We start from the raw sequence: 55,801 nt of genomic DNA on the forward strand, positions 1-55,801 counted from the left end.
CGGCTGGTTGTCGCCGTTGAAACCGGCCGTGCCGTTGCCCGCGACCGTGGTGATCTGCCCGGTCGCCGCGTCCACCCTGCGCACCCGGTGGTTGCTGTGGTCGACGATGTACAGATTGCCGCCGGCGTCCACCGCGACACCCCGGGGATGGTGGAGTTGGGCGTAGACGGCCGGCTGGTTGTCGCCGTTGAAACCGGCCGTGCCGTTGCCCGCGACCGTGGTGATCTGCCCGGTCGCCGCGTCCACCCTGCGCACCCGGTGGTTGCTGTAGTCGGCGATGTAGAGATTGCCGCCGGAGTCCACAGCGAGTTTGCGAGGGTTGTTGAGTGGGGCGCAGACCGCCGGCCCGTAGTCGCTGCTATAGCCCGAGGTGCCGTTGCCCGCGACCACGTAGATGGCCGGCTCACGCTCGGCGACACGCGGTTTTTCAGCATTTGTCACAGCTGTTGTCCTTTGCATCCAGACGGTGAGGGACGGTGAGGGAATGCGCCAGCACAGCCCAACGTCACACGCCGGAGAAACCGGGGTCGCGCGATGGGCAAGCTGGAGTAGATGGGGAATGAAACGCCTGGCACGGGCATCCGGTTTACGCGGCCGGATGACAAGCGGGTGGGGCTCTCGGGCTTCTCCCACGACAGGGGACGGCCGCCGCGGGCCCTGCGTAGGCGTGGTCGGGCTGCGGCGCTGCGTACCGTCGTACCGTCAGGGACACGCACGCCTTCCGGCTTGCGGGTCCGGGGTGCCGGTCTCGGGGCGGCGGCCCATCTCACTGGCATCGACGAGCGTGCCGAGTGCGTGCCTGCGCATGGCGTTGCGCGGGCTGGTCTTGCTCAGGGATTCGATGGCGTCGCACCAGATGTCGAGGTCGGGGGCTGCGCTCAGTTCGATGGAGCGGGCCTTGGCCCGGCGGGATGCGCGTGCCCAGGTGTCCGGGTCGCGCAGGGACGTCAGGGCGTGGATCCAGGCGTTGAGGTCGTCGCGGTAGGCGAAGATGCCTGCTTCGCCCAGGGACTCGACGAGGCCGGGGGTGGGGTGGGCGATGACCGGGATACCGGAGGCGAACGCTTCGACCGCTACCCGTCCCCAGGACTCGTACAGGCTCGGCATGAGCATCACGCGGGCGCGACTGTAGACGTGTTCACGCATCTGCTGTCCGGGCACTCCGTCGAGGACCTCGCAGTTGGGCAGCCGTGGTGGCGGCATGATCTGCTGTCCGTAGGCTCCGCGGACGCCGAGGAACTTCCATTCCGGTGTCCAGGCGGCGATCTGCCAGAACAGCTCGCCGCCCTTGTCGGGGTTGAGGTTGACCAGGGTCGCGCAGTCGCCGGGCTGGGTGCGGTACTCCTGCGCGATCACCGGCGGCCGGACGACGATGCTGCTGCGGGGCAGGAATTCGCGCGGGTAACCGGCGTAGAAGATTTCGGCGTCCCGTCTGATCCACTCGCTGTTGTAGACGACCAGATCCGCGCCGGCGGCGTTGTGGAAGCTCACGGCGAAGTTGTCGTGGCAGATCACGGCCAGCGGAATCCGGCGGTCTCGGGCGAGTCCCGCTACCAGGGGCACGTTCTCGAAGTGGGACAGCAGCACGTCCGCACTCTGGGCACGGGCGGCGAAGTCCAGGCCCTCCTGGAAGGGGACGACGTGCACCCCGTCGATCTCGTAGCTCTTCTCGATCTTGCCGGGATGAGACAGCCAGACCTCCACCCGGTGGCCACGCTCGGCCAGCGGGCGGAGCATCGAGTGCAGCATCCACTCGGAGCCGGCGTTGTGGTCCGGCGGATACCCGTACACCCGGGCCACGATGGCCAGGCACCGCCCTGTGGGGGGCCCAGCCAGCCTGTATAAGCGGGATGCCGCTGCGTCCACCTGCAAGATCCCCTCCGAATCTCAGGAAAGCCGACGGTGGCGAAGCAGGCGGAGCGGTCCGAGTGCGCTCTGCGACGCCTTCGGGCCGGGCACCCCTACACCTTCGGCAGAACACCAACGCCCATCCAACTACCCAACGTAGTCAGGCGAATTCATAGTGTGTCCGCCATGTGGGCGAGCGTACGGAAGCTCAACAGACGGCCGCGTGAGCCACTTGACCCGCGCAAGCGGCTCCCGAGCGCCTCGCCTCCTCCCCGCACACCCCCAGGGCCCGGTACCTGGAGCCGGGGAGGGGAGCCGACCGCCCCGGGAACTTGAGGGTGCGTCATCCGCCCGAGGCAGGCGAAACGATCAGCCCTTGCTGCGTTCGCGTACCGGAGATCGCCGCGTTGTCGATGAGGACGTCGAGGTGTCCCGCCTCTTGACGGATCAGGTGCGCGGCGGCTTGTACGGAGTCGTCGTCGGTGAGATCGAGTTGAACGGCGCGGGCGCCAATCTGTTCCGCGGTCTCCTGCCCGCGCTTGAGGTCACGTGCGCCGAGGTAGACAGCGTGGCCGACCCCGGAAAGGCATTGGGGGCGGCCTCCAGGACGAGTCCGCGGGTGGCTCCGGTGATGATTGTGGCCGTCATGAGACGGGGAAGGCCCGGCCCCCACCGTCCGGGCAGCTCCGCTCAGGATCGGTCGCGTGACGCCATGTCGCGCGATGGGCCGGGCTCCGGGCTGCTCTTCGGCGAGCCGTCCGCCGACCACTGCAGGAGGAAACGCAGCGCCTCCGCGGAAGGGGTGCCGGGACGCGCCGTGTAGGTGATCACTGACTGGCCGCGCTGCCCCTCGATGGCCAGCTGCTGGACGTCCAGGGTCATCGGGCCGACCACGGGGTGCTGATAGGTCTTGCTGCGCGGCTTGGCGCCGCGCACCCGGTGGCTGCCCCACCAGGCGCGGAAGTCATCGTCCTTGACGCTCAGTTCACCGACCAGGGCAGCCAGCGCCGGGTCCTCCGGGTAGTGGCCCGCCTCCATCCGCAGGACCGCGACGCACTCGCGGGCGATACCCGCCCACTCCCGCCCGTACAGCGCACGATAGGCGGGGTCTAGGAAGGTCAGGCGGATGAGGTTGCGGCGCTCCGGCGGCAGGGCGTCGAAGTCGGTCAGGAGTGCGGTGGCGGGTGCGTTCCAGGCGAGGATGTCCTGTCGGCGGTCCACGACCAGTGCCGGCACGTCGTGCATGCTGTCCAGCAGCTGCTGGACCTGCGGGAGCACCCGCGCGGACGCCGCGCGGGATGCTTTCGGCTGGGCTACGTCGGCGATGGAGAACAGGTACGCGCGTTCGTCCGGGGCCAGTTCCAGTGCGTCGGCCAGTGACTCCAGCACAGCCCGCGAGACCCGGCGGGTTCGGCCCTGCTCAAGGCGCACCACGTAGTCCACGCTGACGTGGGCACGCTCGGCCAGTTCTTCTCGGCGCAGTCCGGGCACGCGGCGGTGCCGCCCGTCGTCCGGCAGGGCCAGACGCCCGACATCGACCGCGCCTCGCTGAGCGCGCAGGAAGTCACCGAGCGCGTTGTCGTTGCGGTGCTGACGGGCGGCAGAGGTCATGCCTTCATTGTGGGCGCCTGTTCCCGGTATGTGCCTGGTACGGCCAGTCCTAGGGTGCGCTGTCCCTGGTCGCATCCGTCGCGGCGGTCGAGCATCGAGTTGTCCCTGACGGACGGCACGTACCGCGCCGAGTCCGTCACCCTCCGTCAATAGTCCGAGGACTGCTTCAATGATCACGTATGACCAGCTCTTCATCGGTGGCCAGTGGGTGGCTCCCGCTTCATCGGGCCTGATCGAGGTGCGCTCACCGCACGATGGCTCCCTCGTCGGCCACGCCGCCGAGGCCACGACGGTGGACGTCGACGGGGCCGTGGCCGCTGCCCGCACCGCCTTCGAGGAGGGGCCGTGGCCGCGCATGACTCCGGAGCAGCGGCAGGAAGTCGTGGCCCGGTTCGATGAACTGCACCTGGCCAGGGCCACCGAGATCGCCCATCTGATCACGGCCGAGAACGGGTCCCCGTACTGGTTCACCTCGATGCTGCAGATCGCTGTGTCCGGACAGACCCAGGGCTATCTCCAGGGCGCCCGCGAGCTGGCCTGGGAGGAGCACAGGCCGGCGACCGGCGACGGGGAGACCGTCGTACGCCATGAGCCGGTCGGTGTGGTGGCCGCGGTGATCCCGTGGAACGCTCCGCACCAGTCGGCGCTGGCCAAGTTGATCCCCGCGCTGCTCGCCGGCTGCACGGTGGTGCTCAAGCCGTCCCCGGAGACCGCGCTGGACGGACTGCTGCTCGGTGAGATCTTCGCCGAGGCAGGATTCCCCAAGGGAGTGGTCAGCATCGTGCCCGGCGGCCGTGAGACAGGCGCCCACCTGGTCTCCCACCCCGACGTCGACAAGATCGCCTTTACCGGCTCCACGGGAGCGGGCCGCGCCATCGCGGGCGCCGCCGCGGAGAGCTTCAAGCGCATCACGCTGGAGCTGGGTGGCAAGTCCGCCGCGATCGTTCTGGAGGACGCCGACCTTGACGCAGTGGTGGCGGGCCTGAAGTACAGCTCGTTCGGCAACAACGCCGAGGCGTGCATCGCGCATACCCGGATCCTCGCGCCGCGCAGCCGGTACGAAGAGGTCGTTGGGGCGGTCGCGGCGCTCGCTGACAGCCTCACGGTGGGCGATCCCTCGGATCCGGAGACCTTCATCGGCCCGATGGTCCGCGCCGACCAGGCAGAGCGGATCCGTTCGTACATCGAACTCGGTGTCAGGGAGGGCGCACGGCTCGTCACCGGTGGTCCGGACGTGCCCGAGGGCCTGGAGGGAGGGCACTACGTGCGACCCACCGTCTTCGCCGACGTCGACAACTCCATGCGGATCGCCCGCGAGGAGATCTTCGGTCCGGTCCTCGTAGTCATTCCCTTCGACGACGAGGACGAGGCACTCCGCATCGCCAACGACTCGCCATACGGGCTCGGCGGCGCCGTGTGGACCGCGGACCGCGAGCACGGTCTGGAGATCGCCCGCCGCGTCCGCACCGGCACGTTCCACGTCAACGGCGCAGCCCTCGACATGCAGGCCCCGTTCGGCGGCTTCAAGGCCAGCGGCATCGGCCGCGAGTTCGGCGGCGCCGGCCTGAGGCACTACACCGAACTGAAGGCCATCGCCATCTGACCCCCGGCCGAGCCCCGGCGCGCAGCCGCCGTACGCGGCCCTGGGCTGCGATGCCGCAGGTGGGGTGGGCCTCCTGACGGACCACCCCACCTCAACGCAGGCCCTTTGGCACGGCCGATGACGGCTACACGGCTGCACCACCCGCTGATTCCACCCAGTGCGCCGTGGGGCGCTCCAGGCACGGTCTCAGAGGACGCTCCGTCGCCTGAGACCGACACCAACTGCACCTGGGATCGCATGCGCACCCACTGGACGTTCACCACCTGGCACCGGCCCCTGAGACTCCGCGGCTCTTGATGGACGGCACCGTAACCGTCCTGAAGTTCTTCTTCGGCCTGTGGTTCTTCACCGCAGGCGCCCAGGCGGCAGCCGCCTTCGCAGACGAAATCCCTGGTGGGCATGGAGGAACCTCAGGTTCGCCTCCGCCCATGTGCCACGCCGATGTGTCCACCGGCTGCTCACCCTGGCGCTGGCCACGGGCGCACTCGTCACGGCGACCGGTGCTGCCGAGGTGGGACCGGTTCCCCCTTACGCTGCGGCGCTGACGGGCTGCTCGGCCCAGACGGTCTTGCGAAGATCCTCGTAACGGGCGCCCCATCGCTCGGCCCATTGGGTTCTGGCGGTCGGCGCCTCCCCGGCGGCGAGGCGCCGACCGCCGGGTACGGGCCGCTGGAGGCCGTCGCCTGCAGCAAGCCCAACCTCAAGCGGATCGCCACCCGCTGGCCGGGCATACTCCGCGTCGCCGGATCGCTGGGGGCCGTGCTCGCCGAGTACGAGCGGATCGACAAGTCCTTGCAGCTGCTCACCCTGGTCAACCCGGTCGACGACACCTACCGGCGGCTGATGAACCGGCAACTGACCCCGCAGGAGCCCCGGCACCGTCTCGCCCGCGCGAGCTGCCACGGCGGCCGGGGCCGGATTCGGCAGGCGTACCGCGAAAGCCAGGAGGACCAGCTCGCCGCCCTCGGCCTGGTCCCGACGCCGTGGTGCTGTGGAACACCCGGTACCTCGATGCGGCCGTCGCTCAGCTCCGGGGCGAGGGCCACATCATCAACGACGAGGAGCTTGCCCACCTTTCCCCGTCCGAGGACCGGCACACCGACTTCCCGGGCCGGCACCTGTTCAACATCGAGCCAGGGCCTGCGCCCCCTTCCGCGATCCCGACGCCGTCGAGGACCTCGACCGCGAGGAGGGATCCGGCATTCGAGCGGCGTGCATCCGGCGACGCGTCGGCGCACGGCCTGCTCCGCGAGCCGCATCTACTGCTGGGGAGGGAAGTCCGCGCCGCGCGAGGTGGTCTCGTAGGTGCGCAGCTCTTCGAGCATGTCTTCCAGGTGGCCGTGGACGGTGTCGTAGCCTGATGCGCCCAGAACCAGCCGGTGGGGAGGTGTCTGCTGCTCCATTGCGCTGACGACGGCCCGCACTCCTCGATGGGGGTCGCCGGGCTGCCGGCCGTCCTGGTCGACCATGGAGGCGCGGACGGACTCGACGAACGGGAGGTAGGCGCCGACCGTCTCGGACACGGGTTCGTCCGCGAAGGCGGAGTACGCGTGGGTGCGGAAGGCGCCGGGTTCGACGGCCAGGACATTGATGCCGAAGGGGGCTACTTCGTGCCGCAGCGCCTCGGTGAGGCCCTCGACGGCGAACTTCGCGGCGCTGTAGTAGCCGAAGCCGGGCACGCCTCTCAGGCCGGCGACCGAGGACATGTTGATGATCCATCCGGTGCCACGGGCTCGCATGCCCGGGAGGACTGCGCGCAGGACTTCGGTGACGGAGAAGAAGTTCAGTTCGAAGGACCGCCGGACGTCGGTGTCGGCCGTGCCTTCGACGGAGCCGTACCAGCCCCGGCCCGCGTTGTTGACCAGGACGTCGATGCCTCCGAAGCGTTCCTCGGCCGCACGGACGGCATCATGGACCTGCCCCGTGTCGGTGACGTCGAGCGGCAGGACGAGCGCTCTGTCACCGTGGCGGCCGGCCCATTCCTCGAGCAGGTGCGGGCGGCGGGCGGTCAAGGCGACGTTGTCGCCGCGCTCCAGCGCGACGTCGGCGTAGGCCGGGCCGAAACCGCCCGGAGTACCGCCGGTGATGAACCAGGTCCTCATACTTCCTCGTGATCCTTCGGTGGGCGGCCCGATGAACTCCGTGACGGGCCGGGGTCGTCAGGGGGCGATGACGAGCTGGCTGATCCGCCCCTGCTCGTCGAGGACGAAGCGGTAGCGCAGGTCAACCTGCCCGCCGGGGAAGTCGCCTTCGAGGCGCTGTACTGCGGTGTACCGGTCGGGACCGTGGCGCTCGGCTCCGACGAGCGTGGCGGTGTAGGTGTACTGGATGCTGGTCTGCTCCAGCCAGCCGCGGATCGCGGTCGCGCCGCGGTAGGTACGGCCGTCGTCGGTGACGGTGGCCTCGGGTGCGAGCGTGGCCACGGCGGTGGCGACGTCTTTCGCGTCGTGGGCCCGCAGGTAGCGTGTGACGGCCTCCGGCAGGTCGGCGACATCGACGGGGTCGGTGCGTTCGGTCATGTGTGCCTCACAGGTGGCGTTGGACGGCGGCGGGCCGGGCGCCCGACCGCGGCGGAGTGCCGGACGTGGTGTCCGGGCTGCTCCGTGCGGCCGCACGAAAGGGCACGCCCTTGGCAACTGCTAAAATGGAAGCCAGTTACTTTCACTTTAGCAGTAACCCGGGAGGGTGCCATGCCGAGCCGGATCCGGCTGGAGGATCGCGAGTGCCCACTGTCGGCCACGGTCCAGCACGTCGGCGAGTGGTGGACGCTGCTGATCCTCCATGACGCCTTCGACGGCTATACGCGCTTCGACCAGTTCCAGCAGAGCCTGGGCATCTCCACCAGCATGCTCACGGCTCGGTTGAAGGCCCTGGTCGCCGACGGCCTGCTGGAGCGGCGGCCCTACCAGACGAACCCGGTCCGCCACGAGTACGTCCTCACCGGGCGCGGGCACTCCCTGCGCCCCGTGATCGTCGCCTTGGCCGCATGGGGAAACCGGCACCTGGCCCCGCAGGACCGGTCCATGATTCTCGTCGACGCCGAGACCGGCCAGGAAGCGGAGCCGGTCGTGGTCGACGCCCGCACCGGGAAGAGCCTCGACGACCATGACGCGTACGTCTTCAGCGCTGGGCCGGCAGCCAGCGCGGCGATGCGGGCACGCTATGCCGAACTCGATCGGCAGCGGCGATCGCGAAGCGCCGACCCTGAAGACGGAAAAGGCCTCAGTGTCGGCTTTCCCATCGAAACCTGACATCACCTCCGTCGCCGTGCCGTACGAGGCCGCCACATGCGTCACACCTCGTAGGATCGGAACTACCTTTGGTGACGATCGCGGAGGCGGCTTCCTGCCGCGGAATGTCGGACTGACATACCGGCTGGTTGAAGCGCCCGGACTACGCTGTGCGGCAACCCACGCCATACGGATACCGCCACTCCCCCATGGTCGTCGACCGTCCGTTTGCCATGGCAGGCCGATACCGACTCCGGTTGCCGACAGCACCCCATGGACGCATGCTCGCAGGGCCGCGTGGTGGAGGGCATCGGTGATGGTCATGCCGCCCGAGCAGGACAGCCACCGGCTGCGGGTTGAGAGCCAGTCGGCGAACGTGCGGCTGCCCCGCCGGAGTCGGTGAGGATCAGCGTCTGCTGTCCGCGCCGGTACTCCCTGGGCAGCCGCGCCGCGCGAGCCTCGAACCCGCCCCCGTTGATGGTGAACCACAACCGACGGCCTCGTACCGGCACCAAGCCGGAAGCCGGGCCGCCGTTCTTCTCCAACTGCGGCGCCTCCACCGCGGGGCGCGACCGGCACTGCCGGAGCCGGCGGTTGCCGCGCCCGTGCCGGCTGCGTGGCAGCCGGCTTTCAGACGGAGGAGCGGACGACGAACTCGGCCTTGACGCGCACCGTCTTGTGGACCTTGCGGCCGTTCAGCCGCTCGGTGAGCAGCCCGGCGGCGGCTCGGCCGACCTCTGCCGCCGGGTAGCGGATGGTGGTCAGCTGGGGACGGACCAGGCAAGCGAAGGAGGCGTCGTCGTGCCCTACGAGGGCGACGTCGCCGGGGATGCCGATGCCGAGTTCGTGGGCCTTGTCCAGGGCGCCGACGGCGATCACGTCGTTGCCGCAGAACACCGCGTCGGGGCGGTAGCGGCGGTTCATCAGCTCGCCGAAGCCCGCCGCGCCGGCCTCCCGGGTGTGCTCGCCGCGGACCACCAGTTCGTGCGGCAGTGACATGCCGAACTGCAGGGCCAGCGCGCGCAGGTGCTTCAGACGAGGGTCCCCGCCGGTGGCGTCGCGGGGGCCTGCGATCATCGCGATGCGGCGGCGTCGCGCCGCGGCCACCTGCTCCAGCGCCCGCCGGGTCGCCACGCGCGCGTCGGGCGTGACGAGGTCGATCGGGCCGAAGGACACGTCGGCGCTGACGACGACGGGTATACCGGCGTCGACGAGCGGCTTGAAGTCGTCCGGCTTGAGCCGGAACGGGGTCATGATGACGCCGGCGAACCGCTGCTGGACCGCCTCGGCGAGCAGGGCGCGTTCCTCGTCCCGGCGCGCGCGGGTGTTGCACACGACGACGTGCAGCCCGAGGCCACGCAGTTCCTCCTGCAGTGTCGCCGCGAGCTGCGCGAAGAAGGGGTTGGCGATGTCCGGCACGATCAGGGCCACCAGGCTCGACCGGCCGGTGCGCAGGCTGCGCGCCGTGACGTTGACGGTGAACGACAGTTCCTCGATCGCCGCTTCCACCGCGACCCGGGTCCGCGGGGCCACCGGCCGCTTGCCGGAGAGTACATAGGAGACCGTGGCCGACGACACGCCTGCGGCCCGGGCGACATCGGCCATCGTGACCCGCTCTCGCACCACACACGCTCCCTTCGACGGCCACCCTACTTCACCTGCGGTGAGACCGTGAAAGCGCTCTCCGCGCAGGGCTCGGTCCACGGCACCGCCCCTGGCTGCGCGGCCCTCACCACCCGGCGCAGCCGCACCAGCGCGCTGGCGCAGTCCCCCGGCGGCAGGTCGGGCAGCGGGAGACCGTAGGCCATGAGGGTCGCCCCCGACCACTCCCGTCCGCTGTCCTCGTCCCGGTAGCGGGCCGCTGCCTCCAGGCCGCGCAGGCGCAGTGGCGGCTCCGCAGGGCCGTACGCGGTGGTGGGCCGCCAGATCAGGACGACCGTCCTGTCGTCGTCGGCGTACTGCACGGCGGTCAACGGGCCGTCCCCCGGCGGCAGGAGGCGGAACTGTTCTCCTCGCTGCACCACGGCACGGATGTCCTTGTACACCTGGACCAGTTCCGCGGCCTCGGCGAGTTCGGCGTCCGTCCACCGCGTCAGGTCCCCTCCGATGCCGAGCACTCCGGCCATGGCGCTGTGGAAGCGGAACCGCAGCGGCACCGTCCGTCCGGTCAGCGGATTGGGGCTGTCGGTCACCCATGCCGACATCACGCGTGCCGGGTACAGCTGGCTGAAGCCGTGCTGGATGCGCAGGCGGTCCACGGCGTCGGTGTTGTCGGAGGTCCATACCTGGTCGGTGCGGCTCAGGATGCCCGCGTCGACGCGTCCGCCCCCGCCCGCGCACGCCTCGATGCGCAGCCGGGGGAACTCCGCCCTCAGCTCATCCAGCACCCGGTACAGCCCTCTGGCGTGATCGACGTGAACGCGCCTGGCGTCGGGGCCGCCCGCGTGGGTGCCCGCTTCCGTGAACGAGCGGTTGAAGTCCCACTTGAGGAAGTCGACCGCGTTCTCGGTCACCAGCCGGCGCAGCCATCCCAGGGCCCAGCCGGTCACCTCGGGCCGGGAGAAGTCGAGCACCATCTGGTGGCGCAGCTCGGTGGCCGTGCGGTCGGGGAGGTGCAGGACCCAGTCGGGGTGCGCGCGGTACAGATCACTGTCGGCGTTGACCATTTCGGGCTCCACCCACAGACCGAAGGCCATGCCCAGGCGGTGCACCTCGTCGGAGAGCGGACGCAGCCCTCGCGGGAACCGCTGCGGATGGGGCGTCCAGTCGCCCAGTCCCGAGCGGTCGTCCTCACGGCCGCGGAACCAGCCGTCGTCGAGTACGAACAGCTCCGCGCCGGCGGTCGCGGCACGGCGGGCGAGGGCGATCTGGTTGTCCTCGCTCACCTCGAACCACGTGGCCTCCCAGGAGTTGTAGAGGACCGGCCGCAGTTCCTGCGGCTGCGGCAGGACGTGCGCGCGCAGGTGACGGTGGAAGGACCGGCTCGCGCCTCCGAAGCCGTGGCTGCTGTGCAGACCCGGACTGACCGCGGTGCGGTGCCGGCCACCGGGCCTCAGGCGCAGTTCGGCACCCTCGTGTCCCTCGCCCGCCAGTACGCCGGTACGACCGGCGGCGGTGCGCTGGGCGGTGATGCGCCAGCTGCCGCTCGACGCGAGCGCGACGACCCAGACGTCCCCGTGTTCCTCACCGGTGTCTTGGGGGTCGAGGGCGATCCAGGGGTTGGCGTGGTGTCCCGTGTGGCCGCGCCTGCTGCCCAGCGTGGTCTCGCCGACCGGCAGCGCCGACCGCTTGAGGCGGCCTTCGGCGGACCATTCCCCGTGCACGGCGCTCAGCCGCCAGTCCGGTCGCTGCGGGAGCGGCCAGTGGGCGCTGGCGTACCGGACCAGCAACACATCCCCGTCCTGCGGGGTGCCCGTGTGTACGAACTCCGTCCACCGTTCCACCACGTCGCCGTCCGGTGGGACGCGGTAGTGCAGGTGCCAGGCCAGCGGCCGGGTGCGGTCCCGCAGGAGGACGGCCACGTGGTCGCCCTCGAGCAGGACCACGTCCTGGACGGTCGGTTCGAGGGGACTGCTGCCGTCGGCGAAGCGCACCTCCAGGGCGGGCGCGGCGAAGCGGGCGCCGCCGTCGACCGGGTACTCCTCGGTGCCGTCCCAGCGGCCGGCGAAGCTGTTGTCGTTCTCGCTCCACAGCGGCAGCGAGACGGCGTCGGCCAGGGGCAGGGAGGCGCCCCAGTGGACGTGCCTGACGGTCCCCGCGGCACGGTCCACCCGCAGGACGTAGGCGCCGCGGTCCGTGCGCAGCATCACTGTGCCGCTGTCCTCGTCCAGCTCCACTCGGCGTGATGCACCGGCGGACGACGACGGGACCGGGTGGGCGGGTTCGGTGGTCACGTGACCGTTCCTCATCAGGTTCGTGCAGACGTGTCAGGACGAGGCGGGCACGTGGTCCTCGCGGACGACGACCACTCCTCCGGGCGGCACCACGGCCCGGCCGCCGGTGAGTTCGGCCCCGGCGAGGGCCTTGCCGGCGACGGGCACGGCGGCGGTCTCCTCCGTGTGATTGATCAGGAACAGGTAGGTGTGCCGCCGCCCCACCCGGCGTACCGCCTCCAGTCCGGGCGGTCCCTCGACGACGGGGGTGATCCGCGCCTGCCGGCACACCGTGGCCAGCAGCTCGCGCAGGGCCGGTACGGGCAGCCGGCCGGCCGCGTACCAGGCGGCGCCGCTGCCGAACTCGTGCCGGGTGACCGCCGGGCCGCCGCGGGCGGGGCCGCCTTCGGCCGTGTCCGCATAGCGCAACACCGTGGTGCAGCCCCGGGGTTCGACGCGTTCCGTCCACTGCTCGACGTCCGTTCCGTCGGCGAGCCGGGCGTGCTCGCCCGTCCGCAGCGGCAGGAACTCGTCCACGACGAGTCCGAGCACGTCCCGCAGGGCCCCCGGATGACCGCCGGGTCGCACCCGGTCGGAGTCGTCGACGAGCCCGCTGAAGCAGCCGACCGCGAGGTGGCCGCCCCGGTGCACGTACTGGGTGAGGTTGTCGGCGTCGTCGTCGGACAGCAGGTACAGATTGGGGGCGACGACCGCCCGGTACGGGGTCAGGTCGGCGCCGGGGGGCAGGAGGTCGCAGGTGATGTTCATGGTCCACAGTGCCTCGTACCAGTCGCGGACCACGTCAAGGTAGCGGAACTGTTCGGACGGCCGGGCCTGCAGCTCCAGGGCCCACCAGTTGTGCCAGTCGAACAGCACGGCCACAGTGCCGTGCACCCGGGTGCCGGTGACCTCCCGCAGCGAGGCCAGCTCCGCGCCCAGCGCGCTGACCTCCTTCCATGTACGGCCGTCCGTCCCGCCGTGCGGCAGCATCGCGGAGTGCCACTTCTCGGCGCCGGCGCGGGACTGCCGCCACTGGAAGAACATCAGCCCGTCCGCGCCGCGGGCGAGATGGGTCAGGCTGTTGCGGCGGGTCTCCCCGGGCCGCTTGGCCACGTTGACGGGCTGCCAGTTGACCGCGGAGGTCGAGTGCTCCATGAGCACCCAGGGGCGGCCTCCCGCCATGCCGCGGGCGAGGTCCGCGTTGAGCGCCAGGTCGATGTGGCCGTCGGGGTCGGCGGCCGGCAGGTAGTGGTCGGCGGAGACCAGGTCGCATGCGGCCGCGAAGGCGTAGCCGTCGACCTTCTTCTCCAGGGTGCCCATGACGTTGGTGGTGATCGGCACGTCGGGAGTGATCCGGCGCAGCAGGGCCGTTTCGGTGATGTGCCGGGTGAGCAGCGCGTCGGAGGAGAAGCGGCGGTAGTCGAGTTCCTGACCTGGGTTGCGGAAGGCGGTGGTGTCCCGGGGCGGGTCGATCTCGTCCCAGTCGCCGTAGCGCTGGCTCCAGAAGTCGGTGCCCCAGGCGTCGTTGAGGGCGTCCAGGGTCTTGTACCGCTCCTGCAGCCAGGTCCGGAAGGCGGCCGCGCTGGTGTCGCAGTAGCACAGGGCGTTGTGGTTGCCCCACTCGTTGTGGACGTGCCACAGGGCGAGGGCGGGATGGTCGCCGTAGCGGGTCGCCAGCTCGGTGACGAGGGCGTCCGCCGCCTCGGCGTAGGCGGTGCTGCTGGGGCAGAAGACCTGCCTGCTGCCGTGGGCGAGGCGGGTGCCGGCCGCGGTGACGGGCCGGGTGTCGGGGTGCCGCCGGGTGAACCACGGTGGTGGCGCGGCGGTCGGGGTGGCGAGGTCGACGGCGATGCCGTGGGCGTGCAGCAGGTCCAGGACCTCGTCGTGCAGGCTCCAGTCGTAGATGCCGGGGCGGGGCTGGATACGGGACCAGGAGAAGACACCGACGGTGACGAGGTTGACACCCGCCTCGCGCATCAGGCGCACGTCCTCGCGCCAGACCTCGCGCGGCCACTGCTCCGGGTTGTAGTCGCCGCCGTAGGCGATGCCACCGAGGCGGCGGTTCACTTCGGCGAGGGGGTGGTTCACGATTTCACGGCTCCAGCGGCGAGTCCGGCGCGCCAGTAGCGCTGCAGGAGGAGGAAGGTGAGCACGATCGGCACGACCGAGACCAGGGCGCCGACGATGGTGAGGGTCTGCAGTTCGGGCAGGCGGCTGGTCTGCGACTGCCAGGTGAACAGGCCGAGGGTGACGGGGTAGAGCCTCTCGTCCTGCAGCATGATCAGAGGCAGCAGGAAGTTGTTCCAGATGACGACGAACTGGAACAGGAAGATGGTCACCAGCGCCGGGGACATCAGGCGCAGCGCGATGGTGCGAAAGATGCGGAACTCGCTCGCGCCGTCCATGCGGGCGGCCTCCATCACCTCGTCGGGGACGGACGCGGCGGCGAAGATCCGCGAGAGGTACACGCCGAACGGGCTGACGACGCTGGGCAGGAACACCGACCAGAAGGTGTCGGTGGCGTCGAGTTCGGCGAACATCAGGAACAGCGGCAGGGCGAGCGCCGTGGCGGGTACGAGGACACCGCCGAGGACGACGGAGAAGACCGCCTCACGTCCGCGGAATGCGTACTTGGCGAGCGCGTACCCGGCCGCCGCGGCCAGCAGGGTGGCCACAGCCGCTCCCGCGCCCGCGTACAGCAGGCTGTTGAGCAGCCAGCGGGCGTAGACGCCGTCCTGCTGGGCGAAGAGCGCGGACAGGTTGTCGCCCAACTGCCAGTCGGCGGTGAGGAATCCTGGGGTGGTGACCAGATCGCTCTGGCTCTTGGTCGACGACACGAGCAGCCAGTAGACCGGCAGCAGCATGTAACAGGCGACAGCGATCATGAACGTGACGGTGACGACGGAGGACACGCGGGTGCGTGGCCGCCGCCGGCCCGGGGTGGCCAATGGGGCGTGGGCGCCCTCGGTGCGGGTGAGGAAGCTCATCCCTGCCTCCTGGAGGTGAAGCGCAGGAACGCGAACGACAGGACGAACGTGACGAGCGCGAGAACGACGGACAGGGCGGCGGCCTCGCTGTAGCTGTCGCCCGAGGCAAGCGAGTACGCGGCGATGTTCGGGGTGTATGTGCTCGTCACACTCGTGGAGATGGACCGGAAGACCTGCGGCTCGGTGAACAGCTGGAAGGTGCCGATGATGGAGAAGACGCCGGTGAGGATCAGGGCCGGACGGATGATCGGGATCTTGATACGCAGGGCGATGGTCCAGCCACTTGCCCCGTCGACGCGGGCCGCCTCGGCGATGTCCGAGGGCACGGCCTGCAGGGCGGCGTAGATGATCAGCATGTTGTAGCCGGTGTACGTCCAGGTGACGACGTTGGCGATGGACCACAGGATCGCGTCCGGGCCGAGCAGGTCGACGTGCACGCCGGCCGACCTCAGCAGGTCCACCACGGGCGACAGCCGCGGGTCGTACAGGAAGGCCCACATCAGGGCGGCGACGACGCCGGGTATGCCGTACGGCACGAAGTAGACCAGCCGGAAGAACCGCTTGGCGCGCGCGACCGCGGAGTCCAGCAGCAGCGCGAGGACCAGGGCCAGCAGCAGCATCACGGGAATCTGCACGAGGGCGAAGCCGAGGACGCGCAGCAGGCTTTCGGCGAAGTAGTCCTCCCGCAGCACCCTGCCGTACTGCTCGAACCCGGCGAAGACCGTCTGGGTGCGGCCGAAGGTGCCGCCGGTGCGTTCGGTTTTGTGCAGGCTCTGCCAGAAGGCGTAGCCGACCGGGGCGAGGGTGAACAGGCCGAAGGGGATGAGGAAGGGGGCGAGGAAGGCGTAGGGGGCGAGGGTCCGGCGCCGTCGGCGGCGCGCCGGGGCCGGGGCGTCGGTGGCCGGGGCGGGTGCGTTGGTGGTTGTCACGTGCAGCCTTCGATGTGCTGTTCCCCGCCGCCCGGAGGCGGCGGGGAGACCAGGGAGGGACCGGTCACTCGGCCACGTCGAGCGACTGCTTGCGCAGGGACTCGGCGCTCTGCGCGCCGGTGTCCGCGAGCACGTCGCCGAGGGTGCTCTTGCCGGCGATGGCGTTCGCCGTGCCGTCGCTGAGGAAGCGGTAGGTGTCCGTCATGGTCGGCCCCCAGGTGAAGTCGGTGTCCACGTTGGCGGAGGCCTGGGCGAAGACGTCGAAGATCTTCTGCTTGCCGTAGAAGTCGACCGGCTGCTCGAGGGCGGGCAGCTGCAGTCCCGCCCTGGCCGCGGGGTAGAGGCCGCCCTCGCGGTTGAGGATCTCCAGTGCCTCGGGGTCGGTGTTCAGCCACAGCGCGAACTTGGCGGCCTCGGCGGGGTGCTCGGTCCCGGCCATCACCGTGGTGGTGGAGCCGCCCCAGTTGCCCGCCTGCTGCTGCCCCTCTTCCCACTGCGGCATGGGGGCGACCGCCCACTTGCCGTCGGTGGACTTGGCGTTGTCCCGGATGGTGCTGTAGCCCCAGGCAGCGCTGATCCAGGTGACCACCTCGCCGGAGTTCCACGCCTTGTACAGCGCCGGCGAGAAGCCCTGCAGGTCGGTGGCGACGAGCTTGTCGTCGATCAGCTTCTGCCAGTAGTCGGCGACCTGCCGGCTTCCGGGCCGGTCGACGGTGACCTTCCAGGTGTCGCCGTCACGTTCGAACATGGTGGCCTTGTTCTGCCACAGCAGGCCGGTGAACCAGTTGGGGTCCGTCTGGGAGAAGTGGGTGATGAACTTGCCCTCCTTCTTGATCGTGCGGGCCTGCTCCGCGTACTCGTCCCAGGTGGTCGGGGCCTTGAGGCCGAGCTTGTCGTAGATGTCCTTGCGGTAGAACAGGGCCATGGGGCCGGTGTCCTGGGGAACGGCCCAGACACCGTCCTTGCCGTCGGCGCCGAACTCCACCTGGGACCAGGTCCAGTCGACGAACTCACCGCCCGCATCCTTGACGCCGGGGCAGGAGGAGATGTCGGTGAGACCCTCCTTCAGCCGGAAGCTCGCCAGGGAGTCGTACTCGACCTGGCCTAGGTCCGGGGCCGTGCCGGCCTTCAGGGCGTTGGACATGTTCTGGTAGGTGCCGGCGTTGCCCGAGGGGGTCGTCTTCAGCTTGACCTGGATGCCGGGATTCTCCCCGTTCCACACGTCGACGGCCTTCTGCATGCCTGGGACCCAGGACCAGTACTCCAGCGTGACGTTGCCCGAGGCCGGCTTGCAGGAAGCCTCGTCACCGCCGTCGGCCTTGGCGCCACCGTCGCCGCCGCCGCAGGCGGTCAGCGCCGTGAGGGCCAGTACGGTTCCGCCGATCACGCAGCGTCTTGCCAGGGATGTGCGATCACGCATGGTCATGGGTTGCTCCTTGCACCGAGGTCCGCTCCGCCGAGGCAGTGGGCACACGAGACCTCAAGACCTCACAGAAGTCAACATCTAATGACGAACTCATGAGCAATGAGGCTTCTTTGTTACCTGCCATGAATGCGACTCTGCGCGAGCAAAGCCTTGCTGGCCTGCAGCTTTCTGAAACCACGCGCGAAGTGTGTGCGACCCCCTCGTGTTGCGGAATCGATTACGCTACGGTGCTCGAACACGCCGGGAGGAGAATGATCACGCGCACCGAGGGCGGGGCGCCACGCAGGGCTGGACACCACACCGGGGGCCGGTAGGGAGCCCGGGCCCAGCAGTGACTCCTGCCCGTAGCCTGCCCCCCTCGGCCCCGTCACCACGACGAGTCAAGGGCGTGGCGACCTGTGACGAACCTGCTTGACGCCCCGTCACATGAGTGACATGGCGTCACCTCATGCGCTGTTCAGGGCGCCACTGCCCCGTGACTTTGGGCAGGCAGCGACGCCGCCTTCGGCCCATCAGCTCGCGCCGTTCGCCTGCTCAGCCCCCTCTCACCCGGACCAGAAGGAAAGTCACCGCCATGCCGGCCGCACGTCTCCAACTGGGCAGCTTCCGCTGGGCGGCCGGAAGGACGATCGCCTGGCTGCACGGCTTCCACCGTCCACGGAGACGCTGGGAGCGACGCGTTGACATCCGCGAGGCATTCCTCGGACTCGACACCTGCCTGATGACCCACCACCACGTCCAACGCCCTTGCAAGGACCTCTCACACAAATTTTAGGTCGATCGACCTAAAATTCTGTCCATGGCTGATCAACCGATCACCGACCGGCTCCGGCACGACCCGGCCGGCCCCGTACTGATCACCGGCGGCTATGGCACCGTGGGTGCCGAGATCGCCCGGCTGGTCGCCCCCACGGCCCCCGTTCTGCTCACCGGCCGCTCCCCGGACCGCGGCCGGGCGCTCGCCGACGAGCTCGACGGGGAGGTGCGCGCCTGGGACCTCGCCGACCCCGCGCCGTTCACCGCCGCCGTCCGTGCCGTCATCAGCTCGGTCAACGACCCCGACGACCGGGTGCTGCGCGCCGCCGCTTCGGCCGGCGTCCCGTACGTGGACATCACCCGGTGGACCGCCCGGCTGCAGCGCGCCGTCACCGTGGCCGCGCTGCTACGCCCCACCGCCCCCGTGCTGCTCTCCTCCGCCTGGATGGGCGGCGTCAGCAGCATCGCCGCGGCCGCCCTGGCCGAGGAACTCGGCGGCGCCGAGCGGGTCGAGACCGCCGTCCGCTGGGACATGGCCGACCGGTCCGGTGCGGACTCGGTGGAGTTCATGGACCGCCTCGGCGTGCGCTTCGAGGTGATCGAGGACGGCCGTCGCCGCCTGGCCGACCCGCTCACCGATGCCCGTACGGTCCGGATCGGCGCGGGCTCGGTGCGGGTCGCCCGGATCGACACCCCTGAGCAGTTCACCCTGCCGCTGACCCTGGGCACGGCCACCGCCGCCACCCGGATCGGCTTCAGCTCGGCCGGCGCCACCCGCGCCCTCCTGGCCCTCGGCGGCGCCGGATTCTTCCGCTGGGCCGGCGGAGAACGCTGGACGCCGGTACGCCGCGCCCTGCTGCACGCCCCGGGCGAGGGCGGCACCGCCGGGTTCCGGGTGGACGTCACCCACCGCGGCATCACCCGTACGGCCACCCTCATGGACCCGTACGGCCAGTGCCACCTCACCGCACTCGGGGCGGTCCTCGGCCTGCGCCGCGTACTCGGCCTCGACGGATCACCCGCTCCGGAGGGCCTGGTCTTCCCGGAGCAGCACCCGCGACCGGCCCACGCCCTCGCCGCCCTGACGGAGTACGGCGTCCGCGTGGACGTCGACCGCACCTCGGCCCCGGCCGCCGCATGAGCGCCGCCACCTCCAAGGGCCACCAGCGGCGCACGGCCCTGCTGGACGCGGCCCGGCGGATCCTGCTCACCTCGGGCGGCGCGGAGCTGACCATGCGGTCGGTCGCGGACGCGGCCGGGGTGCGCCTCGGCCATCTCCAGTACTACTTCCCGTCCCGCTCCGACCTGCTGGCCGCTCTGCTCGAACGGATCCTGGCCGACTCCCTCGAACGGATCGCGGCCCTCGCACCCACCACCGAGGGCGACGGCGACGGCACCGGCGGCGGATGCTGCCGGGCGGATCCCGGCCCCGCCCTGGAGAGCGTCCTCGCCGACCACGACGACCCCGACCTGGTGCGGCTGTTCACCGAGGTCTGGGCGATGGCGGCACACGACGCCCAGGCCGCCGAGGCCGTCACCTCCTTCTACGCCGCGTACGCCGAACAGCTCGCGGCCTTCATCCGGGAACACGCCCCGCAGACCGGGCCCGAGGACGCCCGGAGCCGTGCCGAGGTGTTCGTGATGCTGATGGAGGGCGCGGCCCTGTTCCGCTCCGGCATCACGGGCCGCCCCGCCGCCCCCACCGAGGCCCTGCTCCGCCAGGTCCTGCTCGGCCTGGTGGCAGGCCCCGACGGCGACTGACCCGCGCGGCCCCGGGGCTGCCGGGCCCCGGGCCGCCGGTGGGGTCAGCGGCGCGGCAGGGGACGGGAGACGGTCGCCGCAGTGCTCGCGGAGATGGACCCAGCACCGCTCGTGCGGGGCAGCCGGGAGCACCTCGGCCAGCGCCTTCCGCAGCCCCATCGCGCCGTCCCCGACGGCCAGTTCGGGGTCACGCACGCCGCGCGGGCTGCAGTCACGCGACAGGTTCGGCCCACGACTCGTCGGTCAGGTCACGGACCTGGAAGGCGGCGTGGTCGTCGCTCCACTGCTTCGTCAGTCGTGTCACGGTCGCCGCGGACGGGCCCGCCGTGCCGCCGGGGAACTGCGCCGGCGCCGGAACGAAGTCCCCGGACGACAGGCCGTGCTGACACAGCAGCGGCAACCCCTCCTAGATCTTCGGGGACTTGCGCCGTGTCGAGCGTATCGAGGGACAGCGGGGATGCTCCGGGGATGCTCCATGGTGCGTGGCGTGCGCGAAGGGGGAAAAGCTGACCGGTTGGCGTTCCGGGGGGTGTCACAGGCGGGGCTCCAGCACCTCCAGGGCACCGGTCTCGGTGTCGTAGCTGCGCAGGACGATGAGCCGGACGGACAGCGGCGGCGTCGGCAGCAGTTCGGGGACCCGTCGGCCGACGAAGGCACCTGCCCGCCGGGTACGGCCGAGGGTGACATGCGGGATCCACCGCCCAGGTTCGTGGAACGGGCTGAGAGTTCCCGGCGGGCTGTCCGAGGTCACCGCCTCCCACACCCGGCGGTGCAGGCCGTCCAGCGCGGAGTCGAGATCCAGCGCCCAGGCCAGCACGGAGGTGGGGCGCTCGAAGCGGACCACGCCGGTGAACCGCACCGGCAGCGGCAGGGCGGCAGCGACCTCGGCGAGCTCCCAGCGGATCGGGGCGGTCAGCTCCGGGCAGGCGGCCAGGGTGAGATGCGGGCTGTTGGCCGGTGAGCGGTGCCGCGCCTGACTGGGCAGCCCCGCGTCAGCGAGTCGCCGCCAGGCCTCGCGAACCGCTAGCTCTGCCGCCTCGTCCAACAGAAGCTCGACCGTGCGCACCGCCGCAGCCTACCTGTAGTCGGCGCGTGCTCCGGGGGATGCGGTGAGGGCGGCGAAGGCCCGGTCGCCGCCGGCCGAGGCGAGGCGCCGGTTCTTGATGTGCCTGGCCAGGGCGGTCTCGCGTCGGCCTTCGGGGGGCCGCGGCGAGCAGGGTGCGGGTGACGGGCGAGGCGAGGCCTTCGCGGAAATGCTTGAAGACGGGGGACGAGGCCGGGGAAGTACTCGCGCAGGTGGGAGCGCGGGCGCTCGCCGGTCTGGACGCGGTCCCCGACGGCTTCCTGGTGGGCTCGGGCCCGGACGGTGATGGCCTGGGCGAGGTGGCTGTCCGCGGGCAGGGGCCGGTGTTCGGCGGGGTCGGTGCGCGGGATGTGGGTCAGGGCCTTGGCGTCGAGACCGCATGTCGTGATGACGGGGGCCATGGCCTGGATGGTGGTGGCCATGGTTTTCCGCCCATGCGACGACCGGCGACGGGGAGTCGGGAGGCGCTCATGACATGCACGGGATGAGTTGTCGGGGGACTCCGGGGTCGCCGCAATGAGCCCCACCGGGACTGGACCGAGGTCCACTCGCGACGCGGACACGACCTGGATCCTGATTCGCCGCGCCGAACCCGCCGACGACAGCGCCGAGGTCATGGTGGCCGGCAGCTGACGAGCCCTACCGGGGGTCGAGTTGCATCGCTTTCGTGGCGGTCGTACCCGTGGCGATGGCGGCCAGGTAGGTGATGCGGAGAGTGCCGGTGGTGTGTTCGCGGTCGACGAGGACGTCCACGCTGTAGACCGACTTGATCAGGTCCGGGGTCAGCACTGCCTCCGGGGCGCCCGCCGCGGCGACCTGGCCGTGGTCGAGGACGACGATGTGGTCGCAGTACCGGGCGGCGAGGTTGAGGTCGTGCAGGGCGACGACGCTGGTGACGTCCAGGGATGAAAGCAGGTCGAGGAGTTCGAGCTGGTGACGGATGTCGAGGTGGTTGGTGGGTTCGTCCAGCAGGATTTCCTGAGGTTCCTGGGCGAGGGCGCGCGCGAGTTGGGCGCGCTGCTTCTCCCCTCCGGAGAGGGTGTGCCAGCTCTGGTGCTGCTTGCCGGTGATGTCGGCCCGTTCCAGCGCCGCGTCGACGATCCGCCGATCGTGCTCGGTCAGCGCGTCGAAGCGGCCGCGGAACGGTGTACGGCCGAGTTCCACGACCTGGCGTACGTTGACATGGTGGTGGGCGGACACGTCCTGTTCGACGACGGCGAGCCGGCGGGCCCGCACCCGGCGGCTGAGGTCGTGCAGGCTGGTGTCGTCGAAGTGGACGGTTCCGCTGTCGGGGCGGCGCAGTCCGGCGAGCAGGCGCAGCAGTGTCGACTTGCCCGAGCCGTTGGGGCCGAGGAGCCCGACGATTCTCCCGTCGTGGACCGCCATGTCGATGTTGTCCAGCAGCCGGTGGCCCTTGACCGACCAGGAGAGTTGGGTGGTGGTGATACGGCCCATCAGGACTCCAGACGCTTCAGGACCAGCGCGAACGCGGGCGCGCCGAGAAGCGCGGTGATGACGCCGGCGGGCAGTTCGTGGGGCGAGAACGCTGTCCGTGCGAACACGTCCACCCAGATGAGGAAGATGGCGCCGACGATCGCGGACAGGGGCAGCAGCAAGCGGTGCGTCGGGCCCGCGAGGATACGGACGGCGTGCGGAATGAGCAGCCCGATGAAGCCGATCGCGCCGGAGGCCGCCACGGCGGCCGCCGTCATGACCGAGGTCAGCACCATCAGCCAGATGCGGGCAGCGGTGACGTTGATCCCCAGCGCTTCGGCGGAGTCCCATCCGAAGGTGAAGGCGTCGAGGGCGGGCGCGAAGAACTGGACGGCGACCACACCGACCAGGATGATCACGACGGCGCCGGTCACCCCCTCCCAGCGGGCGCCTCCGAGGGTGCCGAGCAGCCAGTAGGTGAAGCCCCGGGTGGAGTTCGCGTCCCCGCTGACCATGAGGATCACCGAGGTGACCGCGGCGAAGAACTGGGACACGAGCACGCCGGTCAGCACCACTCGGGAAGGGCTGGCGACGCGTCCGCCGCCGAGCAGGACCAGCAGCAGGGCGAAGGAGAGCAGGCCGCCGACGAAGGCTCCGGTCGACAGGGAGATACTTCCGCCGATACCCAGCAGGAGCACGGCGACCGCGCCGGTGGAGGCGCCGGAGGAGACTCCCAGCAGGTAGGGGTCTGCCAGGGGATTCCTCGTGACCGCCTGCAGGACCGCGCCCGAGACCGCCAGGGCCATGCCGACCGCGCAGGCCAGCAGAACCCGCGGGAAGCGCGACTCCCAGATCAGGGCGTCCAGCAGCCCGGGCAGTGGCGGGGTGGGGGCGATCCCGCCCAGGCCGATGTGCCGGAGGATCGTGGAGACGACATCCAGGGGCTGGATGTTCGCACTGCCGAAGAGCGACGCGGCGACGACCGACACCAACAGCCCGGCCACGGCCAGGAAGAAGAGTGCCGCCGTCGAGGCGCGCCGCGCGCCCACCGGAACCTTTGCACGGCTGGTGACCGGAGTCCCGGCGGGCGCGGCAGTCGTTCGTGAACTCGTGGTCATGGCGGTCGACGGCTCAGCCAAGCTTGTTCAGGCCGTCGACCAGCGCGGGGACCGCGGACGCGCTGCCGTAGCCGGGATCCATGTGGGTGCCGGGGATGGTGACGAACCGGTCGCCCTTCACGGCGGCGAGCTTGCGGGTGAGGGGGTCCTTCTTGAGCAGCTCGATCTTCTCCCTGGCGGTGTCGTTGGGTTCGCCCCGGCTCAGGTCGGCCAGGATGATGACGTCGGGATTCCGGGCGGCGACCTCGTCCCAGCTCACCTCCGCCCACTTGGTCTTCGCGTCTTCGAAGATGTTCTCGACCCCGACGCGCTCGGAGATGTGCTGCGGCAGACCACCTGGGCCCGCGGCCCACGGGGTGCCGTCGTAGGTGGAGTAGAACCACATCACCTTCAGCGGCTTGTCCGGCTTCTCGTAGCCGCTCAGCGCCTTGTCCACCACGGCCTGCTGCTCGGTCGCCAGCTTCTCGCCGGCGTCGGGCACGCCCATGATCCTGCCCAGGCGGCGGTACTCCTCGTACAGCATCTCGAAGTCCGCGTCGGCCACGCTCTCGTGGTACGAGCAGTCGAACTCGGTCAGGTAGGTCGGCACGCCCAGGTCGTGCAGCTCCTTGCGGTCACCGGCCTCCTCCTTGGTGAGGAAGCTCGCGAAAGAGCTGTAGACGAAGTCCGGCTGAGCTTCCAGCAGCTTCTCGTGCTTGATCGTCTCGCCGTCCCCGGACAGGATCGGAATCTTCTCGTACTGCGCGGCGACCGCGTCCGGCGCCTTCTCGATCTCATAGCCCGATCCGACGATCCGGTCCCCCACGCCCAGGTGGATGAGGATCTCGGCGGCGGTCTGGTTCAGTGTGACGACCTTCTTCGGCGCGGCCTTGTAGGTCACGTCGGTACCGCAGTTCTTCAGGGTGAACGGGTAGTTCGTCGCGCCCTTCGCAGCCGTCGTCGCCTTCCCGGCCGCATCGGAGGCCGAGTCGCCGCCGCATCCCGCGACCGCGAGCACCGCCACGGCCGTAAGTATTATGGAAATCATTTTCGTTTTCATCGGCTGCAGAGTACCAGTCTGTTGGTGGTGGCAGAAGGGGCCTGCTCCGTCGGGCGGCCGGCCTGACGGAGCAGGCCAAGAAGCCCTCGTGGGAGGGCAGTTCGACGTTGTGTCGCAGTGATCGGCTCGTCGGCCCGCGGGTTACCGGAGCATCGCGGCCAGCCGGTGGACGACCCGCTCGTCGAACAGGCCGTTGGCGGCCATCCAGTCGTCGTTGAACACGGTGTCCAGGTACTTGTCGCCACCGTCGCAGACCAGCACGACGATGGTGGTCCCGGGCCCCGCGCTCTGCGCCTGTTCCAGTGCCTTGTAGACCACGCCGCCGGCCGAACCGCCGATCAGGATGCCGAAGTTCCTCGCCAGGTAGCGGCAGGTCTCGAAGGCTTCCGAGTCGCTGGCCCTGACCCCCTTGTCGATCACTTCGTAGTCGACGACGCCGCCGATCTCCGACCCTTCGGGCGTACCGGTGCCGGACTGGTGGTACGGCGCGCCCGGCCCGCCGAAGACGACCGACCCGACCGGCTCGACGCCGATGATCTTCAGCTCCGGGATGTGCTCCCGCAGGACGCGGCCGGTGCCGCAGAGAGAGCCGCCGGTGCCGACGGCCCCGTACAGGTAGTCGATGCCGTCGCCGAGGTCGTCATGCAGTTCGCGGGCGAGCGGCCGGTAGCCGTTGGGGTTCCCCTGATTGCGGTGCTGCGCGGTCCAGTACGCGCCCTGCTCGGCCGCGAGTCGCTCGGCCACGGTGTCGCGTTCGGCGGTGGCGAGGCCCTCCTCGTCCCCGGCGACATTGAGTATGTCGGCGCCGTAGGCGAGCATGCCGCGCAGCTTGTCCGTGCTGGAGTGGTTGTCCACCACGGCGGTGAACTTGTATCCGCGTTCGGCGGCGATGAGTGCCAGGCCGAGCCCGGTGTTGCCGGAGGTGGACTCGACCAGCCACCCGCCAGGGGCGAGCAGCCCCGCCGCCTCCGCCTCGTCGACCATGTTCCTGGCCATCCGGATCTTGGCGGTGCCGGTGGGGTTGAACTGCTCCATCTTCAGCAGGACGGTCGCCGAACCGTCCGCGACCGACAGTTCGAGCAGGGGTGTTCGGCCTATCAGGTCGGATACCTTGCTCTTGATCACAGCTTTCCCTTCGCGCAGATCTCCGTCAGACACCCCACGAAGACGTCGTTCTCCTCGGGCGTCGACAGGGAGGCTCGGATGTAGGTCTCGTATCCCGGCTCGCGCCACGCCTTGACGATGATTGCGGCGCGGTGCAGCTCCTGGGCCACTCGGTCGGAGCGGTATCCGGTGTCGATGAACAGGAAGTTGGTCGAGGACGGGACCACACGCAGTCCCGCGCCGCGCAGACGGTCGGTGACCCTGGCGATCTCCAGACCGGTCCGGCGTACCGTTTCCGCAAGGTGCTCGTGGTCGCCCAGCGCGGCGACGGCGGCGTCCTGGGCGGGTTGGTTGACGTTGTACGGAGTACGGACCCGGTCCAGTGCCTGGATCAGCGCGGCGTCGGAGGCCACGCCGTACCCCACCCGGAAGGCCGCCAGGCCGTAGGCCTTGGAGAAGGTGCGCAGCACGATCCACGGCCGGTCCTGGCCGCGCAGGGCCTCCAGCCCGTCGGGGTACTCGGGGTCGGGCCGGGCGAACTCGCCGTACGCCTCGTCGAGCACGAGCAGGGCCGACTGCGGCATGGCGGCCACGACCTGCTCCAGTTCGCCGGCGCTGAGCATCGCGCCGGTGGGGTTGCACGGGTTGGCGAGGAAGACGAGCTTCGGGCCCGCGGCCAGCGCGTCACGCCAGGCGGCCGCGTCGAACCCGAACTCGGCGGTCACCGGGACCTTGACGACCCGGGCGCCCATGACGCGGGGGAAGATCTCGTGCAGGGCGAACCCGGGCGCCTGGGTGACCACCAGGTCACCGGGATCGAGCACTGCCTGGCACAGCAACTCCAGGATGTTCTCCGAACCGTTGCCCAGCACGACGTGCTCGGCGGGCACGTCCAGGCTGGTCCCGATGGCCTCGGCCAGCCGCTTGCCTGTGGGATCGGGGTAGCGGGAGACGCCCCCGGCCAGGGTGCGGCGTACGGCTTCGGCGACCGTGGGAGAGATGCCGTACGGGGTCTCGTTGTTGGAGAGTTTGATCACGCGGCCGCCGCTGAGCGCGGCCACCTCGTCCGGGTCGGCGCCAGGATCGTAGAGCGGCAGGCCCGCCACTTCGCTGCGTATCAAGGACGCCGAAGTGGCTGGTGCGAGGACGGGGTTCATGACGGCTCCGGTTGCGGGACGGGTGCGCCTGACGTCTCCCGGTGGAGCCGGTCGACGCGGCGCAGGAACGCGGCCAGCAGGATGGCGGCGGTGGCCGCGAGGCCGATGGTCTGGCCGATCCAGACGCCCTCGACGCCGAAGTCGGCGCTCACTCCGAGCAGGTAGCCGGCGGGCAGCCCGATCAGCCAGTAGCCGACCAGGGAGATCCGGAAGGGCCCGGCGGTGTCGCCGATGCCGCGCAGGATGCCGTTGCCGATGTTCTGCGTGGCGTCGAAGACCTGCATGAGGGCGGCGATCAGCAGTCCGGTCACGGTGAGCGCGACGATGTCCGCGTTGCCGGCATGCTCGGCCGAGATGAACAGGGACACGATCGGGTTCGGGATCGCCAGGTAGACCACGGCGATCACCAGCGTCGCGATCACTCCCCAGGCCACGCCCAGGAGCCCCGTGCGGCGTGCTGTCCTGTAGTCGCTCACGCCGTCGGCCTCGCTGATGTGGATCGACGCCGCGTGGGACAGGCCGGCGGAGATCATGAAGACGATGTAGACGATCTGGTTCAGCACCGTCTGCGCGGCCAGGGCGTTGACGCCGAGGGAGCCGATGATCAGGGTGAGCACGCTGAAGAACCCGGCCTCCGAGGCATAGGTTCCCGAGATCGGCAGGCCGAGGCGCCAGACGGACCGGACCGCGTCCCCGTTCCAGCGCCGCGCGTCGGGCGAGGTGAGGTACGGGCGCAGAACGCCGTCGCGCAGGATCACCGCGATGAACGCCAGGAAGGACAGCAGGAACACCGTGACGGTGGCGATCGCGACGCCGACGAATCCGAACTCCGGCAGGCCGAACTTGCCGTAGATCAGTGCGTAGTTCAGGCCGATGGTCAGGCCGACCGAGGCCAGTGTGATGGCCAAGAGCGGGCCGGGGCGCTTGAGGCCGGTGGTGAAGTGCCGCAGGTTCTGGAACCACAGGCAGGGCAGCATGCCCGGGGCCAGGACCACCAGGAAGTCACCCGCCTTGTCGACCACCTTCGGGTCCTGGCCCAGCAGGATGAGCAGCGGGCCGATCAGCAGCAGCACCGCGCAGAACACCACACCGCAGACGGTCGCCCAGAAGAAGCCCGCGAACAGCAGTGCGCCGATCCGCTCCCGGTCACCTTGCACCCGCGCCTCGGCCACCAGGTTGCTGACCCCGGTGACCAAGCCGGTCCCGGTGGTACGCAACTGGTTGAACAGCGCGATGGCCAGACCGGCGGCGGCGATCTCGACCGCCCCGAGCCTGCCCAGCATCACGATGTCCACCGTGGTCAGCGCGACATAGGCGAAGTTGGTCAGGATCAGCGGAAACGCGAGCTTCAGCAGCGCCCGCGAGTTCTTGACCCACCAGCCGGCGCCGGCCACTGTCATGTCGGTCGTGTCGGTTGTCCGGGTACTGCTCACCAGAAGTTGACCTTTTCCCCGCGCCCGCTCGCCTGCGCGAGATCGGCTATGTACCGGCCCAGCGCGGCGTCCGTCACCGCCATGCCGCTGTTGTAGGCGAAGACCACGTCGTCCGCAGTGCGCCGGGCGGGTGCCCGGCCGAGCAGGACGTCCGGCAGCTGGGCGTCGACCGACGGCAGGCTGCCGTCCCCGCCCCGCAGGTCGTCGCAGGTGGCGTGCATCTGCGCGGTGTCGGTGGCGATCCGGTAGTCCGCGCCGTGGCACACGTCGGCGTGCACGCCGTACCCGAGGAGTACGGCGACCGAGCCCGGCTTCATCCAGTCGCGCCGGACCTCCTCCGTGGCCGACAGGCCGGCGGCGCCGATCACGATGTCCGCCTCACCGGCGGCCTCCCGGAGATCCTTGACGATCTCGACCTCGCGGCCCTCGACACTGTCCTGGACCGCGCGCAGACCCTCGGGGTAGGTGCCGAACACCTGCAGGCGCTCCAGCTGCGGCAGGGCCGCGACCAGCATCGGCAGGGCCGCCTGCCCCTGGACGCCGGTGCCGACGACCAGGGCGGTCCGTGCGTCGGGGCAGGCAGCGCGGGCGAACAGCGCGGTGGTGGCCGAGGACCGCAAGGGGCCGAGCTTCACCACGTCCATCAGCGCGATGGGCGCCCCGGTGGTGTCGTCGACTAGGAAGATGAACGAGTGGAACCGGTAACTGTCCCGGGTCCGGCGCGGGTCGAACTCGTAGACGGCCTTGAAGCAGACGGTGCCGCTGCCCGCGTCCCTGGCCACCATCGAATAGCTCAGCGAGCGGTGGCCGGGATCGTCGATGATCGTCTTGACCGGGTTGTTCGAGCCGCCTTCGCGCAATGCGCGGTAGGCCTGCTCGACGACCTCGATCACCTGGCGGTGGTCAAGGTCGAGACCTTCCTGCTGGGACTGCGGCAAGAGCCACAACTGGCCGGGCGGGGCGTAGCTCTGTGACATGCGGGGTTTCTCCTTCGTTCGAGGTCGCCTCGGATCGGTTCGAGGTCGCGTCAGATTCCGTCCAGATGCCAGCGCGGCCGGGCACCGCCGTCACCGAGCCGGAGGACGGCTTTCAGGGGCAGCGCGGCGTCATGGAACGGTGATTCGTTGGAGTCCATCTGGTAGCCGGCGGTGTTGAGGTAGGCCAGGTGGTCACCACGCCGTACGGGCCGCGGGAAGCCGATCTTCCGCCAGGTCACCAGGTCGCTCTCCAGGCAGGTCGAGCCCGCGACGCAGGCCGGGAAGGTCTCTTCGACGACGGGCCGGGCGGACAGCAGCAGCGGGTCGGGAAGGTAGTCGCTGTTGAACCACTGCTCGGAGAGACTGAAACTGCTGCCCGCCACGGTGACGATCGCGTACCCGTCCGTGTCCCGCCGGTCATCGACCTGCTGTACGCGCAAGAGGGTGAATCCTGCCTGGTCCAGCAGGGCCCGGCCGGGTTCGACGACGAACCGGATGCCGTGGCTTTCCGCTTTCCGCGACAGGCTCTCGGCACCGTCGACCGGGTGCGCCATGATCGCGCGCACCGCCTGGGCGGCGGGCTGTCCCCCGTACGGATAGAAGTCCTTGAAGCTCTTGGCCGCGTGGTAGTGGGAGGGCTCGTTCTGCTCGATGAACTCGTCCCAGAGTCGCGGCTCGACATAACGGACCGGCAATCCGCCGCCGATGTCGACCAGTTCGGCAGCGGGCGAGCCGCGCCGTCTGGCATCAAGGCAGTGTTCGATCATCTCGTTCGCCGCCCTCGCGCGTTCCTCGGTGGAGTAGCCGTTGAGGTGGAAGGAGAATCCCCTGAGGGCGATGTGGCCGGCGAGTTCCGCGCACAGACCGACGGCTGCCTCGCGCTCGGCGCCGGACATCCCGAAGCGGCTTCCGGGCTGACCGGCCGTGCGGGACCGCAGCAGCACCCGCACCTGCCGCCGTGCGAGCCGCGCGGTCGTGGCAAGCCGACGAAGCTCGCTGACCGAGTCGACGGCGACCAGGCAGTCGTGCTGAAGGGCGAGAGCGTGCAGCGTGTCGTCCTTCTCCGGGCCGGATATCCCGATCCGGTGTCCGGGCACTCCCCCGGCCAGGGCCTTGACCAGTTCGGGGGTGCTGGCGGCGTCGACTCCGACCCCGAGGGCGGCGGCCGACCTGACGTAACAGTCGGCCTTGTTCGCCTTCTTGGCGAACAGGATGTCGGCGGTGGCGCCCGCCTCGGCGAACGCCTGCCGCAGGCCGGTGACGTTCTCCTCGAAGATCTCCGGCAGCACGATGTGCAGCGGTGACCCCAGGCCGTCCAGAAGGTCGGCCAGCAGGGTTTGGTGATCGGCCAGGAGCGTGGAGACCGTGGGATGCCGAAGTGCGGTGAGTGCGAAGGGTCGCGCTCCGGCCGTCGGAGGCCTCAGCGCCTGCTGTGAGATGAGCACACCGTACTTCTATATGAAGATGACACTCATTTTCAACAGCGGGGGGCCGAGCCCGGCACGTCCGCGGGGTGCGGACGGGCGCAATGGCCACAACTCAGACGTCGGATCCGGTGAATCCTTCGAGCTGAGAGGCGAGCAGTTCGACGAAGGCGCCACCGGCGGCGAGAAGCTCCTCGTGGGTTCCGGTCTCGGCCACCCGTCCGCCGGCGAGTACGACGATCCGGTCCGCCGTGAGGATGGTCGAGAGCCGGTGGGCGACGACCGGAGTGGTGCGGCCGTGCCGGGCCTCGTGCATCGCCCGGGTGACCGCCTGCTCGCTGACGGCGTCGCCAGGGAAAGGCCGCGCCTGGGAACGGTGCGGGAGTCACTTCTCATCCCGCTGTACGCCCGTGCGGTGGAGAACCGCAAGGAACACGCGCTGCCGCGGGACACCCGGGCCGAAGAGACCGTCGCCGCGATCGACTACGACTTCGCACGCTTCGACGGTCTGCCCAGCCTCACCGGCGCGATGCTGCGCACCGTGCTCTTCGACCGATGGGTGGCGGACTTCCCGTCCGCACATCCCGAGGGAACCGTCGTCGAGATCGGCACCGGACTGCACACACGCCACGAACCGCTGGACAGCGGTCGCGCGCGGTGGTTCGAACTCGACCTGCCCGACGTGATCAGCCTGCGCCGGACCTTCTTCGCGGACACCCCGCGGCGGACGAGGATCGCGGCCGGTTCCCCTCTGGCCCTCGACACCGCCGGCCCCGGCTTCTTCGACACCCAGGAACAGCACGACGCCCTCAGCAAGGTCGAGGCCCGCATGCACCGGCCCTGCCCCTGACCCGGCCTCCCGGCCGACCGGCGGCCCGGAACCGAGGCGGTGGCACCGCACACCCCCACCAGCCCTCCCGGTCCCCGCCCCGCCGAACTGCCGCCTGCCGCTGCCGGGGAGCGCGCCGGTGAGCACCCGGACACCGGCGATCGGGTGACATGCTTTCGTGCGTGACAGCACGCGAACCGACCGCACTCACCCTCGCCCAGTTCGCCCGCCCGTGCCAACTCTCAGGGACCCTCAGACGGGAACTCGCGGAGTGCTGGGCCGCGGTGGTCAATGCCGGCGGGGCGGTCATTCCGGCGGACTGCCCGCTGCCGCCACTGGTCCCGGCTGACGTGGCATCAGCCGTGGACCGCCTCGCGGAGCGCCTGGCGCCCGAGCACGGCAGGCTGCTGGTGGCCACCCTCGACGGCTCCCTCGCGGGCTGGCTGCTCGTACGGCGCGAAGGACACCCGCTCGAAGCCCACTGCGGAGTGGTGAACCACGTGCAGACGCACGTACACCTCAGGCGCCGCGGGATCGGGGCCGCGCTGATGCGCGAGGTCCGCCACGTCGCACGGGAGGAGATGGGACTCGAACGTCTCAAGCTGTCGGTACGGGCGGGCCTGGGGCTCGAGGACTTCTACCGGCGGGCGGGCTGGGCCGAGGTCGGTCGCTGGCCGGGGGCGCTGCGCCTGGCGCCGGGCGACGACCGCGACGAGATCCTGATGAGCCTCGCCCTGTGACGACGGGGCCGGTGCGCCCAGGAGGGCCCGGAGCAGAGCCCGAGGGCGGAGCGCGGACGAAGAACCGTCAGTCCCTCAACGCCAGTGGCACACAGTTGTCCCCCACCCGCCACACCGGCGCGACACGACGGAAGTTTGTACGGCGAAACTGTTCGGCGTGCCGGGCACGTTCCCTCCCCAGTGATCAACGCGGCCGCGGCCGCCCGAGTTCGCGGCCCCACCCGGCAACCGGCATGATGCCCTCCGCCATGGAGGCGGGCCGGTCAGTCCTTGAGCGCCACGAGCACGCGACTGTCTCCCACCTGCCACACCGGGGCGACATGGCTGAAGCCGGCCTGGCGCAGCAGTTCGGTGTGCCGGTCGAGGGGCAGATGATGATTGGCGCCGTCGCCGCCGGACGCCGGGCGGCACCGCTCCCGGCGCTCGAACAGGTCCGTCAGTTCAGGGTCCGCCGCCGCGTCCCGCCACCAGGACTCCCAGTCGTCGTGGCGGTGGTCACCGGTACGCTCGGCGCGGCGGCGCCCGACGTGGGCGGTCAGGTGTGAACACGGCCCCTCAGCCGCGGGGAAGTGGTCCCCGTTCACCAGGGCTCCGCCGGGGCGCAGGAGTGCCGCGAGGCTGCGGTAGGTCTCCAGCAGGACGGGGGCGGGCAGGTAGTGCAGGGCGGTCGTCGACACAGCGGCGTCCGGACCGCGGTCCAGCCCGAGGGCATCGGTCCAGCCGTTCTCGCCGATCACCGCGTCCACGTAGCGGGCGGCGTCCCCGTGGTGGGTGCGCCCCAGTTCCAGCAGCACGGGATCCATGTCGACCGCGACGATCTCCGCGCCCGGCAGGCGGCGGGCGAGCCGGGCGGACAGGGAACCGGGCCCGCAGCCCAGGTCGAGCAGGAGCGGCCGGGTGCGGCCGGCGCAGATGTGCTCGACGACGTCGGAGATCACGGTGAAGCGTTCCTCGCGGTCCACCGCGTATCGCTGCTGCTGCTGTTCCCAGCGCTCCACCCACGTCCTGGCCGCTGCCATGCTCACGCCCATCTGGTCGTGCCACCTCTTCCGTCTCTCACCCGCCGCGGGTACCGCGCAATCTACAGGTGGAAACGGTTATCAATAGCCTTGTGTTCAAGGGGCCTTACTCCAAAGAGGCGAGCACGGTCAGCAGGCGGTCCACCTCGTGGCCGGTGTTGTACACGTGCAGGCTCACCCGCACGGAACCGTCCTCGTCGTCGGCCCCCGCCTGGCACAGGCCGTCGGCGCGGACCATGAAGCCGTGGCTGAAGAGGATGAAGCCGAGGTCGTCCGACGGGATGTCGCGGTGCCGGAAGGTGACGATGCCATGCCGGCGCTGCGCCGGGGGCAGCGCCGTGTCCGACGCCAGGCTGGCAGGGCAGCCGAGGATCTCGTAGGCGTTCAGCCGGCGCAGCCGGTCGGTCAGACGGGTGGCCAGAGCGGTGACGTGGGCGCTGACGCGTTCGATCCCGACCGTGTCCAGCCAGTCGAGTGCGGCCAGCAGCGAGACGACGCCCACGGTGTTGGGGGTGCCCTGCCATCCGGCGGGCCGCAACCGGGGGCCGCGGGTGTTGCGGGCCCAGACCGCTCCGGTGCCCGGCAGCGCGAACGTCTTGTGCCCGGAGAAGACGACGAAGTCGACGTCCAGCGCCGGATCGCCGGCCCGGAGGGGGAGGTGGCCGACGCTCTGGGCGGCGTCCAGGCAGATCGGCACGTGCGGGCCGACGGCGGCGCGCAGCCGATGGACGTTCATGTCGCCGCCGTAGACGTGGTGGACGTGGGTGGCGGCCACGAAGCGGGTACGGGGCCCGACGGCCGAGGCGAGTGCGCGGTGGTCGTAGTCGCCGGACACTTCCTGGTACGGCAGGGCGCGGACGTGCACCTCGACGCCGCGCCCGGCGAGCAGGCGCCGGGCTTCGAGCCAGGGTTCGAGGTTGGCCCGGTGGTCGGCGAAGGGGACAAGGATCTCGTCGCCGTCGGCGAGGTACTCCGTGAGCCAGTCGCGGGCGACGGTGCGCAGACCCTCGGTGGTCCCGCTGGTGAAGTGGACGGCGGAGTGGTCCGGATCGGGGTCGCCGAGGAACTCCTTGACCCGGTCACGGGCCCGCTCGACCACCTCGGTGGTCCGGTTGGCCCAGGGGTAGGTGCCTCGGCCCGCGTTGGCGTTGGAGGACGTGAGGTAGGTCTGCACGGCGTCCAGCACGGGGCGGGGCTTCTGCGAGGTCGCCGCGCTGTCCAGGTACGCCAGTTCCGGATGCGCCACGATGATCGGGAACTGCGCCCTCACCGCCTGCTGCCAAACCCCGTCCGCGTCGTGGGCCGCGTCGGTCATCGGTTCACTCCCTCACCAGTGGTGCGCCCGCGTCCCGCCAGGCGACGACGCCGCCCGCCAGGCTGCGTACGTCCGGGTGTCCCATGCGGGTCAGCAACGCGGCGTAGCGAAGCGACCTCTCCCCCACGGGACAGGCGAGCAGCACCGGTGTGCTCTTGCTGAACGGCAGCCCGGCGCGTACAAGTTCCTCGAACAGCTCGTCGACGATGTTGACCGAGCCCTCGATGTGCAGTGCGGCGTAGGCGTGCGGCCCGCGCAGGTCGACCACCAGCGGGCGGGGATCGCCGTCGGCCATCCAGCGCCGGGCGTCGTCGACGCCGACGACCCGGGCCCCGGCGCGGATCTCGCTGTCGGTGAGCGAGGTGGCCAGGTGCCCGCGGCGCGCGGCTCCCAGCAACTCCGGTCGTCGCGCGCGTACATAGCTGAGATAGCTCTCGGCCCGGTCGCAGACGATGAACACCGCCGTCCGGCGGCTGCCGGTGCCCGTCAGTCCGGCGTCGACGGACGCCAGGTGCCGGACGGCTCCCTGGTACGCGGCACCGCCGGTCGGTCCCGACAGCAGCCCGCAGCGCCGGATGAGGGTCACCATTCCGTCGATGGCCTCCTGGGAGGTGACCGAGGCGATGGAGTCGTATGTCGCGGGGTCGAACAGGCCGACCTGGTGGACCTCGTCGATGGTGCGGATGCCGGGTATGAAGTCGCCCTTGTCGGCGACCAGCCCGAGGACGCGCACCCCCGGATCGTGCTCGCGCAGCACTTTGGCGACACCGGTCGAGGAGCCGGCGGTGCCCACGCAGGCGACGAAGAAGTCGGGTACCCGGCCGTCCAGGTCCTTGACGATCTCGGGTCCGGTCCCGGACGCGTGTGCGTCGACGTTGCGCGGGTTGAAGTACTGGTCGGTGTGCAGGTACGTGCTGTGGGGCTCCGAGAGCGCCTGATGGAATCGGGTCAGCGGATCGTCGGTGTCGGTCGGGTCCAGGCACTCGCTCTGTCCCGGCAGTTCCTCGATCTCCGCCCCGAGGAGCAGCAGCAGCTCCTTGATCTCGGGAACGCGCATCCGGTTGGTCACGCTCTTGAACCTCAGCCCGTACATGCCGGCCAGCAGGGCGAGGGCCTTGGCGGTGTTGCCGCTGGAGAGTTCCACGACCGTGCCGTCACCGCCGCCCGACGCATGGAGGTGCGGGCGGGCCATGTGCCAGGCCGGCCTGTCCTTGACGGACCCGAACGGGTTGAGCATCTCCAGCTTGGCGTACAGGTCGATGTGGCGCAGTCCGTGCACGGACGGGTCGATGCGGACGAGGGGCGTGTTGCCTATGGCCTCGGTGATGCTGTCGTATCTCATGACGGCACTCCCTGCGGGTCGGTGAGCGGCCAGTAGTCCTCATCGGGGCACCAGCGCCACGTACCCCCTGCCGCCGTGACGGCCACCGTCCGTGCGGTGGGCTGGCGTTGGGCCTGGTGGGCATGGAAGTCCATGGCGTAGCCGGCCGTGTTCACGAAGGCCAGCAGGTCCCCGGCGCGGGGCAGCCGGGGCAGGTACACCAGCCGGCGGGTGATCAGGTCGGCCTCCAGGCAGAGGTTGCCGACGAGGTGGACCCCGACGGGTTCGTCACCCGCCGGATCGTCATCGCCGCCGCGGGGCAGCAGGACGGGGTCGACGAGGACACCGTGCTCCTCCAGACTCACATCCCCCGCGTTCATACCCAGGCGCACCAGGTGACGGGTCGGGTCGTCCCCAGCGGGCCGCACGTCCAGCACCCGGGCCAGCGACAGCCCGCACTGGTCGACGAGGGCGCGCCCCGGTTCGATATGGAGGTCGTTCAGGTGCTCCAGGAGCAGCGTGGCGGGCGAGCGGCCCAGGACCGGCGCGGGACGGGAGAGGAGAGCGTCGAGGTAGCCGGGCCCGGCGACGGGGCGATGGGCGGGGTACAACGCTGCCGTACCGCGCACCGTGCCGCCCTCGTTGCGCAGCCCGTAGCCGTGGCCGCGCCAGGTCAGGGACGGGCGCATGCCGAGCACCGCCTCGCTCAGCGCGGTCGTCCACCGCTCCCACTCCCCCGCGTCGGCGACGTAGCCGACTCCGAACCCGCCGCCGATGTCGATGCCGCGCGGCCGCAGACCCCTCGCCCGGCACTCGTCCATCAACAGCACGCACCGCTCCAGCGCCCGGGCCTTCTCCTCCATCCCGGTGGTGTCCAAGTGATACGCCAGTCCGGCCAATTCGACGGCGTCGCCATGCCGCTCCAGCGCCGCCCACAGCTCTTCGGCCGCGGCGACCGGAGTGCCGAAGCGGCTACGGCGCGACAGCACCCGCGTACCGGCTCCCCCGTGCCCGCCGTCCGACTCGAACTCCGACAGCCGCGCCAGCACGTCCACCCTGCCCAGTCCGTACGTCCGGACGAGATGCGCCAGTTGCTCCAGCTCTCTTGCGGAGTCCAGGCTGACCGTCGCCCCCACCCGTGCCGCCAACCACAGGAACTCACGGTCCTTGGGCCCCGTGGCCATCACCCGATCACCCGTGAACCCGCAGCTCAGCGCATGCCGCAGCTCTCCCAGCGAGGCGACATCGACTCCGACGGCGGCTCGGTCGCAGGCGGCCAGCCTCCGCACCAGGGCACTGGACCGATTCGCCTTGTGCGCGAAGTACACCCTCCCCGCGAGGTGGTGACGCCGGTAGACGGACCGGAAGCGTTCGGCGTTCTCCGCGACGGCCTCCGGGAGCAGCACGTTCAGCGGTGATCCGAGCGCGTCGCACAGCGAGTGCAGCAACGGCGCGTCCTGGAGAAGCGAAGCGAGCGCCGGATCCACCCGCGGCCGCAGATACAACGGCGCGTCTCCCACCAGCACTCCCCTGGTCAACCGGTCGCCGTCCCGGCCGTGCCGACAACCACCCGCCAGTAGTCGTTTCCCTCCACAGGTATCGCTAAGCCAAGAAGGGCCAGGAGTTCGAAGCCGTCAGATCTTGCAGGCTCGTGGATGTCACGAAGGCGGCTCGTCAGCAAAGTCGGAGGGCCGCCCCTCAGGCCGCTGCGGCAGTTCACCTCGCCAACTCCCAGCACTTGAGCCGCACCCGGCAGACTCCAGCCCGCACGCCTACTTGCGCCGGCCCAGCGCCAATGCCTGCCACCCCGACGTCCTGGCCGCTCAACGCCGCGAACGCGCCCGCGTCCACGGCGAGTGGGCCTCCGCCGGGCCGCTCCGGCCGCTCCGGCCGCTCCGGCCGCAAGCGGACGTACTCCCGCTTCGTCGTCTTGCGCATCCGGCCTGCCGGACGCGAGATCCGGCAGTCCACCGACGGCCCGGATCTGCCGGAGTGCCGGCTGCTGGCCGAATGGCCTGCCAGCGAGCCCGAACCGGTGCAGTTCCGGCTGTCAGACCTGCCCTCCGGCATGCCTCTGACCACACTGGTCCGGCTCTCCAAGCTCCGCTGGCGCATCGAGCACGACTACCGGGAGATGAAGCAGGCCCTGGGCCCGGCCCACTTCGAGGGCCGAACCTGGGGCGGCCGGCACCACCACGTCACCCTTGTCTCCGTCGCGCATGCCTTCTGCACACTGCAACGACTGGCCCGGGCCCCAAAAGGCGCGGCGCCGGCCTGAGTCCCTACCAAGTCGTCCGCGAGCTGCAGACACTCCTCGCGGTCTGGACCGGACCGGCGCCTGCCCAACCTGCCACCGCGACATACCAGCACCAATACGCACCTGACCAAGCCCTACTGGGGTGCAGGTTCCGTGTCGCTGAGTGTCTGTGTCTTCAGGGCCAGTGACTCGTCCTGGGCACTGCCCCAGGCGTAGACGACGTTACTGGTTCCCTCTTGCAGGTTCAGGTCGGCCGGGCCGACAGCCACGGTGTCTGTACCGGCGAGTACGACATCAGCGTCGACGGATCCGGCGTCGACCGTGGCGGACTCCTGGTCGGGATTCTCCAGGCCCTTGAAGATCGGTTGCCCGCCCGCTCGGACGTCCACGGCGGGGGCCGCGGCGACGTGTCGCACGGTCAGCCGAGCCTTGCCATCCTCGACGTCGGAGACGTCGTTGACGAAGGCTGTCAGTTGCGGCTGGCCCTCGGCCGAGAGGTGGGCGGCGACCGTGGCGTTCGCTCCCGCCGGTACCTTGATGTCCTTCTCGATGGCCGGCGTGCCCTCGGGCCCTGCGCCCGCCTCGAAGATCTGGACATTGTAGGTACCTGCGTCCAGGGCCTGCGGGTCCGTGACGGTCCCGGGCTTGAAGTTCCCGAGCAGTTCCTTGCCGTTGGCATACACATCGGCGGTCAAACCGGGCACGCCGTGGAAGACGGACACCATTGCCTGGTCGTCGGTCTCGGCGGCTGGGGCTGCCATGGCGGGCGTGGTGAGAGCCAGCGCTATGCCGAAGGAGCTCACCGTGGCAGCCGCAATGCGGAAGCTGTTGTAGATCATGATTGTCACCTGTTCAGGAGGTATGCCCCTCATGAGGGACTTTGCTCCTACTTCGTGAGCAGGTCCACTCTTGGATGCGGTAGAGGCCGAATCGAGCGGAACGGCAGATGACTGAAAGGGCCTACGAGGGGGTGTCGTATGTCAGGAACGGAGATGGCGGCACCACCGGACTTCGCGCCTCTCGACGCCACCGACCGAGCCCGGAGCTGCGAGGGCCCCGTCTACCTCGTCGCGCGCACCTGGTCCCCGTCGCGCGTCACAGGTCTTGGACCTGCCGCACGGGAGGCATGTGGGCGCGGACCTTGGGGCCCGCCGAAGACGGTTCAGGCCCGACACGGAGGGCCCAGCCACGGCCGCGGCGCGGAACGACCGCGGCCGTGGTCAACTCGCAGAGCGGGGTGCCTCAGGCGGTGAGCTGCTGGCTGATCTTCTCGGCCTGCAGGCGCGCCTGCTCGTGGGCGTTGGCCAGCGATGCCTCGTGGGCCGGGATGAGGTGCGCCAGTGCCGGGACCACAGGGGCCTTGGTCAGCTCGGCGGTGAGGGTGGTGACGTCGAGGCTGAGGTAGGCCGGGTCACCAAGGACGGACTCCAGGGTCGGGACGAGGAAGTCCTTGCCCTCGTTGGGGGTGCCGGGGCCGTAGCCGCCGCCCCGGGCGGAGATCAGTACGGCCGGGCGGTCGGCGGCGGGGGCGGCGCCGGTGCGGCTGACGGTCCGGCCGACGACGATGACCTGGTCGAGCCAGGCCTTGAACACCGAGGGCATCGTGCGGTTGTACATCGGCACGGTGAACAGGTAGGCACTCGCCCCGAGGAACTCCGCGATCAGTTCATCCTGAACGCCGGCAGCTGCGGCCTGTTCCGCGGTGCGCTCGGCGGGGTCCGTCAACTGGGCGGATATGGCCGCGGCGCTCAGGTGCGGCACCGGGGAGGCGGCCAGGTCCCGATGGACGACCTCGCCCGTCCAGGCGTTCCGGAAGGAGTCGGCGACCTGGCGGGAGACCGAAGCGGCGCCGAGGGAGGAGGAGTCGACGTGCAGCAGGTAGGACATGACAAACGATTCCTGTCGTATGGGGTGATGATGGAAGGTGGGGCCGCGCTTCGTGCGACCCCGGACTTCGGGGGCGGCGGAGCAAGCGAAGAAGGGGTCAGCCACCTGCGGCGTGATCGGCAGTGGGGCGCATCCCTCCGAGCCGCAGACTCCGTCGGCGCCGTGAACGAACCGCTCCACAGCCTGGTCGGGACGATGACTGCGCAGACCGCACCACGGGCGGGTGAGATCGGACCAGATCTCCACCGTCAACGTCGGCACCTTCACTTCTTACGTCTTGGGCGTAGCGCCATGATGGGCCAGTATGGGAGGCGGTACATAAGGCACATGGGTGTGTGCAACCGGAAGGGAATGTGCGCCATGGACGCCAGCGCGGAGGACGTCACGGTCAAGACGGACACCGGCGTGATCTCAGGGCCCTGCGCCCGCTGGCCACCGGAGAACAGGGCGATCATCCGGCAGATCCTGGACCGGGCCGGCGACAAGTGGAGCGCGCTCGTGATCGCCACCCTGAACGACGGCCCGCTGCGCTACACCGACCTGCTGCGCCGCATCCCCGGCATCTCCCAGCGCATGCTGACCCTGACCCTGCGGCAGCTGCATCGCGACGGCCTGATCACCCGTACCGCCTACGCCGAAGTGCCGCCGCGCGTGGAGTACGACCTCACGCCCCTGGGGGCGACACTGCACGACATCGTGGTGTCTCTGATCGACTGGGCCGGCCTCCACCACGACGAGATCAGCCGGAATCGGGCCCGCTTCGACTCGGGCACCAAGTGAACCGTCAGTGCCCGAACGCTCCGGGACGGGCTGGCCCATGTACATGTACATGCACATGCACATGCACATGGACCCGCCCCGGAGCGGATTCGGTTCCGGGTTCCCGGTGGTGTGTCAGAGCTCCCGGTAGTAGTAGGTCACCGGGAACGGGGTGCAGCCGAGACTCTCGTACAGGGCTCTGGCGGGTGCGTGGAAGGAATCGCCTCCCGTACCGATCTCGACGGACTGTGCTCCGAGCATCCGCATCTGGGCGAAGGCGTGCTCGCACAGCGTCGTGCCCACGCGGTGGTGGCGGTGTCGTGCGGCGACGGCGAGGTGCGTGACGCTGCCGGTCCTGCGGGCCGGGTCGACGGTCCACGCCACATAGCCGGCGATGCCGTCCTCGGCGTCGGCGACCGCGACGTAAGCGTGCCGCTCCGGTGCGTGGAGTTCGGCGATCTGCTTGCGGTAGTCGCCGCGCCAGTCGTCGTGCAGGCCTGCGAAGACGACCTCCCCCACCAGGGGCCGGAAGGAATCCTCGTAGAAGGGCCGAAACGTTTCGATGGTCAGTTCGGTGAGTGGCGCCAGGTCGTCCGGGACGAACGCGCGAATGGGCATGGAAGTGCGCCTTTCAGGCTGAGGGGAAAAGGGCGTCGGTCAGCCCGCTCAGTCCCTCGAGTCGGCAGTGAGCGGGACCCTCAGCGGCGGGTGCGCTCGGCGGCAAAACACTCCATGACCGGCATCGTAGCGTTCGGCAGGCATGGCCCGCCAACGAATTCCGAGCGGACGCCGGAACGCGGGCGGCACAAGGCGCCTGTGCCGCCCGCGACCCTGCCTTCGAGAGCGCCTCCCCCGTTGCGGCGGGTGTCTCCAGGTAGGTCCTGGGCGAGGGAGCCGCCTGGAGGCGAGGTCAGCAGCACACGGAAGTCAAAGCCGCCCGATGCACGGCGTCAGGTGCCGTCGCCCCGAGCAGTCTGACGACCCTTGTGCCCAGGGCGCGCCCCGATGGTCGTCGCTCCCGCGGCCTGGGCACAGGTGTGGCGGTGTGTCACTCGCGCCACAACCGGCCTGCTCCGCCGACGGGTTCAGCGATGCACGCCTGCCACCGTGGTGCTGCCCAGCCTGATCAGCGCCGCGCGGCCTTCTGCCCGGTCCCGCTCATGACGTGCCCTGCCGGGCAGTGCGACCACGCGTCGCTGATGCGCGGCAGTGGGCACCGTGGATGGGCGCGTCCTGCCGCCGTGACAGCGGCAGGACGTCATGGCGGAACACGCCCTCGGAAGCGGCAAGCGGCTGGCCGCACGGCGTCAGCCCAGCGGGTCGGTCGTGTCGCGGAGCAGCGTGAGCACAGGGGCGTACATGCGCGTCTTGATGGTTGCGAGGCTGTCGCCGGCCTTGCTCGCGTGAGCCAGGGCAAGTTCGAGGCCGGCGGCGCGCAGGTCGCCCTCGTCCACGGCCTGATCGACGATTCCTGCGGCGGCGGCTTCCCGGCCGCCGAAACGGCGGGCGGAGACCATGGCATGCTGCGCCGTGTGCGGGGTGAGCCGGGACTGGATGAGGGACGACATGGCCGGGGTGAAGGGGATGTTGATCTCTGCCTCGGGCAGGCACCAGAAGCCTCGGTCGGCGCGCATGACACGGAAGTCATGGGCCAGGGAGAACATCGCTCCGGCGGCGAACGTGTGCCCTTGCAGCACGGCTACGGTGATCAGCGGGAGGGACAGGATCCTTGCGAACAGGGCGTGGACTGAGTTGACGTAGTCCAGGTGCTCCTCGCCGTGCGCAGCGAGCCATTCCAGGTCCAGGCCGTTGGAGTAGAACTTCCCCGACGCGGCGGTCACCAGGGCGCGGGGGCCTTCCGCCTTCTCCACCTCGTCCAGGGCTGCGTTGACCGAGGCGATCCAGTCGGGGTGGAAGCGGTTCTCTCCGTCACCGAGGTGGAGAACGAAGACGGCGTCCTCGCGGTCGAGCGTGGGCATGGTGGCTCCTTGGGACGATTCAGTGGGGCAGGGCACGTTCGTCGGGTGGGGTCCTGGGGACAGCTGGGCCCCGACCGGGGCCGCGGGCTGAGAACTGGCAGTGGACAGGGGCAGAGGGCTTACGAGGAACGACGTGAAGCATCTGGCGTGCCTCTCTCCACCCCCGAGCGGAAGTCAGCGAGGCGTTCGCCGGACCCGGTGGTGCAGGGTGGCCGTGGCCAGCAGTGTCAGGGCCAGGGTCGCGCAGGCAAGGAGTATGCCGGTAAGGGCCGCTGCTGCGGGAGGTGCGCAGGCGTGTATCCACCGAATGGCGAAATTGGTGCACGCCGCTATGGGGAAGCTGAAGATCCACAGGCCCGGATGGAAGGAGGGCTGGCGCAGCTCGGGGAGGAGAAAGGCGACGAGGAGGACGGTGAAGAGCAGGATTCCGGCGAAGCCGTGGCCGACGGCGTCGAAGGCGCCCTTGTGAGCAGCGGTCCAGGCGATTCCGCCGGTCGCCGGTGGGATGGTCAGGATGGTGAGAGTCGGCCGGGCGGGTCCGGGCAAGGGGCCACCGGTGACGAGGCCGACCAGGATGACGGTGCCGAAGGCGAGCCAGTACAGCAGCCCCACCGCGAAGGCGGCGTCGGCGACACCGGGGAGGTGGAGTGTGGAGGCGACGGCACTCGCCACGAACGGTGCCGAGGAGACCGGCAGCAGGTACCCCGGGTGCAGGATCGTCGCGCTCAGGGAACCCGTGAACCAGTGGGCGAGCAGGCGTGCGGCGATGAGGGCGGCCGCGGTGACGAACACGGCGTAGGCCCATCGTGGGCCTGTGATCCCGTACTGGGCGAGGTGGCCTGCGATCAGCATGCCGATGATCGGGACGTACCCAAGGGTGAAACCCCGACCGGGATGGCGCAGGTCCTGGCGGATGCTGCGCCGGCGGTGCCCGCCATGACGCAGGTACTGGGCCAGCAGCACCAGCCAGATCACTGCGCTGACGGTGAACAGCACGTCGCTGACTCGCGTTGCCGCCGGGAAGGTGGTCGCCGCCGCCTGCCAGGCTCCGCCGAGGCCGGCGACGCCGAGGGAGACGGACAGCAGCCCGATCCGGGCGACGCGGCGCTCGTCGGCGTCGGGGATGATCTCGGCGGCTGGAGGCGTTCGCCCGCTGCCTCGCGGGGCCGCGCTGGTGTGCTCGGCCATGTCGGCTGTAGGGGCCGTGTGGGTCATCGTGGAACCTCGAGGGGATCGTGAAAGGCACGGGCCAGGACTCGCCTGCCCGGCGGCGCAGGTCGCGGCGTGGTCAGGCGGCCATGTCCAGGACAACGCGGAAGCGTGCCCTGCCCGAGAGCATCCGCTCGTAGGCGTCCATGGCGTGGGTGAAGGGCATGGTCTCGGTGACGGGGCGGATGCCGTGGGCGAGGCTGAAGGCGAGGTTGTCCTCGTTCTGGATCGACGACCCGGTCAGGCTGCCGATGATGCGGCGGGTGCCGAAGATCAGGTCGGCGGTGGCAACCGTCAGCGGGTCGGGGGCGGCGCCGACCACGACCAGGCTGCCGCCCGGGGCCAGTCCGCGCAGGAGCGGGTTCATGGACGTACCGCTGGATGCGGTGGCGACGACGAGAGACGCGCCACCCATGTCGGCAAGGGCGGTGCCGGGGTCGGTACCGGCGCTGTCGATGTACTCGTGGGCGCCCAGTTCCCTGGCGAGCTTCTCCTTCTCCCGCCCGCGGGCAATGCCGGCCACCCGGTATCCGAGGCTGCGCGCGTACTGCAGGGCCAGGTGACCCAGTCCGCCGATCCCCTGCACGGCGACCAGGGCACCCGCCCGGGTGGGAGCCTGCTGGAGCGCGGTGAGGGTGGTCAGCCCGGCGCACAGCAGCGGGGCCGCCTCGGTGGCCGGGATGCCGTCGGGAACACGCACCAGCCCGCTCGCGCGGGCGTACGTCACCTCCGCGTACCCGCCGTCGACGGTGGTTCCGGTCTGTTCCTGGTTCAGGCAGTTGACGAATTCGCCCCGACGGCACGGTTCGCACTGCCAGCAGTGCCCGTTCAGGAAGCCGACGCCGGCGCGGTCACCTGGCTTCCAGGCGGTGACGCCCGCCCCGACGGCATCGATCACGCCGACGATCTCGTGGCCGGGGATGACGGGTCGTGACGGGTCGGCGCGCAGCCCCTCGACGGCCAGTACGTCGGTGTGGCAGACGCCGCATGCCTCCACCCTGAGCCGGACGTACCCCGGTTCCGGGTCGACGAGTTCGCGCTCGACGAGCCGGAGGCGGTGGACGCCGGTGGCCTCGAATGCTCGGTATGCGGGCAAGACGCTTCTCCTCGGTGCTGCCCCGGCCGGCACGGCGAGGGCCGAGGGCTCGGGGCTGGGTCACATTCAATATGACCGGTCGCTTTAAACCGAGTCAAGGTGGTCGGTCGGCGCAACCCGGTTGAGCGCGGTCAGGTTGTCCTGGGTGCCTTTCCACGCGGGAGCCACCCCCTGGGTTTGACCGGAGGCAAGGCGACCGGACATATTGACCGGAGGTGGTGATGAGGATGGCACGCGCGTCCAAGCGTGAGGACATCGCGCAGGCAGCGCTGGAGCAGTTCCACACCAGGGGCTTCCATGCCACGGGTATCAGCGATATCACTTCGGCGGCCGGGGCCCCCAAAGGCTCGTTCTACAACCACTTCGCCAGCAAGGAGGAGTGCGCTCTCGAGGCCCTGAGCCGCTACGCCGCCGGATTGCGGTTCGACCTGCTGGACGCTCCCGGACGCCCTGCGCTGGCGCGGCTCCGGTCGCACTTCGAGTACCTGAGCGCGGACACGGTCGACAACGGCTTCGCCCGCGGATGCCTCGTCGGCAACCTCGGCGCCGAGGTGGCGGACCACTCCGAAACCATCCGCTCGGCCCTGCAGAGCGGATTCCAGCGGTGGGCCACGCGCATCCGTCAGGTGCTCGCCGAAGCCAAGGAGGCAGGAGAGCTCAATGCCGCTCTCGATGTCGAGGAAGCCGCGCTGTTCATCCTCAGCGCATGGGAGGGCGCGCTGATCGCGGCCCGGGCGGACAAGTCCTCCGCTCCCCTGGACGCCTTCTTCCGCATGGTCTTCGACGTCCTTCTGCGCTGATCGCCGGGCGTGCCTGCCGAGCACTGGCGGGCACCCTTGCCCACACCACGTGCTCTGCTCTCGCCGGCCACCGGACGCGAACATGCGCGTCCCGCGAGCGCCGGCCTGATGTCCTGCGGTTCGCCGACTTCCCGACGGACGGCGGGGCCTCGGGGTCGGGGCTCACCTCCCGCGACCGCGTCAGGACCGGCCGGCGGGGATGCCGGCCCTCAGGCCCTCCCCCGGAGACGGCCGCCTTGATGCAACGGCGCGTGGTTGCTTCCGTCGACGGGGCTCGGCCGGCGTCGAGGCTGGGGCCTCGGCACCGGCCCTGCACCACTGGGACAGGGCCGGGCCTACGGCCACGACCGCGCGGCTGCCGCAGTACGGCCATCTACGCGTCGTACCCTCCGCCGAAGCCGGGCCGGTGCCTTGACGGACACGGCCCGGCTCATCCGACGGAGCGTCAGCCCGCCCAGACCTCGGCCTCGTCGGCCGGGACGGTGGTGGCCAGGCCCAGTTCCTTGCGAGCGGCCACCGACTGGTTCGGGTCGATGCCGGTGAACGCCGGGTCGTAGGCGATGTAGAACGCGTCGGCGTCAGCGGCGTTCGCGGCCGTCTTCCAGTTCCCGGCCGCTTCCGCCAGCGTCGCGCGCAGCTTGCCGACCTCGGTGCCCTTGATGCCGTCCAGGCCCTTGACGTGTGCGTCGAGGGCGGCTGCGACGGCCTTGGCCTGCGCCTTGTAACCGGCCAGGTCGTCCTCGACGGTGTCCTTCTCCGACTGGTTCGCCCACAGCGCCTCGTAGACCGCGTTCGAACCCTTCAGATACGTGCTCTGCTCGGGCTTGAGGGACTTCGCGGTGTCCAGCGAACCGCTGAACGTACCCTTCTCCGCGGTGTAGGTGCAGCTCACCGCCCGGTCACCCGTCGCCCAGCTCTCCTTGGTGGGGGTGTAGTAGAAGAGGGCGACGCCCTGGGGGAGCGCCCAGGTGTCGAGTGCGTACTTCTGCGCCTCGACCGGGCAGCGGCTGTCCGCGATCGCCGAGACCCCGTCCTCGCCGGGGAACTCCTTGCCCTCGTCGATCGAGAACTCGCCGACGACCTGGCCCTCGTGTGCCTCGTCGCACGGCACGACCTCGACCGCGTAGGCCGTCCCCTCAGCCTTGCCGTTCGGGTTGTAGCAGTCGCCGATGTCCAGCGAGAACACCGACTGCTGGCGAGCCACCTTCTTCGCGCCGTCCTTGGCGCCATCGACGGCGTCGGAGACCTCCGAGCATCCCACCGCACCGATCGCGAGCAGGGCGGCAACGGCGGACATGCCGCGAAGGGAGCGATACGGAGCGCGGATTGGCATGACGCGTACATCCTCTTATCTGATCTTTAGAAGGTTTGCGCGCATCGTATGCCATTCCTGTGGCCCGGTTGCGCGGAGGCCCTCACCTCATCGCGGCGTCTCCGGCTCACGACCGGCCCGGGGGTTGTATGCGGATCGCCCGCAGGGTCCGGCCGGTCGCCGGTCCGCGCCGACGGCGTGGTACCCGGCCGCGTCGAGGACGTGTGGCGTGAACCGACAAGCAGTTGGCGCCGATTGCCAACGACAGGCGACCTCGCCTCGGCCAGGATCCCTGCTGTGCACCGATACAGCTCTCCAAGCCGACATCACGACGCACCGGCAAGTCGGTACCGTCGCCTCCGATCGAAGGAAACACAATGACCAACGCAGTGCAGCGTCTGCGACCGGCCGCCCTCGCTCTACGCCTTCTCGCAGCAGCCGGCCTGTGCCTGGCCGTACTCGCTGTGCCGACCCAGGCATCCGCGGCACCCAACACCTGCGGCCTGCCCACCTCCGCCAAGCCCGGCAGCACCTTCGTCCGGTCGTTCAGCACCTGCGGCACGTGTCTCGTGCAGGCGACCAACGACAACCAAGGGCCAGGTCCGTACTACTACTGCACCTACAACCCGCGAAACGGCCTCTCCGACGAGCACTACCGCTGGTTCTGATCCCGTCCCCCTCGCGTCACCGCAGCACGCCACATGCACCCGGTCCGCTTCAAGTCACCGCTCAGGACCCACTCGCTGAAAGGTGACCGGCGCCGGGAGGACACCATGTGTCGGCGGGGCGTCCTTCCCACCACACATGAGATTCGCGCAGTTGGGACCAGAACATGGCGGACAGTGGCCATTGCGGATCGTGTCCGCGCGCAGGGGCGCTGACCGGTGGCTCGTCCGGTGCAGCCGGTCGGCGCCCTCACCCTTCGGTCCTCCGTCGAAGCCTCCTGAGGAGACCTCTGCATGCAGTCGGCACATCATGTCGGCGCGGTCTGTGCCGACCCGGTCAACCAGGGACCGAGCAGTCCAGGATCCGACCGTCCACCGTCCCCACGACCAGCCGTCGTTGCTCCGCCCGGTACGCGGCGGACACCGGCGTGACCGGGTGGTCGTGCGCGTGCAGGGTGTGCCGGGCCCGCACCTCGCCCGTCGCCGTGTCCAGGATCTCCACCTCACCGGTGAGATAGACGACGTACACCCTCCGCTCGTCGCCGTCGAGATCGGCGAGCGGCTTGTCGGTGGCGTACACCCAGCGCGCCTCCCCGTCCGGCAGCCGCCGGCTTACGACATACGTGCCCTCGCGCGCTTCCACGTAGGTGGCGCCCGGTTCGTACGACCGCCCCGCGTGGACGAGCGTGTGTGTCAGCTCGACGGCGGGGCCGTACGAGGGCTGGAGTGCGGACGCCGGGTCCCAGCGCAAGGGGAAGAGGGCACGCCGCGTCGCGGGGCCGTGGGCGCCTGGAGGGTCGATCACGTGGATCCACGGCGCGTCGTCGCTCGGGCCGGGGCCGTCCACATCCAGCAGGCGGGCGCTGTGTCTGACGCGCAGCGTCGGGGGGTTGGAGCGGCTGGGGGCGAGGGCCAGACGTGCCGCCTCCTGGTGCGTGGGGGCGAACAGCAGCGCGGCGTGGGCGTCGCGCCCCTGCGGGCGCAGGCCGAGCCAGCCTTCGTCCGCGGCGTGCAGTGCGGGGCGCGACGGCACGTCCACGCAGTCCACCGCATCGCCGTCCGCCGTGGATATCCGCCGGACAGTGGTCGCGCGGTCCACCGGACGACCCGTCACCTCGTCGTGCCGGTAGCCCCGGTACGTCACCCACGCAGAATCGTCGTCAGGGGCCGTCACGACCTGGACGCTCCCCTCTCCGTCCGCAGGAAGAGCCCACTTCAGCGCGCCCGACGGATCCCAGCATTCGAGGTCCGTGTGGGAGCCGGTGGCGAGCACCCGGCCGTCGGCCAGCACCGCCAGGTCCCGCACCTGCGCCCGCCGCCGCCACCGGCCCCCCGTCAGCCGCGCCAGAGTGTCCTCCGCGTGCGGGTCGTGAAGGAGCCCGCTCTCGACCCTCGGATGGCGTGTGTGGTCGGGGTCGACCAGACCGGCCGGGGCGGACAGCCAGTCGTCCACCGCGACGGCCAGCTCGAAGCCCTCGCGGAAGCCGCCGTCCTTGTCCTCGGGCGAGAGCAGCATCGCGAGCCTGCCGTCCTCCAGCCAGCGCAGGTGGCGCACTTGGCGGCTCCTGCTCAGCGGGTTCGTCACGCGCCCGGTCTCGAGGTACAGCAGGAGCGGCTGTCCCTGAAAATCCCACGAGCCGTCGTAGCGGCCGGTGCCGACGGCGACGAGCGGCAGCTCGGGGTGGGGCTCGACAGCACATACGGGGTAACTGGAGGCGACGACGTGGCGCGGACGGAAAGTGTCGGCCTCGTACACGCCGATCCGGTGGCTCAGCCAGTGGCCCGTACCGCGCCACATGACATGGCCGAGGGCACCGGCCGCGATGACGCAGCCGTGACGCGCGTCGGCCACCACCCACACGGGCCGGCCGATCTCGGCGAACGGCTGGTCCCCGAGTATCCGGCGGACGGTCAGCTCATCGGACACGACCGTCTCCCCCAGGCGGCGCACAGTCTGCCAGGCCCAGTGCTGTGCTGGGGCCTTCCAAGAGAATGGACACATCTCGGTACGTGATCGGGCGCGGATCCATGAGACACGCGTACCGTGCGCCAGTACGCGGCGACCAGCAGGACCCGGTCCTCCCACGGCAGGCTCCAGGGTCGGCCTTGCGGACCGCGACGCGCCCTCGTGCCGCAGCACGGTGATCAGCTGGCCGAACCGCCGAGGGCTCAGCCCGGTGAACGGGGGCCGGCGAAGCATCAGGTCGCTCGGAAAGGACGACACCAGCCCGCGCAGGCGCTGGAATTCACGATGAGCAGTCGGGAAGTACCTGGGGCACACAATTTACGGGAATCCACTCCGCGTTTCCCTTGAGACCGTTCACTGTTCACTCAACGTTGGTGAATCGACGTTTCCCGTACTGGAGTGCTTGCCGCCGACCGATCAACGGGCGAAAGACGCCCTTTCCCTCTGGCTCATTCCCCCCGATGACTGCGGTGGGGATTGCTTCACGGCGTCGTGGACAGTGGGGTGAGGGCGCTCTCGGCAACACTGATCGTGGTGCTGCACACCACAGGGCCGGCCGTGCCGGACGGTGGAATGCTCCAGACCTTCAACGTCACCATGTGGCCGCTGCGCGTCCCGGCGTTCGTCATCCTTGCCGGAGCGTTCAGCAGCGGAGGCCGGCTGGAGTCAGGTTACGTGCGCGGCCTCGTCGGCAGGATCATCGTTCCCGCCACAATGTGCTGGGTCCTGCTCTCCACGGAGAAGGTCCTGCTCGGGATGGAGTTCACCTTCCACCTGAGCCGATGGCCCTGGACTCTGTGGTTCCTGATGGCCCTGCTGTGGTGGCGGCTGCTGCTGCCCCTCATAACCGAGTTGCGGTATCCACTGCTCTGCACGACGGGGCTCGCCCTCGTCGCCGGTTACTTCGGCGAGATCGGCGACAACTACGCGGGGGCCCGGACCCTGATGTACCTGCCCCTGTTCTACCTGGGCTGGCGCCTCGGCCAAGGCACCCTGTTCGCCTCGTGGTTCACCTCGCGCCGCACCCTGCCCCTTGCCTGGGCCGGGCTGATCTGTGGTCTCGGCGGTGCCTTCCTCGTCTGGCGGCCCTGGCCCCATTCCGCGGTGCTCTACGAGGACGTGCCCCTGCCCATCGAGCTCGCCTGGGTCCCCCGGTTCTTCATCCTGGCGGCGTCGGCGGCCCTGGTGCTGTGCCTGCTTCGTGTCACCCCCAACCGGCGCATCCCGTACCTCACCACGATGGGCGCCGCGGGCTTCACCATCTGCCTCCTCCACCCGTTCTTCGTCCGTCCCTTCCTGGTCCTGGGCTACGCCGACCGCGTCGACACCCGCCTCGAGCAAGCAGTGATGTTCCTGGGCGCGGTCGCCTTGGCAGTCGTCCTTGGCAGCCCGCTGGTGCGGCGCCTGGCGCGTCCCTTGACCCGCCCACCGATCGACCGATTCCTCCTCAAGCCGAAGCCGAAGCCGGAGCCGAAGGGCCCGGCATCGGTGGCGCAGTCGCCCAGGGAGCTCGTGGGTTGACGCGATCGGACAGCGAAGTGCCGCCCGGCCCTGTGCCCACTACAGCTCTTCGTGGTGAGCGGGTCGACCGAAGCCCGTCGGCACCGCCACCACCGGACCGGACCTGATCAGTCCTGGTCCGTATCGCCCGAGCCACGGCCGCGCAGACCGTGCGTGACGTGGACACTGCCGGAACCGATGTCGCCCCCTGTGCCGGATCCCGTCCCGCGGCCTGACTGGGCCCCGAGCCCCAGGAGCAGACGGGGGGCGACCTGTCCGTCGTCCGTCCGGCGGCGCCGCCTTGAACTACGTCACATGACGGAAGCCGGGGCATCCGCGGCATTCCTCTCGCTGCCGCCGTTGACCACCTCTTGGCCACCCTCTACCCCCGTCCTCGGTGTACCGGGCTTCGCAGCCGTCACGCACGACGGGCGCGCTTCCCGTCGGCCCTGCGCTGCGCCACCTGGCGCGGCGTGTCACGTCTGGTGCGGCTGGCGCGAGCAGTGAGCGGTGGGTGAGGGGGCGTGCGTGCGGTGTTCGGATGCGCCGTACGCCTCATAAGGTGTGTTTGCGCCTCAAGGGTGCAAGCCCGCCCCTCTCACGCCGTACCGCCCACCGGCGACGGCTGGTTGTCTTGCTCGGGTGCACGGCCGGTCACGCATCACCGGCCGTCGGCACCGACCGCTGCTCGTCCACCTGGGAGGGAATGTGTCCGCTCCGGACAGCGTCACTGGTCCCGCCACCGAAGAACCGGTCCCCGTCGCACCCGCCGAGAACCAGCTCACCAGCCTCGGAACCCGCGCCGCACGTCAGCTGGCGACCACCACCAAGTCCGAGCCGCAGATGCAGGCCATCAGCTCCCGGTGGCTGCTGCGCAAGCTGCCGTGGGTGGATGTCAGGGGCGGCACCTACCGGGTCAACCGCCGCCTGCAGTTGCGCGTCGGGCGGGGCCGGGTCCACTTCGAGCACAACGGCGCGGACGACGTCCGGGTGATCCCGCAGACTCTCGCCGAGCTGCCCGCTCTGCGCGGCTACACCGACCACGAGGTACTGAAGGAGATCGCCGGCCGCTTCACGTTGCGGGAGGTCCGCGCAGGACAGGTCCTGGTCGAGGCCGGACAGCCCATCACCGAGGCGTACCTGGTCGTCCACGGCCGCTTCACCCGCTTCGCCGTCGGCAAGTACGGCGAGGAGGAGGTGATCGGTGTGGTCACCGACGGCGACCAGATGGGGGACGAGGCGATCGGCCAGTCCGACCCCCTGTGGCTGGCGTCGGTGCGCGCCGAGACGGCCGGCGTCCTGCTGGCGCTGCCCTGGGAGGCGGTCAGGGAGTTCACCGACCGGGTACCGTCACTGGCCGCGCACCTGGCGGCGTACGTGGAGCGGCAGCGGCTGCCGACGAACCGCAGGGGCGAGGCGGACGTACCGGTACAGGCCGGCCACAGCGGCGAACCCACGTTGACCGGTGGCTTCGTCGACTACGACCTCTCACCCCGCGAGTACCAACTGTCCCTGACGCAGACGGTGCTGCGCGTGCACACCCGCGTCGCCGACCTCTACAACGACCCGATGGACCAGACGCGGCAGCAGCTGCGGCTCACCATCGAGGAGATCCGCGAGCGCCAGGAGTGGGAGCTGGTGAACAACCGGGAGTTCGGCCTGCTGCACAACGTCGACCACGGGCAGCGCATCAGCACCTTCACCGGCCCGCCCACTCCCGACGACATGGACGAGCTGCTGTCCATGCGCCGCAGAACCCGCCTGTTCATCGCCCATCCCAAGGCGATCGCCGCGTTCTTCCGGCAGTGCAACAAGCGTGGGCTGGTGCCCGGTTCGGCGACGGTCGACGGACACGAGGTGCCCGCCTGGCGGGGAGTCCCGATCTACCCGTGCGGCAAGATCCCGATCTCGGAGTCCCGCACCACCAGCATCCTCGCGCTGCGCACCGGCGAGGCCGACCAGGGCGTCGTCGGCCTCTACCAGACCGGCATCCCCGAGGAGTACCAGCCCGGGCTGAACGTCCGCTTCATGGGCGTCGACAAGGCCGCCATCATCAACTACCTCGTGACCGCCTACTACTCGCTGGCCATCCTCGTGCCCGACGCGGCCGGAGCGCTGGAGAACGTCCAGATCAGCCGGACCGCCGACTGACCAGGTGGAGCACACGTCTATGAACAGCCCTTCGAGCACCACGGCCGCATCGCCGCTGCCCGGACCGCCGAACCTCGCCCGGAGCCTGCGAGGCCGGAACAGCGGCGCGGTTCCCGGACTGACGTACCGTCCCGTCCCGCCCGCCGACCCGGAGAAGGTCGCGGAGATCGACCGCAGGCTCGAGGCCTGGGCCCGTGGCCTCGACCTGTTCCCCACGCAGTGGAGCGGCGACTTCGCGCAGTTCCGGTTCGGCCGCGCTGTCGTCCTGCAGCACCCGGGCGCCTGTGACCTGGAACGCCTCACCGTCGCCGGCAAGCTGCTGCTCGCCGAGAACATCGTCGACAGCTGCTACTGCGAGGAGGACGAGGGCAGGGGTGGCGCTCGGCGGGGCCTGGGCGGCCGGCTGATCATGGCCCAGTCCGCGCTCGATCCGTTCCACGCCACCCCCGAGGCGGAGGAGGAGTGGCGCCACGGAGTCCAGGCCGACGGCCCTCTGCGGTCCTATCACTGGGCGGTGAAGGACTACGCGGCCCTCGCCACACCGAGCCAGGTCGACCGGATCGTGCACGACCTCGCGCGGTTGCACCTGGGCTATCTCGCGGAGGCCTCCTGGTCGGAGACGCGTCACGTGCCGCGGGTCTGGGAGTACCTGGTGATGCGGCAGTTCAACAACTTCCGCCCCTGCCTGTCCATCGTCGACGCCGTGGACGGTTACGAACTGCCGGAGGCCGTGTACGCCCGTCCGGAGGTGCAGCGCATCACCGTCCTCGCCTGCAACGCCACCACCATCGTCAACGACCTTTACTCCTTCACCAAGGAACTCGCGAGCGACCCCGACCACCTGAACCTGCCGCAAGTCGTCGCCGCCAACGACCAGTGCGGCCTCAAAGCGGCCTATCTGCGCAGCGTCGACATCCACAACCAGATCATGGACGCGTTCGAGAAGGAATCCGCGCTGCTGTCCGTCACCTCGCCGCTCCTCGAACGCTACGTCCGCGGCCTCGCCGACTGGGTGGCGGGCAACCACGAGTGGCATGCGACCAACACCCACCGCTACCGACTGCCCGACTACTGGTGACCCACGCCTCCCGCACGACCAGCCGTAGGCATGCCAGCACTTGCACCTGCACGACCGCACGAAGGAGTCAGCGTTGACCACCATGCACACCGGCACCCCGTCCGCAGTGGTACCCGCCCAGTCCACCTATCAGCACCGGGTCGCGGACTACTGGAACGCCGAGGAGAATCCGGTCAACCTCGAACTCGGCAAGCTCGACGACCTGTACCACCACCACTACGGCGTGGGCGACGCCGACCGGTCGGTACTCGACGAGCCGGACCCCGGCCGGCGCCGGGAGCGGATCACCCACGAACTGCACCGGCTGGAGCACGCCCAGGCCGAACTCCTCGCCTCCCACCTCGGCGGCCTCTCCCCCGACGACCGCGTGTTCGACGCCGGCTGCGGACGTGGCGGCGGCAGCGTGGTCGCGCATCTGCGCCACGGCTGCCACGCCGACGGGGTCACCATCTCCGCCAAGCAGGCGGACTTCGCCAACGAGCAGGCACGCAAACGCGGCATCGACGCCAAGGTGCGCTACCACCACCGCAACATGCTCGACACCGGCCTGACCACCGGCTCCTACGCGGCATCCTGGAACAACGAGTCCACGATGTACGTCGAGCTGGACCTGCTCTTCGCCGAGCACGCCCGGCTCCTGCGCCGGGGCGGGCGCTATGTGGTGATCACCGGTTGTTACAACGACAGTTACGGACGTGCCTCGCGGGAGGTCTCCCTCATCAACGCCCACTACATCTGCGACATCCATCCCCGCTCGGCCTACTTCCGTGCCATGGCCCGCAACCGGCTCGTGCCCGTGCACGTCCAGGACCTCACCGCGGAGACGATCCCTTACTGGGAGCTGCGCCGGGAGGCCGACCATCTGGTCACCGGCATCGAGGACACCTTCCTGTCCGCCTACCGGAACGGCAGCTTCCAGTACCTCCTGATCGCCGCCGACCGTGTCTGACGGTGCGGGGCGGCGCAAGAGGCTGCTACGGCCGTGACGGCTGAGTGAGGCGTGTGGTGGGGGGGGGGGGGGGGGGGGGGGGCGGCCCCCGCGGGGGGGGGGGGGTTGTATTTGGAGTTGATGTGGGGGGGCGGGGTGGTTTTTTTTGTGTCTTCGTCTCGGGCGGAGAACGCCCG

Annotated in this window: 48 protein-coding genes and 4 pseudogenes; 16 read left to right on the plus strand and 36 right to left on the minus strand. The window is 70.2% G+C overall.

All coding sequences use genetic code 11. The features are described 5' to 3' along the window. The 4 genes and pseudogenes from ACGF8A_RS28540 to ACGF8A_RS28555 form a co-directional block, all read right to left on the minus strand. Window positions 1-441: pseudogene (locus ACGF8A_RS28540) on the minus strand (hypothetical protein); the annotation flags it as partial. 261 nt (window positions 442-702) lie between these two features. Continuing rightward, complete coding sequence (locus ACGF8A_RS28545; protein WP_393113160.1) at window positions 703-1,809, minus strand: glycosyltransferase family 4 protein; 1,107 nt, start codon at window positions 1,807-1,809, stop codon at window positions 703-705. 382 nt (window positions 1,810-2,191) lie between these two features. Beyond that, window positions 2,192-2,617: an SDR family oxidoreductase gene (locus ACGF8A_RS28550; protein ID WP_393113075.1), complete on the minus strand. Its 426-nt coding sequence runs from the start codon at window positions 2,615-2,617 to the stop codon at window positions 2,192-2,194. Then, a complete protein-coding gene (locus tag ACGF8A_RS28555) occupies window positions 2,539-3,459 on the minus strand; it encodes a helix-turn-helix transcriptional regulator (RefSeq protein ID WP_393113077.1) in 921 nt (306 codons plus the stop codon). Before ACGF8A_RS28555 ends, ACGF8A_RS28550 begins: the two co-directional genes overlap by 79 nt. Before the next feature lie 169 nt (window positions 3,460-3,628). Between ACGF8A_RS28555 and ACGF8A_RS28560 the strand changes: the two genes are divergently transcribed. The 3 genes and pseudogenes from ACGF8A_RS28560 (at window position 3,629) to ACGF8A_RS28570 (ending at window position 6,423) form a co-directional block, all read left to right on the plus strand. Continuing rightward, window positions 3,629-5,062: an aldehyde dehydrogenase gene (locus ACGF8A_RS28560; protein WP_393113079.1), complete on the plus strand. Its 1,434-nt coding sequence runs from the start codon at window positions 3,629-3,631 to the stop codon at window positions 5,060-5,062. Between the two features lie 441 nt (window positions 5,063-5,503). Further along, a pseudogene (locus ACGF8A_RS28565) lies at window positions 5,504-6,025 on the plus strand (Tn3 family transposase); the annotation flags it as partial. A gap of 23 nt (window positions 6,026-6,048) precedes the next feature. Next, window positions 6,049-6,423: a Tn3 family transposase gene (locus tag ACGF8A_RS28570; RefSeq protein ID WP_393113081.1), complete on the plus strand. Its 375-nt coding sequence runs from the start codon at window positions 6,049-6,051 to the stop codon at window positions 6,421-6,423. On the opposite strand, the gene ACGF8A_RS28575 is transcribed toward ACGF8A_RS28570, so the two are convergent. Together ACGF8A_RS28575 and ACGF8A_RS28580 are read right to left on the minus strand one after the other, a co-directional pair. Then, window positions 6,322-7,164 carry an SDR family NAD(P)-dependent oxidoreductase gene (locus ACGF8A_RS28575; protein ID WP_393113083.1) on the minus strand — a complete coding sequence of 281 codons (843 nt, stop codon included), beginning with the start codon at window positions 7,162-7,164 and terminating at the stop codon, window positions 6,322-6,324. The two genes, ACGF8A_RS28570 and ACGF8A_RS28575, sit on opposite strands and share 102 nt — an antisense overlap. Before the next feature lie 57 nt (window positions 7,165-7,221). After that, window positions 7,222-7,581, minus strand: a complete 360-nt coding sequence (locus ACGF8A_RS28580) for a nuclear transport factor 2 family protein (protein WP_393113085.1) — start codon at window positions 7,579-7,581, stop codon at window positions 7,222-7,224. A gap of 171 nt (window positions 7,582-7,752) precedes the next feature. On the opposite strand from ACGF8A_RS28580, the gene ACGF8A_RS28585 reads away from it, so the two are divergent. Then, complete coding sequence (locus ACGF8A_RS28585) at window positions 7,753-8,313, plus strand: winged helix-turn-helix transcriptional regulator (protein ID WP_393113087.1); 561 nt, start codon at window positions 7,753-7,755, stop codon at window positions 8,311-8,313. 609 nt (window positions 8,314-8,922) lie between these two features. On the opposite strand, the gene ACGF8A_RS28590 is transcribed toward ACGF8A_RS28585, so the two are convergent. From ACGF8A_RS28590 to ACGF8A_RS28615, 6 genes are all read right to left on the minus strand, one after another. Beyond that, window positions 8,923-9,918, minus strand: coding sequence for a LacI family DNA-binding transcriptional regulator (locus ACGF8A_RS28590; protein WP_393113088.1), 996 nt, complete (start codon window positions 9,916-9,918; stop codon window positions 8,923-8,925). Window positions 9,919-9,941: 23 nt separating this feature from the next. Further along, window positions 9,942-12,098: an alpha-galactosidase gene (locus tag ACGF8A_RS28595; protein ID WP_393113161.1), complete on the minus strand. Its 2,157-nt coding sequence runs from the start codon at window positions 12,096-12,098 to the stop codon at window positions 9,942-9,944. Window positions 12,099-12,218: 120 nt separating this feature from the next. After that, a complete protein-coding gene (locus ACGF8A_RS28600; RefSeq protein WP_393113089.1) occupies window positions 12,219-14,252 on the minus strand; it encodes a beta-galactosidase in 2,034 nt (677 codons plus the stop codon). Then, window positions 14,249-15,151 carry a carbohydrate ABC transporter permease gene (locus tag ACGF8A_RS28605; protein WP_393113090.1) on the minus strand — a complete coding sequence of 301 codons (903 nt, stop codon included), beginning with the start codon at window positions 15,149-15,151 and terminating at the stop codon, window positions 14,249-14,251. The genes ACGF8A_RS28600 and ACGF8A_RS28605 overlap by 4 nt, the downstream gene beginning before the upstream one ends. Beyond that, window positions 15,148-16,080, minus strand: a complete 933-nt coding sequence (locus ACGF8A_RS28610; protein ID WP_393113091.1) for a carbohydrate ABC transporter permease — start codon at window positions 16,078-16,080, stop codon at window positions 15,148-15,150. Before ACGF8A_RS28610 ends, ACGF8A_RS28605 begins: the two co-directional genes overlap by 4 nt. A gap of 64 nt (window positions 16,081-16,144) precedes the next feature. After that, complete coding sequence (locus ACGF8A_RS28615; protein ID WP_393113092.1) at window positions 16,145-17,506, minus strand: ABC transporter substrate-binding protein; 1,362 nt, start codon at window positions 17,504-17,506, stop codon at window positions 16,145-16,147. A 799-nt stretch (window positions 17,507-18,305) separates the two neighbouring features. On the opposite strand from ACGF8A_RS28615, the gene ACGF8A_RS28620 reads away from it, so the two are divergent. Both ACGF8A_RS28620 and ACGF8A_RS28625 read left to right on the plus strand, forming a co-directional pair. Beyond that, a complete protein-coding gene (locus tag ACGF8A_RS28620; RefSeq protein WP_393113093.1) occupies window positions 18,306-19,403 on the plus strand; it encodes a saccharopine dehydrogenase in 1,098 nt (365 codons plus the stop codon). Beyond that, window positions 19,400-20,023, plus strand: coding sequence for a TetR/AcrR family transcriptional regulator (locus tag ACGF8A_RS28625; RefSeq protein WP_393113094.1), 624 nt, complete (start codon window positions 19,400-19,402; stop codon window positions 20,021-20,023). The genes ACGF8A_RS28620 and ACGF8A_RS28625 overlap by 4 nt, the downstream gene beginning before the upstream one ends. Window positions 20,024-20,234: 211 nt before the next feature. Here the strand turns inward: ACGF8A_RS28625 and ACGF8A_RS28630 are convergent, their stop codons facing one another. The 11 genes from ACGF8A_RS28630 to ACGF8A_RS28680 form a co-directional block, all read right to left on the minus strand. Next, window positions 20,235-20,423 (minus strand): hypothetical protein, encoded by a 189-nt coding sequence (locus tag ACGF8A_RS28630; protein WP_393113095.1) that lies wholly within the window; start codon window positions 20,421-20,423, stop codon window positions 20,235-20,237. A 132-nt stretch (window positions 20,424-20,555) separates the two neighbouring features. Further along, the gene (locus ACGF8A_RS28635; protein WP_393113096.1) at window positions 20,556-21,089 is read right to left on the minus strand and encodes a 2'-5' RNA ligase family protein; all 534 of its coding nucleotides are present in this window, start codon (window positions 21,087-21,089) and stop codon (window positions 20,556-20,558) included. Window positions 21,090-21,746: 657 nt separating this feature from the next. Then, a complete protein-coding gene (locus tag ACGF8A_RS28640) occupies window positions 21,747-22,562 on the minus strand; it encodes an ABC transporter ATP-binding protein (RefSeq protein WP_393113097.1) in 816 nt (271 codons plus the stop codon). Then, window positions 22,562-23,590, minus strand: a complete 1,029-nt coding sequence (locus tag ACGF8A_RS28645) for a FecCD family ABC transporter permease (protein ID WP_393113098.1) — start codon at window positions 23,588-23,590, stop codon at window positions 22,562-22,564. The genes ACGF8A_RS28640 and ACGF8A_RS28645 overlap by 1 nt, the downstream gene beginning before the upstream one ends. 82 nt (window positions 23,591-23,672) lie before the next feature. Further along, window positions 23,673-24,662 (minus strand): ABC transporter substrate-binding protein, encoded by a 990-nt coding sequence (locus ACGF8A_RS28650; RefSeq protein WP_393113099.1) that lies wholly within the window; start codon window positions 24,660-24,662, stop codon window positions 23,673-23,675. Between the two features lie 177 nt (window positions 24,663-24,839). Beyond that, a complete protein-coding gene (locus ACGF8A_RS28655) occupies window positions 24,840-25,823 on the minus strand; it encodes a PLP-dependent cysteine synthase family protein (protein ID WP_393113100.1) in 984 nt (327 codons plus the stop codon). Further along, on the minus strand, window positions 25,820-26,959 hold the full coding sequence (gene hisC / locus ACGF8A_RS28660) for a histidinol-phosphate transaminase (RefSeq protein WP_393113101.1): 1,140 nt from the start codon (window positions 26,957-26,959) through the stop codon (window positions 25,820-25,822). Before hisC ends, ACGF8A_RS28655 begins: the two co-directional genes overlap by 4 nt. Beyond that, complete coding sequence (locus ACGF8A_RS28665) at window positions 26,956-28,359, minus strand: MATE family efflux transporter (protein WP_393113102.1); 1,404 nt, start codon at window positions 28,357-28,359, stop codon at window positions 26,956-26,958. Before ACGF8A_RS28665 ends, hisC begins: the two co-directional genes overlap by 4 nt. A gap of 29 nt (window positions 28,360-28,388) precedes the next feature. Further along, on the minus strand, window positions 28,389-29,369 hold the full coding sequence (locus tag ACGF8A_RS28670; protein ID WP_393113103.1) for an ornithine cyclodeaminase: 981 nt from the start codon (window positions 29,367-29,369) through the stop codon (window positions 28,389-28,391). Window positions 29,370-29,419: 50 nt separating this feature from the next. Then, window positions 29,420-30,814 (minus strand): alanine racemase, encoded by a 1,395-nt coding sequence (locus ACGF8A_RS28675; RefSeq protein ID WP_393113104.1) that lies wholly within the window; start codon window positions 30,812-30,814, stop codon window positions 29,420-29,422. 94 nt (window positions 30,815-30,908) lie between these two features. Then, entirely contained in the window at window positions 30,909-31,109 is a 201-nt protein-coding gene (locus ACGF8A_RS28680) for a hypothetical protein (protein WP_393113105.1), read from the minus strand. Between the two features lie 60 nt (window positions 31,110-31,169). On the opposite strand from ACGF8A_RS28680, the gene ACGF8A_RS28685 reads away from it, so the two are divergent. Together ACGF8A_RS28685 and ACGF8A_RS28690 are read left to right on the plus strand one after the other, a co-directional pair. After that, a complete protein-coding gene (locus tag ACGF8A_RS28685; protein WP_393113106.1) occupies window positions 31,170-31,643 on the plus strand; it encodes a class I SAM-dependent methyltransferase in 474 nt (157 codons plus the stop codon). Between the two features lie 161 nt (window positions 31,644-31,804). Beyond that, a complete protein-coding gene (locus ACGF8A_RS28690; protein WP_393113107.1) occupies window positions 31,805-32,362 on the plus strand; it encodes a GNAT family N-acetyltransferase in 558 nt (185 codons plus the stop codon). A 263-nt stretch (window positions 32,363-32,625) separates the two neighbouring features. Here the strand turns inward: ACGF8A_RS28690 and ACGF8A_RS28695 are convergent, their stop codons facing one another. From ACGF8A_RS28695 to ACGF8A_RS28710, 4 genes are all read right to left on the minus strand, one after another. Then, complete coding sequence (locus ACGF8A_RS28695) at window positions 32,626-33,393, minus strand: class I SAM-dependent methyltransferase (protein ID WP_393113108.1); 768 nt, start codon at window positions 33,391-33,393, stop codon at window positions 32,626-32,628. A gap of 94 nt (window positions 33,394-33,487) precedes the next feature. Further along, window positions 33,488-34,696, minus strand: a complete 1,209-nt coding sequence (locus tag ACGF8A_RS28700; protein WP_393113109.1) for an aminotransferase class V-fold PLP-dependent enzyme — start codon at window positions 34,694-34,696, stop codon at window positions 33,488-33,490. A 4-nt stretch (window positions 34,697-34,700) separates the two neighbouring features. Next, window positions 34,701-36,038, minus strand: a complete 1,338-nt coding sequence (locus tag ACGF8A_RS28705) for a pyridoxal-phosphate dependent enzyme (RefSeq protein WP_393113110.1) — start codon at window positions 36,036-36,038, stop codon at window positions 34,701-34,703. Next, window positions 36,035-37,537 carry a Y4yA family PLP-dependent enzyme gene (locus tag ACGF8A_RS28710; RefSeq protein ID WP_393113111.1) on the minus strand — a complete coding sequence of 501 codons (1,503 nt, stop codon included), beginning with the start codon at window positions 37,535-37,537 and terminating at the stop codon, window positions 36,035-36,037. Before ACGF8A_RS28710 ends, ACGF8A_RS28705 begins: the two co-directional genes overlap by 4 nt. 365 nt (window positions 37,538-37,902) lie before the next feature. On the opposite strand from ACGF8A_RS28710, the pseudogene ACGF8A_RS28715 reads away from it, so the two are divergent. Then, window positions 37,903-38,295, plus strand: a pseudogene (locus ACGF8A_RS28715) (transposase); the annotation flags it as partial. A 113-nt stretch (window positions 38,296-38,408) separates the two neighbouring features. Here the strand turns inward: ACGF8A_RS28715 and ACGF8A_RS28720 are convergent. Together ACGF8A_RS28720 and ACGF8A_RS28725 are read right to left on the minus strand one after the other, a co-directional pair. Continuing rightward, the gene (locus ACGF8A_RS28720) at window positions 38,409-39,113 is read right to left on the minus strand and encodes a DUF4397 domain-containing protein (RefSeq protein WP_393113112.1); all 705 of its coding nucleotides are present in this window, start codon (window positions 39,111-39,113) and stop codon (window positions 38,409-38,411) included. A gap of 403 nt (window positions 39,114-39,516) precedes the next feature. Then, window positions 39,517-40,161, minus strand: a complete 645-nt coding sequence (locus ACGF8A_RS28725) for an FMN-dependent NADH-azoreductase (RefSeq protein ID WP_393113113.1) — start codon at window positions 40,159-40,161, stop codon at window positions 39,517-39,519. A 360-nt stretch (window positions 40,162-40,521) separates the two neighbouring features. Here ACGF8A_RS28725 and ACGF8A_RS28730 point away from each other — a divergent pair, with 360 nt between their 5' ends. Next, window positions 40,522-40,941 carry a winged helix-turn-helix transcriptional regulator gene (locus ACGF8A_RS28730; protein ID WP_393113114.1) on the plus strand — a complete coding sequence of 140 codons (420 nt, stop codon included), beginning with the start codon at window positions 40,522-40,524 and terminating at the stop codon, window positions 40,939-40,941. A 114-nt stretch (window positions 40,942-41,055) separates the two neighbouring features. Here the strand turns inward: ACGF8A_RS28730 and ACGF8A_RS28735 are convergent, their stop codons facing one another. From ACGF8A_RS28735 to ACGF8A_RS28750, 4 genes are all read right to left on the minus strand, one after another. Continuing rightward, complete coding sequence (locus ACGF8A_RS28735) at window positions 41,056-41,538, minus strand: GNAT family N-acetyltransferase (RefSeq protein WP_393113115.1); 483 nt, start codon at window positions 41,536-41,538, stop codon at window positions 41,056-41,058. A gap of 689 nt (window positions 41,539-42,227) precedes the next feature. After that, window positions 42,228-42,899 (minus strand): enoyl-CoA hydratase-related protein, encoded by a 672-nt coding sequence (locus ACGF8A_RS28740; protein WP_393113116.1) that lies wholly within the window; start codon window positions 42,897-42,899, stop codon window positions 42,228-42,230. 174 nt (window positions 42,900-43,073) lie between these two features. Continuing rightward, window positions 43,074-44,114, minus strand: a complete 1,041-nt coding sequence (locus ACGF8A_RS28745; protein ID WP_393113117.1) for a hypothetical protein — start codon at window positions 44,112-44,114, stop codon at window positions 43,074-43,076. A 73-nt stretch (window positions 44,115-44,187) separates the two neighbouring features. Beyond that, entirely contained in the window at window positions 44,188-45,204 is a 1,017-nt protein-coding gene (locus tag ACGF8A_RS28750) for an alcohol dehydrogenase catalytic domain-containing protein (protein WP_393113118.1), read from the minus strand. Between the two features lie 227 nt (window positions 45,205-45,431). Here ACGF8A_RS28750 and ACGF8A_RS28755 point away from each other — a divergent pair, with 227 nt between their 5' ends. Continuing rightward, a complete protein-coding gene (locus ACGF8A_RS28755) occupies window positions 45,432-46,004 on the plus strand; it encodes a TetR family transcriptional regulator C-terminal domain-containing protein (RefSeq protein ID WP_393113119.1) in 573 nt (190 codons plus the stop codon). A gap of 445 nt (window positions 46,005-46,449) precedes the next feature. Here ACGF8A_RS28755 and ACGF8A_RS28760 read toward each other — a convergent pair whose 3' ends face one another. Continuing rightward, window positions 46,450-47,337 carry a septum formation family protein gene (locus ACGF8A_RS28760; RefSeq protein WP_393113120.1) on the minus strand — a complete coding sequence of 296 codons (888 nt, stop codon included), beginning with the start codon at window positions 47,335-47,337 and terminating at the stop codon, window positions 46,450-46,452. A 356-nt stretch (window positions 47,338-47,693) separates the two neighbouring features. On the opposite strand from ACGF8A_RS28760, the gene ACGF8A_RS28765 reads away from it, so the two are divergent. Next, the gene (locus ACGF8A_RS28765; protein ID WP_393113121.1) at window positions 47,694-47,984 is read left to right on the plus strand and encodes a hypothetical protein; all 291 of its coding nucleotides are present in this window, start codon (window positions 47,694-47,696) and stop codon (window positions 47,982-47,984) included. Window positions 47,985-48,318: 334 nt separating this feature from the next. Here ACGF8A_RS28765 and ACGF8A_RS28770 read toward each other — a convergent pair whose 3' ends face one another. Together ACGF8A_RS28770 and ACGF8A_RS28775 are read right to left on the minus strand one after the other, a co-directional pair. Then, on the minus strand, window positions 48,319-49,908 hold the full coding sequence (locus tag ACGF8A_RS28770; protein WP_393113122.1) for a hypothetical protein: 1,590 nt from the start codon (window positions 49,906-49,908) through the stop codon (window positions 48,319-48,321). An 89-nt stretch (window positions 49,909-49,997) separates the two neighbouring features. Continuing rightward, window positions 49,998-50,181 (minus strand): annotated as a pseudogene (locus ACGF8A_RS28775) (IS5/IS1182 family transposase); the annotation flags it as partial. Window positions 50,182-50,481: 300 nt separating this feature from the next. Between ACGF8A_RS28775 and ACGF8A_RS28780 the strand changes: the two are divergent. The 4 genes from ACGF8A_RS28780 (at window position 50,482) to ACGF8A_RS28795 (ending at window position 55,625) form a co-directional block, all read left to right on the plus strand. Then, entirely contained in the window at window positions 50,482-51,468 is a 987-nt protein-coding gene (locus ACGF8A_RS28780) for an acyltransferase (protein WP_393113123.1), read from the plus strand. 687 nt (window positions 51,469-52,155) lie between these two features. Beyond that, the gene (locus ACGF8A_RS28785; protein WP_393113124.1) at window positions 52,156-53,598 is read left to right on the plus strand and encodes a family 2B encapsulin nanocompartment shell protein; all 1,443 of its coding nucleotides are present in this window, start codon (window positions 52,156-52,158) and stop codon (window positions 53,596-53,598) included. A 19-nt stretch (window positions 53,599-53,617) separates the two neighbouring features. Next, window positions 53,618-54,676: a family 2 encapsulin nanocompartment cargo protein terpene cyclase gene (locus ACGF8A_RS28790; RefSeq protein ID WP_393113125.1), complete on the plus strand. Its 1,059-nt coding sequence runs from the start codon at window positions 53,618-53,620 to the stop codon at window positions 54,674-54,676. 82 nt (window positions 54,677-54,758) lie between these two features. Further along, on the plus strand, window positions 54,759-55,625 hold the full coding sequence (locus ACGF8A_RS28795) for a geranyl diphosphate 2-C-methyltransferase (RefSeq protein ID WP_393113162.1): 867 nt from the start codon (window positions 54,759-54,761) through the stop codon (window positions 55,623-55,625). The last annotated feature ends 176 nt before the right edge of the window (window positions 55,626-55,801 follow it).

The sequence above is a fragment of the Streptomyces sp. NPDC047706 genome, from assembly GCF_043204795.1.
Classification (GTDB): Bacteria; Actinomycetota; Actinomycetes; order Streptomycetales; family Streptomycetaceae; genus Streptomyces.

Excerpts from the sequence above, each read along its gene's own strand:
- ACGF8A_RS28555 (WP_393113077.1), bottom strand. The coding sequence starts at position 3,459 with ATGACCTCTGCCGCCCGTCAGCACCGCAACGACAACGCGCTCGGTGAC.
- ACGF8A_RS28560 (WP_393113079.1), top strand. The coding sequence starts at position 3,629 with ATGATCACGTATGACCAGCTCTTCATCGGTGGCCAGTGGGTGGCTCCC.
- ACGF8A_RS28575 (WP_393113083.1), bottom strand. The coding sequence starts at position 7,164 with ATGAGGACCTGGTTCATCACCGGCGGTACTCCGGGCGGTTTCGGCCCG.
- ACGF8A_RS28580 (WP_393113085.1), bottom strand. The coding sequence starts at position 7,581 with ATGACCGAACGCACCGACCCCGTCGATGTCGCCGACCTGCCGGAGGCC.
- ACGF8A_RS28585 (WP_393113087.1), top strand. The coding sequence starts at position 7,753 with ATGCCGAGCCGGATCCGGCTGGAGGATCGCGAGTGCCCACTGTCGGCC.
- ACGF8A_RS28595 (WP_393113161.1), bottom strand. The coding sequence starts at position 12,098 with ATGCTGCGCACGGACCGCGGCGCCTACGTCCTGCGGGTGGACCGTGCC.
- ACGF8A_RS28605 (WP_393113090.1), bottom strand. The coding sequence starts at position 15,151 with ATGAGCTTCCTCACCCGCACCGAGGGCGCCCACGCCCCATTGGCCACC.
- ACGF8A_RS28615 (WP_393113092.1), bottom strand. The coding sequence starts at position 17,506 with ATGACCATGCGTGATCGCACATCCCTGGCAAGACGCTGCGTGATCGGC.
- ACGF8A_RS28620 (WP_393113093.1), top strand. The coding sequence starts at position 18,306 with ATGGCTGATCAACCGATCACCGACCGGCTCCGGCACGACCCGGCCGGC.
- ACGF8A_RS28625 (WP_393113094.1), top strand. The coding sequence starts at position 19,400 with ATGAGCGCCGCCACCTCCAAGGGCCACCAGCGGCGCACGGCCCTGCTG.
- ACGF8A_RS28640 (WP_393113097.1), bottom strand. The coding sequence starts at position 22,562 with ATGGGCCGTATCACCACCACCCAACTCTCCTGGTCGGTCAAGGGCCAC.
- hisC (WP_393113101.1), bottom strand. The coding sequence starts at position 26,959 with ATGAACCCCGTCCTCGCACCAGCCACTTCGGCGTCCTTGATACGCAGC.
- ACGF8A_RS28665 (WP_393113102.1), bottom strand. The coding sequence starts at position 28,359 with ATGACAGTGGCCGGCGCCGGCTGGTGGGTCAAGAACTCGCGGGCGCTG.
- ACGF8A_RS28670 (WP_393113103.1), bottom strand. The coding sequence starts at position 29,369 with ATGTCACAGAGCTACGCCCCGCCCGGCCAGTTGTGGCTCTTGCCGCAG.
- ACGF8A_RS28680 (WP_393113105.1), bottom strand. The coding sequence starts at position 31,109 with ATGCACGAGGCCCGGCACGGCCGCACCACTCCGGTCGTCGCCCACCGG.
- ACGF8A_RS28695 (WP_393113108.1), bottom strand. The coding sequence starts at position 33,393 with ATGGGCGTGAGCATGGCAGCGGCCAGGACGTGGGTGGAGCGCTGGGAA.
- ACGF8A_RS28700 (WP_393113109.1), bottom strand. The coding sequence starts at position 34,696 with ATGACCGACGCGGCCCACGACGCGGACGGGGTTTGGCAGCAGGCGGTG.
- ACGF8A_RS28705 (WP_393113110.1), bottom strand. The coding sequence starts at position 36,038 with ATGAGATACGACAGCATCACCGAGGCCATAGGCAACACGCCCCTCGTC.
- ACGF8A_RS28720 (WP_393113112.1), bottom strand. The coding sequence starts at position 39,113 with ATGATCTACAACAGCTTCCGCATTGCGGCTGCCACGGTGAGCTCCTTC.
- ACGF8A_RS28725 (WP_393113113.1), bottom strand. The coding sequence starts at position 40,161 with ATGTCCTACCTGCTGCACGTCGACTCCTCCTCCCTCGGCGCCGCTTCG.
- ACGF8A_RS28730 (WP_393113114.1), top strand. The coding sequence starts at position 40,522 with ATGGACGCCAGCGCGGAGGACGTCACGGTCAAGACGGACACCGGCGTG.
- ACGF8A_RS28735 (WP_393113115.1), bottom strand. The coding sequence starts at position 41,538 with ATGCCCATTCGCGCGTTCGTCCCGGACGACCTGGCGCCACTCACCGAA.
- ACGF8A_RS28740 (WP_393113116.1), bottom strand. The coding sequence starts at position 42,899 with ATGCCCACGCTCGACCGCGAGGACGCCGTCTTCGTTCTCCACCTCGGT.
- ACGF8A_RS28745 (WP_393113117.1), bottom strand. The coding sequence starts at position 44,114 with ATGACCCACACGGCCCCTACAGCCGACATGGCCGAGCACACCAGCGCG.
- ACGF8A_RS28755 (WP_393113119.1), top strand. The coding sequence starts at position 45,432 with ATGGCACGCGCGTCCAAGCGTGAGGACATCGCGCAGGCAGCGCTGGAG.
- ACGF8A_RS28760 (WP_393113120.1), bottom strand. The coding sequence starts at position 47,337 with ATGCCAATCCGCGCTCCGTATCGCTCCCTTCGCGGCATGTCCGCCGTT.
- ACGF8A_RS28765 (WP_393113121.1), top strand. The coding sequence starts at position 47,694 with ATGACCAACGCAGTGCAGCGTCTGCGACCGGCCGCCCTCGCTCTACGC.
- ACGF8A_RS28790 (WP_393113125.1), top strand. The coding sequence starts at position 53,618 with ATGAACAGCCCTTCGAGCACCACGGCCGCATCGCCGCTGCCCGGACCG.
- ACGF8A_RS28795 (WP_393113162.1), top strand. The coding sequence starts at position 54,759 with ATGCACACCGGCACCCCGTCCGCAGTGGTACCCGCCCAGTCCACCTAT.